The following is a 50941-nucleotide window of genomic DNA, read 5'->3' as shown; positions in this document are numbered from 1 at the left end:
CGAGAGCTTAACTTAAAATCATCGAAAAAAAATGTTTGGTCTGAGATTTCTTCTGTGAAGTTTTGAGTGTGCAAGACACTCTGGTTGAAGGGCAGTGAACGTGAGAGCGTAAAACTGCGGACTTTGGCTCAAAGAGTTAAAGCATCTGGTGGCGATACCTGGATGGATCCACCTGTTCCCATTCCGAACACAGTAGTTAAGCATCCACAGGCTGAAGGTACTTGGGGGGTGACCCTCTGGGAGAATAGGTTGTTGCCAGTTTGAAGCGTCTATGATTTTAGTTAATCTATTGTCATAGACGTTTTTTAATGTCTTTTTGATTTTATTTTACCGGCATGGATGAGAATCCTTGCCGGTTTTTAGGTTGTGTAGAATATATTAGCTGTGTTTAAATTATTATTGTACTTTAGAAAATGATAGAAAGATCATATGGGATAAAATAAAATAGGATAATAATATTAGATTATAGAATGGAGCATTTAAAATGGTTACTAAACTACGAAAATTTATTAAGTCTTTATCAAAATATATGTTAGCATATGATATCGTAATGGCTATTTTATCCATTTCAGTAATTTTTGGCTTGGTTATTGAAACAAAACTGGAATTAACGGACTTTGAATTAACTGTTATTGATTGTTTTGTAAATCTAGCATGGGCTATTTTCTGTATTGATTACATGGTCAGGTTAATAATAGCTAAAAATCGTCTATTATTTATACGTAAGAATATTATAGATTTAATTGCTATTATATCTTTTGGTACATTATTTCAGGGATCACGAGCTATTAAAATTATTAGATTGCTTTATATCTTTAAGGCTTTTGCATATTTGAACAGAATTTATGAACGTATTATATCAATAATTAAAACAAATGATTTTGACCATATTTTATGGTTTACGTTAGGCGTAATTTTTATCGGAGCTGTGTCTATTTCTTTCGTAGATGGACTGGATATGGGAGATGCACTTTGGTGGTCATTTGTAACAACAGCCACTGTTGGTTATGGTGATATTGCACCACATTCGATAGGGGGCAGATTGATAGCAGTTTTTTTAATGATTATTGGGATAGGTTTTTTAAGTACATTAACCGGTACCATATCCGCATTTTTCATACATCATGTTCGTGCTAACAAAAAAGTTACATATAAGGATGAAGAAATAGAACGTGTTATTGATAAGTTAAATAATTTTGATGCGCTATCTACGGATGATTTGAATCAAATGTTCAGTGTTTTAAAAGCCTTAAAAGAAAATACATAGGCAAATTTCGTTTTCATAAAATTAAATAAGAAGTGTCAATTTTTAATGTTAGGGCACAGGTGTTGCATCATTGAATGTCGGAATTATTTTTAGTCTTGTAATAATGTTGGGGTAAGTGAGGATTTAAGCTTATTCTAACATTATTTTTTTACTCTAGAATAATATAAAATAGAAATTCCTTAATCTTTTTAGGTATGAATACTGATGGTAAATTTGAATGTCAAATTTACTATTGTGATTTGTAAAAGGCATTTTAAAAAGAATTGTAATATAATAGAACAGAATAAATACTGATAAAGAAAAAATGGAGTGTTAAAAATGATTATCAAATTACGAAGATTTATTAAATCCTTATCAAAGTATATGTTAGCATATAATATCATGATGGCTATTTTATCTGTTTCAGTGATTTTTACATTGATCCTTGAAACTAGATTGGTGTTACCCGATATTGATTTAGATATTATTGATTATTTTGGAGATGTGGTATGGTGGGTGTTCTTTATTGATTATATGGTTAGATTGGCGATAGCTGAAAATCGTATATTATTTATTCGTAGTAACGTTGTAGATTTAATTGCTATTATACCTTTTGGTACTTTATTTCAGGGCTTTAGGGCTATTAAAATTATTCGACTACTTTATATGTTCAGAGCGTTTGCCTATTTAAATAGAGTTTACGGACGTATTGAAGCAGTGATTAAAACGAATGATTTTGATCATATTTTATGGTTTACATTATGTGTAATCTTCATTGGAGCAATATCTATTTCTTTTATAGATGATATGGACATAGGTGATGCGCTTTGGTGGTCATTTGTGACAACAACTACCGTCGGTTATGGCGATATTGCTCCGCATTCTACGGGAGGTCGATTAATAGCAGTTTTTCTAATGATTATTGGGATAGGTTTTTTAAGTACACTGACAGGTACGATATCAGCATTTTTTATGCACCATTTTCACGCTAATAAAAAAGTTACATTTAAAGATGAAGAAGTTGGACGTATTATTAATAGGTTAAATGATTTTGATACATTATCAAATGATGACTTAAATAAAATGTTTGATGTATTGAAAGCACTGAAAGGTAATGTATAAATTAACTGGTATTACTATTTTGGGGAAAATAAAAACTGCCCGTCATACGCTCGGAAAATTACCGAGCCAGACGGACAGCCTATTAAATGCTAAAGATGAAAATCATATATTTTTTATTTAATGCTTTTTTGGTGCGCCCGGTGGGAGTCGGACCCACGCACACGGCTTCGGAGGCCGATGCTCTATCCACTGAGCTACGGGCGCGTTAACAACAGCTATCATTATAGCATATAGTGACGATTATTTCTATATATTACAAAATATTTTACGACTGTAGTAGATATGGAATAGCTTATATCTTTAGCATAAAAGATATAATTTTAAATTTTCATACCATAATAAGGAAACGTTTCCTACAGCACAAAGTAGTATTATTTATTTGGTATAAACAAACAAGTTCTGTTAATAAGAAATTTAGAACAATTATTATAATGAATAAATTATGTATGCAATCTTTCTTTTTGACAAGAATATATATCTTCAATAGAACAATCTAGTGTTTTAGCGAGTATTAGTAATTTTTCAATGCGTGGTATCGATATACCTAATTCCCATTTACCCACTGTTGTACGATCAACACCAATTTTATCTGCTAATTGTTTTTGCGTTAGGCCTAATCTTAACCGTTTTTCTTCAATGATGTTCATTTTCTCACTCCTTGAAATACGATAGATAATATTTTCTCATAAGTTCATTATATAATAAAAATTCTCATTGTCAACATTAATAGAGAACTTATTCTCATATACAAGAGAAAAATTAGCTCTTATAATTGGATGAGAGGTGAATTATATGCTCGGAAGCAGATTAAAAAAACTTAGGATGCAGAGAAAAATGAGTCAACAAAAATTAGCTGATATAGTGGGTGTCAATAGAACTACTATCGGCAAATATGAACTGAAAAATGTCCGACCAGCTTATGAAGTTTTGGAAAAGATTTGCCGTGCGTTGCACACTACTCCTGAATATTTGAGTGGATTTGACCAGATATATCCTACACGTGAGGAAGAACCAAGGGAACTTATTAGTTTCATAAAAGAAGAAAATTATACTTTGAATGGCATGGAAGTCACACAAAAAGAAAAGAGGAGGCTTTCAAAGATTATTGAAGCATTGTATGTGGATGAATCGGAGGAGGAATCCACAAAACGAAAGAATAAGTGAAATCAGATAATGAGGCCGTGTTGCACCTGATGTAAACATAAGCTATAATTTTATTATGTAGTAATAATATATAAGGTATAAATAGGTTATGATAAAAAAATTAAAAAGTGGATATACTACTGGTTCCTGTGCTGCGGCTGGAACAAAAGCAGCACTTCTATTTTTGTTGAAAAAAGTTGTGCCGACAGAAGTAGAAATAGATGCTTTAAGTGGGGAAAAACTGCATATTCCTATAAAACAAGTGAAAGTTTCTAAGGGAGAAATATGGGCTGAAGTTATTAAGGATGCAGGTGATGATCCAGACATAACGCATGGTGTATCTGTTTTTACAAAAGTAATCTTAAATAATAACGGCAATGTGCGATTTTTTGCCGGTGACGGCATTGGTATAGTCACTAAGGCGGGATTGTCGGTACCTGTAGGCCAGCCTTCAATAAATCCGGGACCACGCAAAATGATGACTAATGTGGTGCATGAGTTGCTACCAGCAGGACAAGGCTGTGATATTACTATAGCTATACCGCTAGGAAAGGAATTGGCTAAACGTACCTTAAATCCAATACTCGGCATTGAGGGAGGTATCTCTGTAATTGGGACAAGTGGTATTGTGAGGCCTATGTCAGAAGAAGGCTTTAAAAATTCTTTGACACCGCAGATTGATGTGGCACTGGCAGCGGGTTTTTCCAATCAGATTTTTGTTCCAGGAAAAATAGGTGAAAATATAGCCGTTAATTTGGGTTTACCACAGCAAGCTATTGTCCAAACCAGTAATTTTATTGGTTATATGCTAGAATATGCGGCAGACAAAAAATTGGCTGGTATTTTGCTTTTAGGGCATTTGGGTAAGCTTGTTAAGGTCGCTGCGGGAAATTTTTACACGCATAGTAAAATTTCTGATGCTAGGCTGGAAACAATGGCAGCTTATTCAGCTCTTTTGGGTATGGATAAAGAAGGAGTAAAAAAAATTTTTGATTGTATAACGACGGAAGCAGCTATGGAGGTCGTTGAAGAATATCATCTTGAGCACAAACTTTATCCGCTTTTGTGTAAGCGCGCAAGTAGTCGCGCGATGCAGCATGTCTTTCAAAAATTGCAGGTTGGGACGATAATGGCAACACTAAAGGGGAAAATTTTGGGAATGGATGAAAATGCAAAAGAGATAGGCAGGAAATTACATTGGAACATAATATAACAGTTGTCGGTATTGGTCCTGGAGCGAGGGATTATATTTTACCGATTGCTTTGAAAAAGATCAATGAAGCTAAAGTATTAGTCGGGGGAAAACGTGCATTAGCTGATTATGCAACAGAAGGACAAAAAACAGCACCTATTACAGCTGATATTCAGGCCGCAATCACCTTTATACGAGAAGAATCATTACGGGAAGATGTAGTGGTTATGGTATCAGGTGATCCAGGTTATTATTCACTTTTGCCGGCGTTGCGCAATGAATTTGCATTGTCCAGGTTAAAGGTAATTCCGGGGATAAGTTCTATGCAGTTAGCTTTTTCGCGCATTGGGCTACCTTGGCAGAATGCGGATTTGATGAGCCTACATGGCAGGCTGCCTGATTATGCGTCGCTAGCTTATGAAAAGGGACGTCTAATAGGTATGCTGACAGATGCTGAACATAACTCACAGCGGATAGCTATGCTACTGTTGGACGCAGGCTGGCCGCAAAATACGCAGGCATATATATGTGAACGACTTTCGTACCCAGATGAAAAAATCCTTGCTGTCAGCCTTTTGCAAGCTACTGCGAGAGATGCTGTACGGCATTGTATAATGGTGGTGGCTGGATGATGCATATACCAGGAATTAAAGATGAATTGTTTATTCGCGGCAATGTGCCGATGACAAAAGAGGAAATACGTATTATTACTTTATGTAAGGCTGAAATTAATGAAAGCAGCATTGTTCTTGACATAGGTGCGGGGACAGGTTCTCTCTCCATTGAAGCGGCGCTTATGGCAGAAAAGGGACATGTATATGCTGTAGAGAAGAATCCAGAAGCTGTTTCGCTAATAAAACAAAATGCCCAGAAATTCAATGTTGATAAAAATATTTCTATAATTAAAGGTACTGCACCAGATGCACTTAATGATATAAATGATTATGATGTTGTTTTTATAGGTGGTAGCGGTGGTAATCTTCCAGAAATATTGGATGTTATTACGGCTCACATTAATCCGGGCGGGCGAATAGTGGCTAATGCAATAACATTGCAAACCGCTACGATGGTTCTTGAGTACATGAAGCAAAATGACATGTATGAATATGAAGCAGTATTGATTCAGTCTAGTCGTCTGAAGAGGGCAGGAGATTATGATATGATGATGGGCATGAATCCAGTTTATATAATAACGTGCCGTGTGAAATAGAAAACAGTCTATCATGTTGCGAGGACATGATAGACTGTTTTTATTTTATTGCCATACATTGCCAAACAGCACTCAATATAAGTTTTCCATTTAAGAAAGATGATCCTTTTTGTTGGAAATAACGGCCGTGCATATGAAGGGTTGTAATCTTCATAGTAGTTGTGTCTGAAAAATATACAGGAGTTCTTATCTTGACTTTTGTGATAGAGAACACTGCGAAGATGTTAATTTTAGTAGGGTTAAGCATTTTAGCACCTGCACCACCGCACTGCATTAATGACTCTAATAATAATGTTGGTGGAACGTAAAGATGTTCGCCGCATTTTTCATAAAAGATAAAATCACTGCCGTATTTTTTTTTACCAATAATAAGATCATTATCTGTTGATAGTATTTCATCAACAAATAAGAACGGTGCTCTTTGCGGTAAAAATTTTTCAATTGTTTCCATAAGATGCCTCCATAACTATTTTTCGCAGTAAATTTTTATCTACTTTACCGCTATTATTTAAAGGCAATTTGGGTAAAAAATATATTTTCTGTGGATAATGCCCGGTGTTTTGTCGACAGAAATGAATAATATCTTTTGTTTTGATGTTATCTGTTTTACGAACTATTGCTGCGATTAGTTTTTCTCCACGTAGATGGTCAGGTAGTGAAAAGACGGCAGCATCGTCTATCTGTGGATGTTCTTTAAGGCAGTATTCTATTTGCTCAGGTTGTATTTTGACACCGCCTATATTAACGGTACCATTTTTCCTGCCCCGAAGAGTGAGATAACCGTCAGTGCTAAGGGAACCTAAGTCTCCAGCAGTGGCTTTTGGCCTTTTGGAAGGAACTAAATAGGGGCTTTCAACCCAGACTAAGCCATCTGTTATTTCTATTTTAACGCCAGGGAAAATTTTTCCCGTACTTTGTGGTCTTGTAAGTAAATCGTGTATGTCCGCATAGCTCACATGGCCGAGTTCACTGGCGCCATAGTATTCAACGATGGAGGCATTGGGAAAATAATGGTGCAGTTGCTGGACTGTTGTTTTGTTTATCTTTGCACCACCTGTGACAAGCGAAGAGATGTTGTTATTGGGCTTACTAAGTGCTTTTAAAAGGATGCTGTAGTGGGCAGGTACCATAAATAAAGCACTTATGGAATATGCATTGATCTCTTTTAGCCATGTCTGGGGTAGTCTGTTGGGGGCAATTACCACTGAAGCACCAGTAAAGAAGGCATGTATACAAGCATTTAGATTGGCTGTGTAGGAAAGCTCACCAATAAGGTAGAGCGTATCGTTTTTATTAATATGAAATAATTTACTTTGCCAGGGAAAAGCAGCAAGCCAGCTTTGGTGGTCGCGAAAAATTATTTTGGGAATACCCGTAGAAGAACCGGAACTCATCGCGCCGAGAAAAATATTTTCAGGATTTAAGGTGGGACATTTGTGCGAGGTACTTGTCAGAAAATCACTGAAGAAAACTTTTTGGGAGATATCATATTTTTTCATCAAGCGAGCGGTAAGCTTTTCGGGCATTTTACTACTGGCTAGAATACATATGCCACCTGCTTTAATGATGGCAAAAAACAAAGTATAAGTTGCAAAGGGTCACTATTTTGGAGAAATATTTTTTCTCCTTTTTTTATAAATGTAGCTGCCTTTGCCATTGCAGAGCTTTGTGCGTCCAGTTCTCCATATGTGAGTTGTTTGCTGGCACAACTAAAACATATTTTTTCTTTCGGTTGATTTTTAAGTAGATCTGTTATCAGCATATAATCACACCCTTTGCAGAAGCATTGCTGTTGAAAGACCACCTACTGCGCCGATGGAAACGATACCTGTTTTTGCCTGCTGTGTCTTTAAGGTTTGTAAAAGGTGCAGTAGATTTATGGCACCAGATGCACCATAAGGATGTCCAAAAGCTATTGCTCCGCCCAATTGGTTCACTTTTTCCAAAGGCAGGTGAAGTTGGCGGCAACAAGCTATTAACTGAACGGCAAAGGCTTCATTTATTTCTACAGCATCAATATTTTGCAAGGTTAATTGATAGCTGTCCAGTAATTTCTTTATGGCATATATTGGTCCCAAAGGAAATTTGTTAGGGTCACAGCCTAGCATAATTGCGGGAGAAATAAAGGCTTGTGCCTTAAGACCGTATTTTTGCGCGGCCGTTTCTGAAGCGAGCAGTACAAAAGCTGCCCCATCATGTTTGAGACAGGAATTGCCAGCGGTAATGCAACCGTCTTTGACGAATGCGCTTTTTAGACGGGTCAATAGTTTCATATTCATATTTTTTTTTGGGCCTTCGTCCTTTTGGAACAGATATCCCTTGATATCTATAGGACAAATTATTTCTGCTAAGGCACCTGTTTCTTGGGCAGAGCATGCTTTTTCATGGCTTTTTAAAGCAAATTCGTCCATTTGTGGACGCAAGATTCCTAAATCTGCAGCCAGTGTTTCTGCTGCGCTGCCTATATCTGGATTGCCTATCCATTCTGGGGAAAAGGGCGCTTGTTCATAGTAAAAATCAGGCCCTTTATAGCGTGGATCTTTGCTATTAAGACGTTTGCTGGGAGCTAAAGAGGCACTTTCGACTCCACCGGCAATGACTATATGGGCACGGCCGGCTTCTATCATAGCAGCACCCATATCAATCGCGTTAAGGCCAGAGCTGCATTGGGCATCAAGTGTTAGTGCAGGGATTGAATAAGGCCAGCCAGCCTCTAGGACACAAACTCGCGCAAGGTTTCCTCCGGGGCCTGTTACATTACCAGCAAGGACAATATCTACACATTCTGGCATAAGTGAATATTTTTTTAAGATAGCATTTAGAACTATAGCAGCCAGTTCTTCGGGCAGAAAATTTTTTAAGCGGCCATTCTTTTTACCGATAGGAGTACGCAGGCCGCCTATTAAATAAGCTTTAGGCATTTCGTCACCACTTTTTGGCTTTTTATAAAAAATTTACTTGTTAACAACGTTTTTTTACAAGGTTATTGTAAAAAATACCAGAAACAATTGTAAAATCGCAGCCCAAGAAGCGGCCTTATCATATAGTATCTAATACCGCCGCTTATGTTTGCCGCTAATAGGCTTAAATATTCTAATTTGTTTTTAATCATGGGCAAGTTTGTGCCTAATATAATTAGAGGACTATATAGTACTTGTTGAACAGTTAGCAATATATTTCACTGGATAATATTTAGCCAAAATGAAATATACTGCTAAGTCTATTATGTATAATGAGGTTTACCTCAAATGGTACAAAACACTACTTAAAATAGAATTTATTTATAGTAAGCAGTATAGCTGGGTATGTTAAAATAGTCAACTCAACTATGAACAACGTTGACCAAAAATAAAAAAACTTTCACGGTAGACAATAATTATTAACAGTAAGATGAAAATAATGATGCCGTATGGGAAAGTAAATTTATTTTATGAATTTATCTATGGCACTTTTTAGCTTTTCAATTGTTTCAGTATCATTTGTCTTAGCCGCATCTACAATACAATGCTCCAGATGATCTTTCAGCATCAGCTTAGAAACGTTAGTTACAGCTGCGTTGATAGCGGATAACTGGATTAAAACATCACTACAGTCACGTTCGCTTTCAACCATACGACGAACCGCAGTCATATGGCCAATGATACGGGCCATACGGTTTAGGACAGCATGCGTCTGTGTATGTTTATGGGCATGTGTATGTGGAGCATCCGCTTGCGCGGGAAGATATGGTTCGGAACAGTTATTCTTAGATGTATTGATTTCTGCACAGGAGTCCCTATGCATTGTTTTTTTCAGTGTCATTAGTTTCATCCCTGTTTTTTAATAAAAAAAGTTTTTTATTATATTCATTATATTTATCCATTGACATTAACACTAAATTTTTACTGTTGGCTCGTTGAATAATAAATACTTCATTTTCGTCTGCTGCTTGTTCAGCATAAATAGTAAATTCTCTCAGAAAATCCGAGGACGGTATAGCTTTCATAAAATCCTCCCTTTCAACAGGAACTTTTGCCCAATTTTGGATGGGATACTGGTTTTAAACTCAATTTATGCACAAGGTGCAAAGCATCTAAAAAACTTACATCAAAACGTTCTCCAGACCGTTCAAAAATACATAAGGGTTTTGCCATACCTATTTCAGATGCCGGCATATAAATATATTCTTTATTGGCGTTGTCACCGTAGATGGTGCCGTTTTTTAGAGCAGATTCTGTCATTGTCGGCATGAAAAAAACTCCTTCAAGCAAAACCATAATAATATAACGTTTAACATTGTTTATTGTATTGATTCTATTTACAAAAATAACCGCCTTAGCTTACAAAACTAAGCGGTTATTTTTACAAACTAACCTACTAAAAGCACAGATAGTCAAGGCTATTTTTCTGCTCCCATTATATCATAACAGTTGAATTTTGCAACTATATCTATAGAAGTATTATTGCAGGTAAATAGGAAGAATAAGTACCTAAAACATGTTCCTTCGCCATAAAAATATAGCACAACAACCGGCTAAAAATATTGCCAGTATAGATACGTATAGGAACCCCAAAGGATTGTCGGCAAAGGGGATGGCGACGTTCATTCCGAAAAAACCAGATATGGCTGTAGGAATAGCCAGTATTATTGTTACAGCCGTTAAGAAACGCATTACAAGGTTAAGGTTGTTTGACATAATGGAAGAAAAGGTATCTGCCATGCGTGATAATATGGTGCTATACATATCACCCATTTCACGTGCCTGTTTATTTTCGATGATTACATCTTCAAGTAGGTCCTCATCTTCTTCATATACTTTGATAATGCCCTGTACACTGTGGTTTAGGCGTATACGCATGAGTTTATCCAAGACAGCTGCATTTGATCGCAATGATGCATTGAAATAAGTAAGACCTTTCTGCAATTCGAGTAAACGTAATATTTCTCTATTTTGTAAAGACTCACGTAGCTTTATTTCTATTTCATCAGATAATTTATCTATTTGTCGCAGATACCGCAGATAATATGTTGCGGATTTGTATAAGATCTGCAATAAAAAGCGGGTCTTTTTAAAAGTGCGAAAGGTACTGCTGGTATGTTGGTTGAATTCAGATATCACATGTGTGTCTTCCAGACAAACAGTAATTATGTATTCACTGGTTAAAATAATTGCCAACGGCAAGGTATCATATGCTTCCGGTGCACGGGTAATAGGTAAATTAGTAAGTACCATAATAGAGTTATCTTCAACATCTATATGTGAGCGTTCTTCATCATCAAGTGCTGAACGTAGAAAGTCAGGTTCAACTTCTGTCAGATTGCTGACAACTTTTAGTTCATAAGGAGTAGGAGAAACGATGTTGATCCAGGCTCCCTTTTCCAGCGTTTTGAGATTTAATTCCTTTAAAGGCCCTGATTCCAAAGATTTATATATTTTAAGCATGATTTATGATAAAAGCTCCCTTCAAGGTTGGAAGTATGTATCATAAACCATAAAGATATATGGAGCATACTTCCAAGTATTTTATTGTATAAAAACACCTTCGCGGATGGTCTGCATCCATAATCTTCGCCTCTTTTTTTAAAATGATAAACATCCACTAAAAATATTACCTTATGCAATATGATAAGTCAATATTTTAATGAATATCATATGGAATTTGACAATATATCTTCCAATTGATATAATAATAGAGCATTGCGCTGGAGAGGTGTCCGAGCGGTTTAAGGAGCTGGTCTTGAAAACCAGTGATACGGCAACGTACCGTGGGTTCGAATCCCACCCTCTCCGCCATATAAAATAAGGCTTTTAGGTCTGCCGGAGGGCAGGCTTTTTTTGTTGTCCAGTGACTTCTGACATCATGTTTTGACTGTCACTATTTCTTGGTTCATTTTAAGTCAAAACATAATAATAGGTAATTTTTTATTTTTATATTAGTGCATCACTGATAAATGATGTTTTATTATGTTATAATGAAATTAATTTTAGCAGGGGAGAATGGCGAATGATAAAATGGATAATTTCTGATATGGATGGAACATTGCTTGATGATAACGGTGACCTGCCGCAAGGATTCGATGAAGTAATGGACGAATTAAAAAGGCGGAATATAATTTTTTCACCTGCCAGTGGCCGTCAGTATTATGCGTTGGTAAAACAGTTTTCTAAATATAAAGATGATTGGCTTTTTATTGCAGAAAACGGTACTATGGTGTCAAAGGGAAATGATCTTTTATTTTATGTTAGTCTTCCTGCGAAATTGACAAGTACGCTCATTGATGCGACGACATCCTTAAAAGATGTCTACACAGTAGTCTGCACTTGCAATGGCAGTTATGTAACGGCAGAGGATGAAGCTTTTTTTGCTGAAATGGGCAAATATTACACCAGACATACTTTAATAGACAGCTTTGCTTCTATAAAGGATCCTATTATAAAGATTTCTGTTTGCGATTGTAAGGGAAAAAATATCAGGGAAAATGCCTATAAGTATCTTCTGCCTTACGGAGATGATGTCCAAGTAGTTATGGCTACGGATATGTGGGTAGACCTCATGCCTAAGCAGATTAATAAAGGTGTTGCTATTCAAAAGCTTCAAGGAAAAATGGGAATAAAACCAGAAGAGTGTATGGCCTTCGGTGATTTTTATAATGACAGAGAAATGCTTAAAGCCGTTGGTGAAAGCTATGCTATGGAAAATGCTGTTCCCGAGCTTAAAAAGATTGCCAAACATATTGCACCTGCTAATAGTAAAGCCGGAGTATTGACGGTAATTCGGGATATGCTAGCAAAAAATTGAAAAAGGGGCGGAAAATATGAAAATCGATTATCATATGCATTTTGAGTATGGCTCATATGATCCGAGCTGGGTGCAGGGATTTTTTGACAGCGCCAAAAAACGCGGTATTGATGAGATTGGAATTTCGGAACATACACATGGGTTTACCGATTTTAAGGAACTTTACTATGAAGATGTTATTTGTGATGATTCTTTCATAGGCAGGTTTCAGAAAAAGTGGTTGAAAACAAATAAATTTAAGTGCCCATTGAGTGATTATATAGATTTTATGAATTTGCTTAAAGGAAGAGGATTGCCGGTAAAGACGGGGATAGAGGTTTGTAATTTCCAAAACCAGGAAAAAGTAAAAGCTATTCTCGATCAATATAAATTTGATTATATAATAGGTTCAGTTCATTTTTTGCGTGGCTGGGCATATGATTCTTCTCAGATAAAAGATGAATGGAACCGGCATGATCTTCGGGATATTTATGAATGGTATACTGAAGAAGCGGAAAAGCTGTGTGCATCAGGTTTATATGATATTTTGGGACATCCATTTAATATTCGTATTTTTAAATTTTTACCTGATTTTGATGTAGAACCTTATTTGGTCCGTGTCGCGGAAGCGATGCAAAAGGCCAATATGGTTGTGGATATCAATACGGGAACATATTATCGTTATCCGATAAAGGAAATATCACCATATCCTGAGTTTATGAAGGTCGCAGCGCGTTATCATCTGCCTGTTATAACATCTTCTGATGCACATAAACCGGAAGACTGCGGGGCATATATAGATGATGCCATAGCGTATGCAAAGTCATTTGGCTATAATACACGCGTCAGGTTTAAGGACAGAGTGCGGGAAATGGTTCCCATTGATTGAGCAATAGTGAGTAATACAAAAAAGAACAGCCTGCTGTTTGCTGGTAAACAGTCAGGCTGTTCTTTTTTGTATTTATTTAATTAGAGTTTTATCAAATCGTACTTGCGGGAACCCATGCCGAGTTTTTCACAATGGTCAAGACATGACTGCCATTCAGTATCAGGATGGGTGTTGTGGAAATGGTCATGCTGTTGTGTTTCTTGCGGGGCATGTTTAATGTTTTCGCCCAATGTGGAATTTGCAATGACCGGTGCTTGGTTTACAAGGTCTGCACAAGCTTGGTCTATTGCTACGGGATCAAAAGAGGCAAGCATTCCTATGTTGGGGACGATTGCGGCATCATTTTCTGCGTGGCAATCGCAGTTCGGGGAAACATCAACGATAAGGCTGACATGGAATTGGGGGCGGTCATGCAAAATAGCACAGGCATATTCTGCCATTTTGAGGTTGACCATTTTTCCTGCGTTCCAGTTAGTAGGAATAATAGCGTTGGTAGGACATGTGCCTATACAGCGGCCGCAGCCTACACAGGCGTTTTCATCAATATGGCATTTTTTGTTTTGGATTATAGGTGCATTATGGGCACAGGTTTTCCTGCACATACCGCAGCCAATGCATTTTTCTTCTTTTACTGTCGGTTTACCGTCACAATGCATTTCCATTTTTCCAGCACGGGAACCACCACCCATGCCAATATTTTTTATAGCACCGCCAAAACCAGTCATTTCATGCCCCTTAAAATGGGTAAGAGAGATTATTATATCAGCATCCATTAAAGCATGGCCGATTTTAGCTTCCTTTACATATTCACCGTTTGGTACAGGAACATAAGTTTCATCAGTACCTCTGAGCCCGTCTGCTATGATATTCTGGCAGCCAGTTGATAATGGACTGAAGCCATTTACATTAGCCGTGTCCAAATGTTCAAGGGCATCTTTACGGGTGCCCACATAAAGTGTGTTGCAATCTGTTAGGAAAGGTTTACCGCCATGCCTTTTGACCGCATCAGCTATTACTTTCGCATAGTTGGGGCGAAGGAAGGAAAGGTTGCCAAGCTCACCAAAGTGGATTTTTATGGCGGCAAATTTACCGTTGAAGTCAATGCTGCCTATACCAGCTTTTTCTACAAGTTTATTAAGCTTTTGTAGCAAATTATCTTTACCGGGGTATACACGCATATCGGTAAAGTATACTTTTGCATTTCCCATCGAAAACACTCCTTTTAACAATCCAATAAATATCTTTTTCTATACCAACTGCTATTATAACAATAATTAATATATATATACAAGATGAAGGGAAGAAAGTCATGACAAAATATTCCCCTGCGGCTGCGATATTTTGCAGTGCAGGGGAATATTTAGACGCAGCGTATTATATTAATATTGGCCTTCTCTTCCGCGATAAAGACACCAAGGCTCTTCTGCCATATAGTCACCACCATGGTAATAAGCTGCTCTTGCCCGGCAGCCGCCGCATGCTTTTTTGTATTCGCATTTGCCGCAGCCGCCTTTGAAGTCAAAAGTACGCAACTTATTGAGTACTTCGCTGTTTTTCCAGATTTCATCGAAAGGTGTTTTCCGCACGTCACCTAATTCCATGTTCAGGTAGGCACACGGTTGAACTTTACCACGCGGGCTGATAATGCAATAGGCATTTCCTGCCAGGCAGCCACGCCGAAATCTTGTCTTTACGCCCATCTGGGAAGCAATACGGATAAATTGCGGAGCACAGGTAGGTTTTAGCTCGATGTCTACTTGCTGCTGTTTTTTCATAATACGCGTTAAAACATCTTCATATGCATGGGCACGCAGTGATTCTGTTTCGATAGTTTTCGCGCGTCCGGTAGGAACAAGGAAAAAGAAATGATGTGCAACAGCGCCTTCCTCCACAGCAAAATCAGTGATGGCTTCAAGCTCATGCTGGTTCCAGTCCATGACAGTAGTGTGGATTTGAAAGGGTAGGCCAACTTTGCGGCAATTGCGCATACCACGTACGGCACCCTCCCAGGCACCGGCAAATTTACGAAATTTGTTGTGCTTTTCCTTGTCCATTGAATCGAGTGATATACCCATTCCCATAGCTCCGGCAGCTTTTAGTTTGACTGCCATTTCTTCGGTTATGAGCGTACCGTTGGTACCGAACACTGAACGCAAGCCAAGTCTTGTGGCATAGGCGACAAGTTCTACAATATCAGACCGCATCAGCGGTTCTCCACCAGAAAAAATCATTATTTTAAAACCAGCTTTGGCGATTTGCGTTAGAAGTGTTTTAGCCTCTGCTGTATTAAGTTCTTCATCAGCTTTGCAGCCGGCATCACGATAGCAATGTTCACAATACATGTTGCAGGCATTTGTTGTATTCCAAGAAATTATCATATATATGCTCCTAATATTATCGGCTTATACCAATTTCACTATCTGTTAGATAGCAGGACGGATCTTCTTCCCAAAAGTCGCCGTTTCTTGCTTCTGCCCGTGTACGGAAATTGCCGTTGCAAACATCAAGATAGAGACATTTACTGCAACGTCCTTTGAGCAGAGGCTTACGGTCTTTTAATCCAGCCATTATTGGGTTGGAAACATCCTGCCAGATATCCCCAAATTTCCTTTCACGTACATTGCCAAAGGTGTAGTATTGGGTGAATTGATCAGGATGGACATAGCCCATCGGGTCAACTTCGCCGAAAGCGATGCCGGAGCGGTTGCCGCCGTTGAAGAAGGCGTATTTTTTAATTTGTGTGGCTAGGGCGGTATTCCCTTCTTTGACAGCTTTTAAATACATATAGACACTGTCGCAATGATTGTCAACAGTGAGGATTTCTTTCTTTAAGCCGCGGCTTTCAAAATCGCGCGTTCTTTTTATTATTATATCCATGGCTTTGCGTGATTGTTCGGGCAGAACGTCTTCATCCATCATTTGCGTTCCTCTGCCAGAATAGACAAGATGATAGAAGCAAACACGATTGATGTTTTCTTCTTCAATAAAGTCGAAGATGCGATCCAATTCTTGCAGATTATGTTGGTTTATTGTAAAACGTAAGCCGACACGCTGGTCTACCGCAACACAGTTTTCTATTCCCTGCATGGCAGCGGCAAATGCACCAGCCTTGCCACGGAACTTGTCATTGACCGCTTTTAAGCCGTCTAATGATATACCGACATAACCTACGCCGATATCCTTGATCCTTTGGGCGCATTCACGGGTTATAAGAGTACCGTTAGTGGAGAGCGTGGGACGAATGCCTTTTTTTGCGGCATAATCGGCAAGCTCAAAAAAATCCGGGCGGATTAACGGCTCTCCTCCGGAAAATAATAATACGGGAACTTTAAAATCAGCCAAATCGTCTATAAAATGACGGGCTTCATCTGTAGTAAGTTCATTTTTATATTTTTTTGCATCTGAATCCATATAACAATGGCGGCATTTCAGATTGCAAGTACGTGTACAGTTCCATACAACGACTGGACCGGCTCCTTCATGCACACCATTTTTAGCATGGCGGGCATCTTTGGTATAGCGGAGGCTGTCTCCGTAATAATCAGTGGCAAACAATAGTTTTGTGACGCTAATCATAAGTTATTTATCTCCCATATGCTGTTGTTAAATGTGAATATAATTCATATTTAATAATAACAGCAAGATAGGTAAAGGTCAATCTTAAAATAAAACTTAAATTGTTTTTGTAGAAAAAACAAAATAAATACAAGTGGAAAATTATTATAAAATAGTAGAGCAAGCATTGTCCGAGTAAAGATAAAGAAAAAGTTCCCCTATAATTTAAACATAGGAGAACAAAGAGAAAAATAAAAAATATTTATGACAGATTATCAAGCCAAGTGTGATACCTCGCCTAAAAAGGGGGCAATATTCTCTGACTTTTAATTAAGCGTTTCTTATATAGTCTTTTTTACTAGTGAACTATAGATGGGAATCACTTAGTTCCAGATAAGGAACAGCATTTAATTTCATATCGGCAAAGTTACCGGTGAGAGACTGGTAATAACCGCGACAGGCGATCATTGCGGCATTATCGGTGCATAAGATTTTACTGGGAAAATAGAAAGCAAGATCATTTTCCCGGCATTTTTCTGTCAATTTTTGTTCTAAAAGGCTGTTTGCGGCAACACCGCCAGCCAATACAATTGTTTTCATACCGGTTGAACGGGCGGCCATTATTGTTTTGTGGACGAGAATGTCGATGACTGTTTTCTGAAATGAAGCGGCGACATCTGCTTTGTTTATAGAAAGACCCTTTTGGTCAGCGGTATGAATATAATTAATGACGGCTGATTTTAAACCGCTGAAGCTAAATTCATAGTTTTTTTCTTTGATGAGTGCATGAGGAAAATCTATAGCATGGGGATTTCCTGTTTTTGCTAGTTTGTCTATTTGCGGGCCGCCTGGGTAAGGAAGGCCGAGGAGACGGGCTACTTTGTCAAAGGCTTCTCCTGCGGCATCATCACGAGTCTGGCCGATCATGGAAAAAGAATTATAATCGGTCATATTGACAAGTGCTGTATGTCCGCCGGAAACAACAAGAGCGATAAAGGGCGGTTCAAGGTCGGGATGTGATAAAAAGTTGGCAAAAATATGGCCTTCAAGATGGTTCACTGCTAAAAGGGGAACATCAAGCGAAAAAGCTAAAGCTTTAGCTGCTGAAACACCTACCAAAAGAGCGCCTACAAGACCTGGCCCATAGGCTACCGCTATCTGGTCGATTGCTGAAAGCTTTAGCTGCGCTTTATTGAGTGCTTCGTCAAGCACGGGCATGATGTTGACTATATGTTTACGCGAAGCTATTTCCGGCACAACGCCGCCAAATTTTTGGTGGATGGGGATTTGGGTGGAAATTATATTGGCAAGTATTTTCCTGTCATTTTCAATTATTGCTATAGAAGTTTCATCGCAACTGGATTCTATTCCTAGTGTAATCATTTTTCTCCTATTTCTTTTATTTTATCTATAAGCAGGCTGCTGTCTGTAATAAGGTTATCGTATTTTAGGCAGGGTCTGCTGATAACTACAACTGAGATGCCGGCATCTATTGCGGCAGAGAGCTTGGTATCTGAACCGCCAAGCTTGCCGCTGTTTTTCATAACTACGACTTCGGCACCTGTATGCATGTACATGAGTTTGTTTAATTCTTTGGAAAATGGGCCTTGCATGGCAATTATATGCTTGGGCAAAATTCCAGCATGGATACAGGCCTGAATGGATTCTACAGCGGGTAGGACTCTGACGGTAAGTGTTTGGTCAGGTGAATGCATTGCTGTTGTAAATTCAGTCAGATGGCGGCTGCCGGTGGTCAAAAAGACATTATTGCCTAAGGCAAAGGCTTTTGCGGCCGCAGCTTCAAAAGAAGTGGTTTCATATAGTTTAGCATAACTTGGTAAAGCTGTGGCAGGTCTTTCATAACGAAGGTAATAAATACCGAGCCTGCGGCATACTTTCATGGCAGTTTGTGAGATGTTTACGGCATAAGGGTGACTGGCATCAACAAATATTTTTATTTTGGCATTTTGTAAAATATTTTGCAGTGCATTTTCGTCAAGCATTTGTTCGATGACGGTAAGCTGCGGATGCTTGCTCAGCAATATTTTCCCATAATCGCTGACGACAGAAGCCGTGACTTTGTAGCCGTTTTGCAAAAGTAAGTGGGCGATCTGTCTGCCGTCTTGGGTGCCTGCAGCCAGAAATATCATAATTTGTAGCCCCGTGGTGTTATCATCAAATTATTTTTGCTATAGGTGTTGCTATTGCCGATAATGACTAACGAAAACATATCTATTTCTTCTTTAGTGAAATTGGCCAAATCCGAAATGACTACGCTTTCATTGTTGCGTGTTGCGCCGCGTACGATACCGACTGGTGTGTTGGCGGGTTTGTATTTTAGGAGAATTTCACGTATTTCTTCAATGTGTTCAACACGTTTACGGCTTTTAGGATTATAAAGGGCGATGACAAAGTCTCCCTGGGCGGCGAAAGCAGCCCGCTTTTTTATTAAATCCCATGGTGTGAGTAAATCACTCAGGCTGATAACGGCAAAATCATGCATAAGCGGTGCACCGAGAATGGCAGCTGCCGCATTTACAGCACTCACCCCTGGTATTATTGCCACTTGCGGACGTTCTTCTGCTGGTTTTTGTAATAAAAGCTCCAGTACAAGTCCGGCCATGCCATATACTCCGGCATCGCCGCTGGAAACTACGGCTACGTCATGGCCTTTACAAGCTTCGGCCAAAGCCATTGTACAGCGGTCTATTTCTTGCATCATACCTGTACCGATGATTTTTTTCCCTGCCAGTAAAGGCTCAATTAATTTTATATATGTATTGTATCCGGCTATTGTGTCAGCTTTTTCTATGGCTTTATGGGCGCGCAGTGTCATGTCGTCGAGACTGCCCGGACCTATACCAATGACTGTTATTTTTCCCATGCTAATGCTACCGTCACTTTCTCAAATTTTGTTTTGTTTAATATTAGTTTTCTTTTTCCCCCGGTAAGTGCTGCTGCTTCGCAGACGTTACCGACACCTATTTGTTTTTTTACGAAGGCCGATTCATGCAGGTCATAGCGTATGATACTTTCTTGCAGAGCTGTATTATCCCAAAATTTGACGGGAATGGCATATTTGCGTGCTGTGAGCAAAATTCCTTCTTCATCAGCTTTGACTGCTGTACTGGTGATAAGAACAACTTCGTCTATATCGTAATTTATGAAACTACATGCTTTTTTTAGACAGGCTTCGATCTGCTGTTGTGTTGTGCCGCGTCTACAACCAATACCAGCAATGAGCCTGTGCCTTAGAAAGCAAAGGACACCTTTTTGGTTGATCGGCTTAGCTGTGAGCAGGACGAGAGGTTTTGGGCAATCATCCAGTTCGTTCGTATTGAGTATAGCTGCATTTATTTCCCGCTCTTTGAGCATTGTAAGAAAATATGTGCTATGTGGCAGGTTTTTATCTATATAATAATTTACGGATTGGCCTGATAGTAAGGCAGTATTAATAGTTTTTACATTTTCCAGCGGTGAAACAGAAAAACCAAGCTCGCGTGCTATATCGTCTGGTGCTTTTATCCCCCGGACATCTGTAGCTGTTGTTATTACAGGAATGGCACCGAGTAATGAAGCTATATTTTTAGTAAGTGCATTGGCACCGCCCAAGTGTCCTGAAAGCAGGCTGATGACATGGTGCCCTTGCTCATCAATAACTATGATGGCAGGGTCGACATCTTTTTTTATTATATATGGAGCGATCATGCGCACAACAATACCTGTGGCACAGAAAAAGATGATGGCGTCATAACGAGAAAATACTTCCGGCATGATTTCACTCATTCTATTAAAAGGGATGAAGGGAAGAGATTTATCATATTTACTGGCTTTACCATAAACTGTACCGTCCCCGTTGAGAAGGCGGTGCAGTTTTTCTGCAAGGAGAGCACCATTAGCAGTGATGGCAATGATTGCATATCTCATTTGTTTTTATTTATCCTTTGCACTAGTACCTTTACGGTACATATGCGTGAACTCTGGGGCATAGAGCCGGGAAAGCGCATAATCACTTTCCAGACAATTGCCGACAACGATCATTGCTGTTCTGTCTATTGATTGATCTTTTACTTTTGCGGCAATGTTGTTTAAATGGCCACGCACAATTTTTTGTTCCGGCCAGGAAGCTTTTTGGACTACGGCAATAGGTGTGTCGGGTGAATATCCGCCAGTGGTGAGTTCTTTTACCACTTCATCAAGCATATGTACGCTCAAGAAAATGCACATGGTTGCCTTGTGGGCGGCCAGTGCTTTGAGACTTTCTCTTTCAGGAACAGGTGTACGGCCAGCATTGCGCGTGATAATCACTGTTTGGGAGATTTCCGGCAGGGTGTATTCCTGTTTGAGGGCTGCCGCGGAAGCCAGAAAAGAGCTTACTCCGGGGATTACTTCAAAGGAAATTGCCAATTTTTTTAAGGCATCCATTTGTTCTTGGATAGCGCCGTATATGGCGGGATCGCCGGTGTGTAGACGGACAACGTTAAGATTTTTGCTTACAGCTTTTTCTATTGTATGGATGACTTCATCAAGGGTCATAGAGGCACTGTTATAGATTTGGCAGTCTGGCTTGGCGTAATCAAGGAGTGCAGGGTTAACCAGCGAGCCAGCGTAGATGATAACATCGGCGCATTGCAAAAGACGTTGTCCCTTGACAGTAATCAGTTCTGGATCGCCCGGACCAGCACCGACAATATAAACTTTATTCATTATATAGGAGCTCCCTTCAAATTAGTGGATAATAAAATAATTTCAGCGAAAGATTTATTTATTTCATTATAACAAAATTGAATTACGGGAGCAATTTACGACAAAAGTTGAACGTAAGGTAGAGTAATATTTTTTATATAAACCAGCAGAAAAATGAATTGGACTTAATGAAAAAATTTCGTTACAATATATTATAAAATATGCAGGAGGTAGGCAATGAATATTTCTGTTGAGCTTGTACCGCGCACTGAAAAAGATTTGCGCGAGGAATTGCAGCTGATGAAAGACAAAGCTTTTCCCATTGATTTAATAAATGTTCCTGAACTACTGCGTTTTGCTATTCATGGTTGGGAAGGGGCTGCTATTGCGCAGGAATATGGTTTTGAAACTATGCCGCACATCAGGGCTCTCGATATAGATTTGACCCGTGAACTGCCCATGAAAGGATATTTACAAAAGCGGAAGATAAGGAAGGTTTTGGCGATAACAGGTGATCCGCCACAAAGTATGGCCACGAAGGTATACCCTACTATCAGTACGGATATTATACGAAAATTTCAGCAGGAAATGCCCGAAGTTGAGGTATTTGCCGGTATAGATCAGTATAGGTCGAGTATGCGGCAGGAAATGTATATGGTACGCCGTAAACTACAAGCAGGGGCAGCAGGTTTTTTTACACAACCATTTTTTGATTTGCGCTATATGGAAATGTACGCGGAGTTGCTTGATGGACTGGATGTGTATTGGGGGATTTCACCTGTTTTATCGGAAAACTCGGTAAGCTATTGGAAGATAAAAAACAATGTTATATTTCCTAAGGATTTTGAACCTACATTAGAGTGGAATATTGATTTTGCTTGTAAAGTAAAAGAATTTGTGAAAAAAGCGGGCGGAAATATGTACATAATGCCTATAAAGACAAATTTGGAAAAGTACATGAACAGTATATTTATGTGCACAAAATGATATATTTGCGCTATAATAATAAAAGGTCTCATTTCAATGATACTTTATGCAACTAATAGACGCATTATTCTTTAATGGCTTTATGATATAGTTACTATGTATAGATTTTATAAAAAACTGCTTGTAAATTAGAAGAAATTATTATATTATGCAGTTTAATAAATGATTTTTAAATGTAATTTTTCGGACAGGAAGGGTAGAAACAGTCTTGATTAAGTGCTGATTATGCCGATCCTGTAAAATCGGATATTCATATATATGTTTTGATGGAGAGGGAAGAGAATGTACAAGATATTAAAAAAAGAACTACTTTCACCGAAAGTTTGGCTTTATGATATTGAAGCACCACAAATTGCTAAAAAAGCACAGCCTGGGCAATTTTTGATTGTCCGCACGGATGAAGAAGGCGAACGTATACCGTTGACCATTGCTGATTTTGATCGTGCAAAAGGAACTGTATCAATTGTGTTCCAGGAAGTTGGCGCCGGTACAGAAGTACTTGGACAGCTTAATGAAGGGGACGATATTCTCGACGTAGTCGCACCGCTTGGTAAAAAAACGCATATTGAAAAAGGTATGGGAACTGTTGTCTGTATTGGCGGCGGTATAGGTGTGGCACCAATATATCCTATTGCCAGAGGTATGCATCAGGTTGGTAACAAAGTAATATCTATTATGGGTGCGAAAAATAAAGAAATATTGATTCTGGAAAAGCAAATGCGCGCAGTAAGCGATGAAGTATTGGTAACAACAGATGATGGTTCATATGGCATTAAGGGATTTGTTACTAATGCCTTACAGCAGATCATCGATCGTGGCGAAAAAATTGATGAAGTAATAGCTATTGGACCAGTGGTTATGATGCGCAGTGTTGTAGAAGCTACGCGGCCGTATAAAATAAAAACAGTGGTAAGTCTTAATCCTATCATGGTAGATGGCACTGGAATGTGCGGTGGCTGTCGTGTACAGGTAGGCGATGAAATAAAATTTGCTTGTGTGGATGGGCCTGAATTTGACGGACATCTTGTTGATTTTAAGGGGCTTATGTCCCGCCAGCGGATGTATAAAGATATGGAAAAAATAGAATCAGATCACGTTTGCAAGTTGTCTACAGTTAAGGGGGAACTCTAATCATGGCACTAGTGATGAAAAAACATGCAATGCCTGAACAAGATCCACAAGTTCGTGCGCATAATTTTAATGAAGTGGCACTCGGCTATGATAGAGAAACTGCCATAGCTGAAGCCAGTCGTTGCTTGAATTGCCCTAAACCACGTTGCGTACAGGGCTGTCCTGTACAGGTAAAGATCCCTAACTTTATTGCGAAAGTGAAAAGCGGGGATTTTGCGGACGCTATTGGCATAATAAAAGAATCAAATGCGTTGCCGGCTGTTTGCGGACGCGTTTGCCCACAGGAAAATCAGTGCGAAAAGTATTGTGTAATGGGTGTAAGGGGCGAACCGGTCGGTATTGGACGCTTGGAACGTTTTGCGGCAGATTATGATTTGAAGAAACCGCATGAAATAAAACCTATTAAATATGCTGCTGATACACAGAAAGTAGCAGTGGTTGGTTCAGGCCCGGCAGGTTTATCAGCAGCCGGTGAATTGGCGAAAAAAGGTTATAAAGTCACTGTCTTTGAAGCACTGCATAAGGCAGGCGGCGTTTTGTCCTATGGTATCCCTGAATTTCGTTTGCCAAAAGAAAAAATAGTGCAGGTAGAAATTGCAAATTTGAAGAAGCTGGGTGTAGAAATACGGCTGGATACTGTTATCGGTAAATTATATACTGTTGATGAATTGATGCAGGAAGAAGGCTTTGCCGCAGTGTTTGTATCTACAGGAGCAGGGCTGCCGAGCTTTATGCATATCCCCGGGGAAAATTTGAACGGGGTTTATTCTGCAAATGAATTTTTGACACGTTGTAATTTGATGAAAGCGTATAAATTCCCAGAATACCATACACCGCTCAAAGTAGGTAAAACAGTTGCTGTTGTTGGCGGCGGTAATGTGGCGATGGATGCTGCGCGTACCTCTTTGCGTTTGGGTGCTGAACATGTCTATATAGTTTATAGACGAAGCGAAAAAGAACTTCCGGCACGTTTAGAAGAAGTTCATCATGCTAAGGACGAAGGAATAGATTTTAAATTGCTTAATAATCCTGTTGAAGTTATCGGTGATGAAAATGGCAATGTAAAGGCACTTCGTTGTATTAAAATGCAGCTGGGTGAACCAGATGCATCAGGAAGACGCCGTCCTATTCCTATTGAAGGTTCAGAGTTTGAACTGCCCGTAGAAACCGTTGTTGTAGCTATTGGCCAAGGACCTAATCCTCTTGTTCAGTCAACAACGCCAGATATGCATACGAATAAACGCGGTAATATTGTAGCGGACGAAGCAACTGGTGCTACGACAAAAGCTGGTGTATTTGCTGGTGGCGATATTGTTACAGGTGCTGCCACGGTTATTTTAGCTATGGGAGCAGGCAAAAAAGCGGCACAGGCTATTGATGAATATTTAAAAAAGAAAGCATGACCGTCGTCATTTAATGAATTAGATATCAGTTTGGATAACGAAAGGCTGCCTGCAAGAATTATTTTGCGGGCAGCCTCTATTTATGATAAAGTAATAACTGTTTGATGAATAAAATGTTACAATGTTTCTGTATTTATAGTGACAGGAGTGATAAAAATGATGAATTTTGTGGCAATAGATTTTGAAACTGCGAGCAGCGAGCGCAATAGTGCATGTAGTGTAGCAGTAGTCGATATACAAAACGGGCGCATGGTTTCATCTTATAATACATTAATAAAGCCGCCTTCTATGGATTTTGAGGCGGGTAATATAGAGATAAATGGAATAACACCAGAGATGGTGGCAGACGCACCTACTTTTGCCGATATTTATCCGCGATTGCGGGAAATGATGGAAAATAGGATGGTCACGGCGCATAATGCCCCTTTTGATATGGGAGTAATGCGTTCTTGTATCTGGCAGTATCATTTACCTAAAATAAAATTTGATACATGTTGTACGGTGCAGATTTCACGAAAAGTATGGCCTGAACTCACTAATCATAAATTAAACACGCTCGGTGATTTTTTTAAGATATCATTTACCCATCATGACGCGTTGGATGATGCAAAAGTCTGTGCCAAAATTCCTCTTGTCGCCGGACGGACAATTGATGCACCGGATATTTATTCGCTGCTTGATAAAATAGGGATAAAAGCCCGTCCTTTTAAATGTTGAAAGATAATTGCTGGTATTAATATTATTTTTAAAGTGGATTGTCTACCTTTTGCAGCTTGATATGATTTTTACAAAAAGTGATTATTCCTTCTGACTGCATGCGGGAAAGCTCAGCGGACATGGCACTGCGGTTTACAGAGAGAAAATCGGCTAATTCCTGTCTGTTGAAAGGAATCATAAATTCGCTGCTGCCGGCAAGTAATGCCTGTTCGGAAAAATAAGACAGAAGTTTGTTGCGGGTGGTGCGTTTTGTTATATGATTGATTTTACAGGTCAGCATATAAGCTTTTTTAGCTAAAACAGATAATAAGTTATGGATGAGTTGGGAATGGTAGATACAATTGGAGGTACACAGCGTAGTTATACGTTGGACATCCATGAAGAGGACAACCGTTTCTTCCGCTGAAATAGCACTGATATTTGTTGAAAGCAATGGTTCACAGGCATAGATTTCACCGAAAAGCTCTCCTTTTTCGACACGGAGAAGAAGACTGCGGTTGCCCCAATAGTCTTCTCTTTCGAGATAAAGGCTGCCTGACAAAACGAGCCCCACATTGGTAATATTTTCATTGGCATGAAAGATTGCTTCATTTTTTTCATATTTACCAGCAAAGCTGCCTAAACAGGCCAGCATAGAGTAAATTTCCTTTTCCGAGGCACCAATAAAAAGGGGTGACGTTTTTATTACGTTAATGAAGACATCAGGCATTTTTCCGAAAGTTTTATAGTTAAACGAAAAAATATTTTTCATAAAATCCACCTTTTGTTATATTTGCAACAGATCTTTTCTTTATATTATAATAAACTATTACAGTAAACTCAATAATAGACAATAAGTTTGTGTAATCTTTTTCTAGAAAACGTTACCTAGGAGAGAGAAAATCATTGTTATTCTTGAGGAGTAAGTATTTTACTGTTGGAAAAGTATTCGATAAAGATAAATATGACAACAGCTATTGCCAATATAAAAAAAGGAGTGGATGGTTTTGCAAAGATGGCTCATTGTTTATTCAAGTAATACAGGCAATACCAAAAAGGTTGCAGAAGCAATGTATAAGGCTCTTGCTAAAGATGAAAGTGATATTTGTTTGCTAAAGGAATTTCCTGATGATACAGAGCTTGCGGAGTATGATGTTATTGCGGTAGGTTATTGGCTTACGCGAGGCGGCCCCGATGTATTGACTAAAAAATTTCTTAGCAGGATAACGAACCAGAAAGTAGTACTGTTTCAAACACATGGAACGGAAGTTGGCAGTGAACATAGTGTCACAGCTTTTGCCCGCGCAGCAAGCTGTCTGGGAGATAATTGTGATATTTTGGGGACGTTTGCATGTCAGGGAAAAATAAATCCAGCATTGTTAAGTAGAAGGGCTTCAATTCCAGCAGATGACCCGCATGCGCCTAATGCGCGCAATCTAAAAAGATGGGAAGCAGCTTCACAGCATCCTGACCAGAAGGATTTAGATAATGTCGTAGAATTTATCGAAGCAGTAAAAAGAAAATTAAAATTGCGGGAAAAATATTTGGCAAAAAGAAAATAATTATTGACTATCTAAATAAAAACATTTATAATAAATTGCAATGCGGAAGTGGCGGAATTGGCAGACGCGCTGGACTTAGGATCCAGTTCCCCGTGAGTGCAGGTTCAAGTCCTGTCTTCCGCACCAATAAGAAAAATAAGGCACTTTGGGATTCTATCCTGAAGTGCTTTTTTGTGTCCAGTGTTTTCTGACAGCATATTTTGACAGCCTACTTGTTTTATTTTTAATAATACTTTTTGAATGTAAAATAATATTTCTTTAAATTGTAATATCAAATTGAACAGCAAAAAACCTCGACACTAGTTTTAGCTAATGTCGGGGCTTAAATTTGCCTAGTTAGCAGAAATATATGATTTAAAATTGTTTTTTAATACTGTTTTTATGCCATAGAAACAATTTTCCAGATAGATACCATGCAATTAATCCTGATGCGATTCCTAAAAGGGCTCCGATTAATACATCACTTGGGTAATGCATAAAAAGGTATACCCGTGAAAATGCTATGCCGCCAGCTAATACAAACATCAATAAAATCCAGCGACTTTTTATTCCTTTTACCATAACGAATGCAGCTGCAAAAGACGAGAATGCGTGCACAGAAGGAAATGAATAGTCGTTAGCTGCAGGCATAGGCAGATGTAAAGGTACCCACGGATAATCAATGCAGGGTCTTGTTCGCATAATGGTATGTTTCAATAAACCATCCCCGATAACTAAACTAAAAAACAGGGTAATGAAAACAGCCATTCCCACGCGCCGATATTTTCTTATGCATAACAAGATCACATCTAAGAAGATCCATATTTTTCCCATATTTCCTAACCAAGATAAATTTTTCATGAAGGGGGTAATTGTGCTGCTGATTAGATTATTTTGCACCCAAAATATTGTATTATGATCTAAAGCTATGAGCCATTCCACTATTATCACTTGTCCTTTTGCTATCAAATTCTATATATTATAACACATATATCAAGGACTTTCCTTTACCAGTATATTTTGATTTAAGCAGTGCTATTTTATCATCAAAAGTGTAACTCTTTAGCAATTGGATGACTTATTTGTTTTAGGGTGGTGTCTTTTATATTTTTGTGTATAACTATGTAATTATACATTGCTTGGCATTTATCGCCAATCATCAAGCGAACACCACGTAAATCACGATTCTTCTGTACGCTCATACTTGGAAGCGACCTGACCAAATCATTAAGTTTGATTACTTACTCATTTTATTTTGCAAAAATATTATACCGTATCAGCATATAATAGATGGATGTATATATTTTACTATTTTTACAATTTTCTGTATACCGTATGTACGATAATTACTTCTTAATTTAAAACATTAATGAATCATGAAAAATTGTGCAGTAGTATCTTGAAAATATCATTTGCAGGAAAATACAAAATAATATAGAAATTAATATTTATCATTTTGTATTAATTTAGAATAGGTTATGTAAAAAGGAGGTGAGCAATATGCGAATGCAGTTAAGTTTTTCTTTAAAGAAGGCACAACTGCCTGTAGATTATAGGGCGTCATGCGTTTCTTTTATGAAAAATGCTTTATGTAGTTATAATAAAAAATTTTTTGAGTTGTATTACAATAATGGTGCAAAAATAAAAAGTTTTTCATTCTCCTTACGTTTGCCAAAACCTGAATTTAAAAAAAATGAAATACTTTTAGCGGGAGATAAAATAGAATTTAATTGGTCAGCTTTAGATGAGCGTGATGCTTTGATTTTTTATAACGCTTTTTTAGGAAAAAAGAATAAAGCCTTTGAATTGGGAGATAATAATGCAATGATGCTAAATAATTTGGTTATATTACCTGAACACAAAATTACCCAATCACAAATAGTCATAAAATTACTATCTCCTTTTGTAGTGAGAATTCATGATAAAACTAATAATACTAATCGTTATGTAAAATGCAGTGATGCTGATTTTCCTGAAAAAGCAAAAGAAGCTGTTGCGGCACAAATATCTATGTTAGAACTTAATACAGCGTTGATAAAGGGGTTTAGAATTGAAAATATACAAACTAAAAATTGTATAGTCAAAACCTTTCATCATACTGTTGATGGAACAATTGGTGTTCTACGTTTACAGGGGCAACCGCAGCTGTTGGATATTCTTTATAAAGCAGGAATAGGAGCGAATCGTTCGATAGGATTTGGGTTATTTGAAAAAGTCTACTAGAGAAAGGAGGAAATTATGGAGGATTTTATAAGTTTATATACAAGTGATTTTATCTATAATGCTGGTCTTGTTGGTTTTGTCCGCTTATTAGAAAATACTGGGGCGCAAAAAGGTGAGGATTATGAAATAATAAATAATGAACTTAGAGTTTCTAAGAAGTTTTTGTTAAGTATTGATTTGGCACAGGCATATATAGATACCCATATTGCTGTATTTGCCCCAAATAGCGCCTATACTAGGTTGTTAAATGATGAAGTTGATAATATTCAAAAGTTGACAAAGATTTATATTGAAAATGAAAATAAGGACAATAAGAAAAAATTAGATGATCGGTATAACTTTTTATTAGGAAATAGCGGATTGGCTAGAGCTAGTTACATAACAGCCTGTGCAATATTACAAGCAAAAAATATTAATATTGACCTGAAGACAGAATGTAAGAAAATAAAAGAAATTAAGGATTATGAAGAAAAATATAAAGAATTATTGCAATTAAAAGAGAAATTGCAAGATGATTTTTGCAAAGAAACTTTTTTAATGAAAGATATAATGTATTCGCGCATTAATGCAATCTGGTCAGGAAAATCATTTTTGAATAGAGCTAATGCTAAAAAGGACATAAAAGGTATCTATTATAAGGATTTTGTTGAAGGTATGGGCAAATATCTGAAGGAACCACCAAAAGAAAAGAAAAGCAGTAGACATTGTATTGTCTGTGATGCGGTATTGGCAAAACCAATAGATATTTCTTTTCTCAATGATTCTGCTGATGACATGGCAAGAAAAAAATCTGCTTTTTGGGATTATAAACCGGATGCACACCTTTGTCCAATATGTGCTTTTGTCTATAGTTTAGCGCCATTGGGGTTTGTGCCATTGGAACGTGATATGATATTTGTTAATCATAATACTGATATAGATAATTTGGTTAGTGTCAATAAGAATATAATTGCTGCAGTTAATTTGAGAAAAGATGAGCAAGAGAATGTTTGGTATAAAATATGGAATGCTGTAGTACAGGAAATACTTAATCAAAAAGTCGTATTATGTGATAATATTCAAGTGGTGGTTAGGGAGAAAGATCAAGAAAAATATAATTTTAATGTAATTGCTAAGGATATATTAATTTTATTGCAAGAATGTATGAAGGATATAGAAAAAATAGGAAAGAAATCCATTCAATTACATCCACCAGAATATTTTAATGTGCAAGATGCAGTGCTAAGAAATATTTTTAACCGTAACAATCAATATAATTTACTAAATAGTATAATACACTATTCATTACAGGAAAATAAACAGGTTGGTTATTTATATAATGTCTTAATGATTCAGCAAAAAATGACAGGAGGGGATAACATGGAAAGAGCAAAGGCTAATATGTTTTATGTAAGAAAATTATATAAAGAGGGACAGCAGTTAAGAGGGTTCTTTGTCAGTGACAGAGGTGGCAGCGCTGATGTGGATAATAAGTTGCGAGGATTAACTTTTCAGTTGCTTAATGCCTTGCAGATAAATGATGATAATCATTTTTGGCAGATTATTTTGAAAACATATGCTGGTTATGGACGTCCGGTTCCAAGTGAATTTTTAGAAGGATTTGCAAATAGTGATGTTTTTCAACAATTAGGTTATGCTTATATATTGGGACTGAAAAGTAATTCAAAAGAAATGGAAAAAGAAAATAGCAAAATAGAGGGGAAGAAATAATTATGCAAAAAAAAGGATTAACTGCAAGTTTTATAATAGAAGCGGAAAGTGCTAACTACTCGGAAGGCATAGGTAATATAACAATCCTAAAAAAATGGGAAGAAATGATAAAAAACAATATAGTTATATTTCGCGGCAGGCAATACGCTACAACCTTATGAAAATTGCTGGGTGGGATAATACACCAATTATTTCTTCAGGTAGTGGAACGAAAAAAGTTGTACAATTTGCACCAGAAGCTACAATTATGGATTATCCGGAAATTGATTTATTTGGCTATTTGAAGACAACCGCTAAGACGGAGGAAGCAAAGGGAGGTTCTAATAAAAGAGCAGCAGTGGTGCGGTTGAGTAATGCTATTGCATTGGAACCCTTTAATGGTGATTTGGACTATATGACCAATATGGGGCTTTCGGTGCGTGATAAGGATACCCAGAATTCAATAGCACAAAGTGAAATTCATAAATCGTTTTATACATATACAATTACTATTGACCTTGATAAAGTGGGTATCGATGGTGATATAGAAATAGAAAATATTGAAAAGGCTAATAGAGTTAAGCAATTCCTTGATCAGGTAGAATTTTTATATCGTGATATTAAGGGACGCAGAGAAAATATGAGTCCGGTGTTTGCCATTGGTGGTATATATGAACGTAAAAATCCGTATTTTGAAAATCGATTAAAGTTTAGTTATAAAAATAATTTAGCTATAGAATGTTTGGGTGAGATATTAGAAGATGATGATGTAAAGAAAAATACATCAATAGGCTGCTTAAGTGATATATTGGCAAATGAAAATGATATTAAGACAAAATTACCTAATGTTGGGACAATAAATAAATTTTTTATCAATTTAAAAGCAGAAGTGGATAACTATTATGAATAAGGTCATACGGGTAAAATGTTGCCAACAACTGCCCAATTATCGTAAACCAACTAGCTTCCAAATAAAGGAAACATATCCACTTCCGCCATACTCGACAATCATAGGCATGGTTCATTCTGCTTGTGGCTTTATTAAATATCATCCGATGGATATAAGCGTGCAAGGTAAGTATCATAGTTCTATTAGCGAAATGTATACAAAATATGCTTTCGGCATACAATATGAAGCGGATCGCCACCAAGATTGGGTAAAAAATGGGAACAAAAAAGATGGTATTAATATCGGCATAGGTTATATAGAGCTGTTGACAGATGTCGAGCTTGTTATTCACATAAAACCGGAAAATGAAACAGAGCTAGAGTTGATAAAAGAAGGATTATTAAAACCGCAAAACTATTTATCACTGGGGCGGCATGAGGATTTACTGCGTGTTGATGAGGTAGCAGTTGTTGAAGTAAAGGAATGGAATGATAATGTTGTACTGGAACAATATGAAGCCTATATACCGGTAAAATATTTAGATGAAACAAGTTTACGTCAAGTTGGAACCATTTATAATTTAAATAAAGTGTTCCATACAGATAAGCAAAATTTAAGACGCTGGAATGAAAAAGTACGGGTGGCACATACAGCTATTTTTAAGGATATAGAATTTGATGAAGATAAAGATGCAATCTACATTGATGAAGATAGTATTCCTTTATTTTTAGCATAAAAGAAATATTACTGCGGGCAAATTTAGTCCGCAGTAATATTTGTAGGAGATATACTATGAAGTATTGGGCTAAATCAGATCCACTAAAGACGGTAGCTGAGCATACAGCTGATCTAAGGAATATATGGGAATATTTTTTAAAAATTTATCCTGCGGCATTTGATAAATCGGAGCAAAGTCTGATCGCAATAGCAATAGAATATCATGATTTAGGAAAACTAAATGATTTGTTTCAAGAAAAAATTGCAATAAATATTAATGAACATAAAAACATGCATGTATCGGGAGAAATACCGCATGGTTTTTTAAGCTGCGCATATCTATATACGCGTGAAATGCAAAAAAGTATAGGCCTTGAAAATATGGAAATATTGTTGACAGCAATATACAATCATCACACACGGGAAGATTGCTACAATGTGGTTAGCTTAAAAAAATATATTGAGGAACATTTACCAGTTAGTTATACAGATGAAATAACAAATATAGCTTATGAATTAAAGGATAAACGAGCACGTTATTTTAATCATATTATACCTTCATGCAGAAATATAAAGGGAACACATTGGGGGAAAGATAAAAAACTGTATTTAAGATATATTGTTATTAAGGGTATATTGAATCGTATTGATTATGCGGCAAGCAGTGATGCAAGGGTAATGGAAATACAGCCAATGGCAAATGACTTTTTCAAAAATAAAATACAAAGAGCTTTTACTGAAAAAGGATTGCGACCAGTACAAATGTATATGGCACAGCGTAAAGATAAAAATCTGATAGTCATTGCATCTACCGGTTGTGGTAAAACTGAAGCGGCATTGTTATGGTTGGATGGTTTTAAAACTTTTTATACACTACCACTAAAAGTATCAATAAACGCTATTTACGAACGTATATGTAAGGAATACAAATACGATAAAGAAAAAATAACCTTACTTCATTCAGGAATGTTGGCATACTATTTTAATCAAAATGATAAGAACACAGGTCTTAAAATTAAAGATGATCCGGTGGAACGTCAAAAGAAGGCAAAATTATTGTCGTTTCCGTTGACAGTCTGTACGGTAGACCAGCTATTTTATTTTGTATTCAAATCTATAGGTTCAGAAATGATACCGGCAACATTAAAATATTCACACCTGGTGATTGACGAGATACAGATGTATTCACCAGATATATTGGCATATATTTTATATGGATTAAAAATTGTTACTAAACTTGGCGGTAAGTTTGCGATAATAACAGCTACTTTTCCACCAGTATTGCATGAACTCATGATAGAGAATAATATTCCGTTTGAGATGCCATCAGAAAAATATTATGTAGATGGATGTTCTAGCAGACATAAAATAACATGTATTGATGGTGAATTTGACTATGATCTAATTTTTAATAAGGGACAAACATATAAAGTGCTTGTCCTTTGCAATACAGTAAAAAAGGCGCAACAAGTATATGCTGAAATTCAAAAATATAATGACCAATCAGAAATAAAAGTGACAGTAAGACTATTGCACAGCCGTTTTATCCGCAAACATAGAAAAATATTAGAAGAAGCAATAATAAATGATGCACAAAATGATACACCAGTTATTTGGGTAAGTACGCAGATTGTCGAAGCTAGTCTTGATATTGATTACGATATATTATTTACAGAAATGTGTCCGGCTGATAGTTTATTGCAGAGAATGGGGCGGTGCTTTCGTAAAAGAAATTATAATGCCGATTATCTTAAGGGACAGCCAAATGTATATATTTATAATACTGGGAATGGAGTTGGGTCTAATAATGTTTATCAGTATTTAGACATATATGAACCATCATGGCAATTAATACAAAAATATAATGATACAATCTTTGATGAATGTGCCAAATTTGATTATGTAGATGCTGTATATAATATAGATAGATTAAAAAATAGTAAATATTATCTAAAAATTAAAGAAAATATGCAGTATTTAATTGATCTCCTACCTAATAGTTTTAATCTTAGTGAATCCCATCAATTGTTCAGAAATATTCAAAGCATAACTATATTACCTGACAAGTTCTATAATGATATTCCGCAGGTTAAAAAACTTATTGAAGTTTTAGCAATAAATAAAAGAATGGCTTTGCTTGAACGATTAAGATATGAAGAAAAACTTAGAGAATATACTGTAGACATTCCAATAAGTACTTTAAACAATAAAAAGTTATATATTGATAAAAATGCTATAAAAGGGATAGAAAAGCTTGATATACACAGGGCATATTGTGAGTATAATTTTGACGAAAAATTGTTGATCGGTTCAGGAATACTTGTAACAGAAATTGACAATGAGAATAGATTTATATGAGGATTTAACTATGAGAAAAATAACAGGCGTAATGTACTCATATTATTTTTTGTGTCATAGGAAATTGTGGCTTTTTGCACATAATATAAATATGGAGCAGGAAAGTGAGGCTGTGTTTATTGGCAAGCTTATTGATGAAGATACATATAAGAGAGAGAAAAAACATATTCTTATTGATGATACAATAAATATTGACTACATTCATAATGGTATTGTTTGTGAGATTAAAAAAAGCGAAAAAGAAAAAAAGATGGCAATAAATCAAATAAAATATTATTTATATGTATTGAAAAAACATGGGTTGAATCAGGTGAAGGGTTTACTTAAAATACCCAAAGAACGTATTGTGGAAAATGTTGAATTAATTGATGATGATATACATCAAATAGAAGAAAATTTACAGATGATTACTAATATTTTAATACTGCCGAAACCACCACAGATAGGGATAAAGAAACCATGTAGGGCTTGTGCGTATTATGAATTTTGCTATATATAGGAGCGGGGTAATAGTATATGGGTCAGTCATACTATATTTTTAGCAGTGGACAAATAAAAAGAAAAGATAATACACTACAGCTTTGTATGGATAACGGGCAAAATCGTGATATTCCTATTGAGCGAGTTCGTGATATTTACGTATTTTCAGAAATGACATTTAATACGAAGTTAATAAATTTTTTGTCACAAAATGGTGTCATTATTCATTTCTTTAATTATTACGAATTTTATGCGGGAAGTTTTTATCCACGCGAACGACAAGTATCAGGTTCCTTGTTGATAAAACAGGTTGAACATTATACTGATCCCCAAAAAAGGCTTCTTCTTGCAAAGGCATTTGTAATAGGAGCATATGAAAATATTTATCGTAATTTACGTTATTATAATGGGCGTGGTAAAGATATATTAGAAACAATGAATGAAATCAATTCATTATATTCTCATATAAAATATTGCAAAAATGTGCAAGAGTTAATGGGGATTGAAGGGAATATTCATAAATGTTATTATGCAGCATGGCAAAAAATAATTGATGTTGATATAAATTTCGAAAGGCGAGAAAAAAGACCACCTAATAATATGATAAATACATTGATATCATTTGTTAATTCGATAATTTATACCAAGGTACTTACTGAATTATATAAAACACAGATAAATCCAACAATAAGTTATTTACATGAGCCGTCTACTAAAAGATTTTCGCTATCTTTAGATATTGCCGAAATTTTTAAACCATTAATAGCTGATAGGTTAATTTTTTCGCTACTTAATAAGAAAATTGTAACAGAAAAAGATTTTGATAAAGAAGTAGAATATATTCGAATGAAGGATACAGTAGCTAAAAAAATTATGATGGCAGTAGACTCTTATTTGAAAAAAACGATAAAACATAAAAGCCTTAATCGAGATGTGTCTTATCAGCATTTAATGCGGTTAGAAGTATATAAGCTAATTAAACATTTAACTGGTATTCAAGAATATAAGGCATTTAAGATATGGTGGTGAGAATGTGTATCTCGTATTGGTATATGATATAAAACTTGATGTACAAGGAGCTAAAGTATTGCGTAATGTATTTAAAATTTGTAAGAAGTATTTGACACATATACAAAATTCTGTGTTTGAAGGTGAATTATCTGATGGTCAATTATTGAAATTAAAAATAGAAATACAAAAGTATTTACGGCAAGATATAGATTCATGTATTATATTTAAAGGACGTAATAATATATGGATGCAAAAAGAATTTATTACTGACGAAGATGATAAAACTAGTCAATTTTTATAGTTATGTAGATTTTTAAGATATTCTGTCGATCAGCAATTTAGTAAAAATATAATGGGTACGACAGTCAATATAAAAAGCCTAGCTATAAGGATTGAAAAGAATAGATGATATTTTATAGAAACATTTGATAAAAATAATCGGGGATCGACAATTTTATTATTATAAACAGTGTAACCACAAGGCCCTTTTTAAGTCCTGTTTATAATTGAGCAGAATGTAATGTAAATCGTCGTATTATTAACAAGCTCATGTATCTGATCGGGTTTATAATTGAGCAGAATGTAATGTAAATTAATCTTTTACACCATCCGCTGAATTACGATTTTCATGTTTATAATTGAGCAGAATGTAATGTAAATTGTCGTCAATGCGGTGATGCGCTGCCTTAGCAGACAGTTTATAATTGAGCAGAATGTAATGTAAATAAATAAAATGCGGCAATCTATAGGTCTAACTATTGAGTTTATAATTGAGCAGAATGTAATGTAAATTTTGCTATAATTACATTGCCGTCTTTGTCTGGCGGGTTTATAATTGAGCAGAATGTAATGTAAATACATTTAACATAGTTAAGGTGATTGTTCCTGTAAATGTTTATAATTGAGCAGAATGTAATGTAAATTAGTATGCACACTATTATTATGCATTATTCCGACTAGGTTTATAATTGAGCAGAATGTAATGTAAATTAACAATCGGTACTTGTGACTGTAATAATTTTTTTCGTTTATAATTGAGCAGAATGTAATGTAAATGTAAGAATGAAGATCCTATAAAAACCGTTACGACTAAGTTTATAATTGAGCAGAATGTAATGTAAATGTTGCACCAGCTGCAAAAAAAATAGAATCGGTTGTGTTTATAATTGAGCAGAATGTAATGTAAATTTTATTGCCTGTGTGGCTGTTGGTGCGACAATTTTAGTTTATAATTGAGCAGAATGTAATGTAAATCCAAAACTGTGTATGGACAAGCTACCATTAGCGGTTATAGTTTATAATTGAGCAGAATGTAATGTAAATGCTGCCGATAATCGCACACGCATAGTATTGATCCACGTTTATAATTGAGCAGAATGTAATGTAAATGCAGGAATCGTTACAGTTGAAGTGATGGATACTGCTGTTTATAATTGAGCAGAATGTAATGTAAATAGTAAACTTACTGCACTTAGTGATGAATACAGCAGTGTTTATAATTGAGCAGAATGTAATGTAAATTCCTTTAGCATCACTCATCAATTGCAGTAATCATCTGTTTATAATTGAGCAGAATGTAATGTAAATGCCTTCTGTTAAAAGCATCGAGTTACAAAGAACGTTGTTTATAATTGAGCAGAATGTAATGTAAATAAATGCAGTGTATTTTTATATTTTTTAGCGCAGGTCCGTTTATAATTGAGCAGAATGTAATGTAAATTTTTATCTTTAAATTCAAGATCATTATTATTATCAGGTTTATAATTGAGCAGAATGTAATGTAAATATAAATTTGTACACAAGATAGAGGATATAGGGTTTAGTTTATAATTGAGCAGAATGTAATGTAAATTGGTTTGTTGCTAAGGATGTTTGTGATGCATTAGAAGTTTATAATTGAGCAGAATGTAATGTAAATGATATAGATGATAATACAATACGCAAAAATTATAGTGTTTATAATTGAGCAGAATGTAATGTAAATGTGGCACCAAAGAAAGAACCAGATATAAAAGACAGCGGTTTATAATTGAGCAGAATGTAATGTAAATGATAAAAACCGTACATATGACTGTGCCTGCTCTTTAGTTTATAATTGAGCAGAATGTAATGTAAATTGCACTAATTGATAGCCGGAAACAATCATGACAATGAGTTTATAATTGAGCAGAATGTAATGTAAATATGGGGACGCTTGATATTAAGACTATACTAGATTCAGTTTATAATTGAGCAGAATGTAATGTAAATTTTGTATATCACACCTCCCATACCAAATGAAGATATGGTTTATAATTGAGCAGAATGTAATGTAAATATGGGGACGCTTGATATTAAGACTATACTAGATTCAGTTTATAATTGAGCAGAATGTAATGTAAATTTTGTATATCACACCTCCCATACCAAATGAAGATATGGTTTATAATTGAGCAGAATGTAATGTAAATGGTTGTTCAGCCCATTCAAGCATTTTATCGTATTGCGTTTATAATTGAGCAGAATGTAATGTAAATGCAGCGCAAACATGCGCTCAAGTATGTCCGGAGATAGTTTATAATTGAGCAGAATGTAATGTAAATTGTTTCGCCCGGATGTTTTAAAACCCCCGCAGTCAGGTTTATAATTGAGCAGAATGTAATGTAAATGAAACTAATATAAGTTCTTTTGTCTTTTTTAAATGTGTTTATAATTGAGCAGAATGTAATGTAAATGAAAATTACTGTTTGCTAATCCTTTTATGCTTGCCAGTTTATAATTGAGCAGAATGTAATGTAAATGATGTACTTTTAAATTCAAAAGAATTTAATGCATTGGTTTATAATTGAGCAGAATGTAATGTAAATAAAGCCCCGAAAGCAGGTACCTGCATTAGCGGTGAGTTTATAATTGAGCAGAATGTAATGTAAATATGGCACGCGCAGTTTTTTTATAAACGGTTTTACATGTTTATAATTGAGCAGAATGTAATGTAAATGTTGATCTTGCTGCGAAACGAATGTCAACGTTCTGGGTTTATAATTGAGCAGAATGTAATGTAAATTTTCCTGCGGCACGGTGCATAGTCGAATTAACATATGTTTATAATTGAGCAGAATGTAATGTAAATATCACGTAGTTGCATCTTTATCACCTGTATTGTTAGGTTTATAATTGAGCAGAATGTAATGTAAATTATGTTTTGCGCCATCTGCGTATGCGGCCCTGCTGCGTTTATAATTGAGCAGAATGTAATGTAAATTCACTGGCGGCACAATAGTTGAACTTGCCAAGCAAGGTTTATAATTGAGCAGAATGTAATGTAAATGGTTAAGTTGCAGGGCCAATCAAAAAATAGGATTGAGTTTATAATTGAGCAGAATGTAATGTAAATTCTTGATATGCCTTCCTGATCTGTTTCTATACTTTGGTTTATAATTGAGCAGAATGTAATGTAAATTTTCATATACATTAGCCTGTATTGCCTCTATCATTGGTTTATAATTGAGCAGAATGTAATGTAAATAAAAGATCGCAATACTTTGTGACTGATTATCCGGGTTTATAATTGAGCAGAATGTAATGTAAATACCGTTTTACCGGATCTAACAGACCCCTCAAGGATAGTTTATAATTGAGCAGAATGTAATGTAAATACAATTCGCAGACAGCGAGATGTGGTCTGGCAAGCCTGTTTATAATTGAGCAGAATGTAATGTAAATATACACACGTGAAGCTTTGGCGGCATCAAAAAAGTTTATAATTGAGCAGAATGTAATGTAAATAGCGAATACCGTCCTGGAGGTGAACTGATTGGATAAGTTTATAATTGAGCAGAATGTAATGTAAATACAGACTACACAAAAGACTACTCAAAAGAAACAACAAGTTTATAATTGAGCAGAATGTAATGTAAATGAATATAACGCGCAAAAATACTGTCATGACTGTCAAGTTTATAATTGAGCAGAATGTAATGTAAATGGAATTACGTAGATTATCATTTGTCCTCCTTTTTGTGTTTATAATTGAGCAGAATGTAATGTAAATAAGTTTTCAAGGTCATGATAGTCGTATGCGGCTACGTTTATAATTGAGCAGAATGTAATGTAAATAAGCTTATGAATGGAAATCAGCTCATAACTATACAAGTTTATAATTGAGCAGAATGTAATGTAAATTTGATTTTACGCAGATTTTTGATAACTATTGGGTAAGTTTATAATTGAGCAGAATGTAATGTAAATCTAAAAAAACGTATGCTACAAAAAGCAACGTGTCAAGTTTATAATTGAGCAGAATGTAATGTAAATGATTATACAAGTAATATAGATTTGTCAGCAATATCGTTTATAATTGAGCAGAATGTAATGTAAATCTTATCATTAGATAGGTGGCTATTTTAATAGGTGATAGTTTATAATTGAGCAGAATGTAATGTAAATCTGTTTAATAACCAACAGCGATAAACCTAAAACTTGGTTTATAATTGAGCAGAATGTAATGTAAATAGAGTACGAAAGGAGTGGTAAAATGTCAGTTTCGTCGTTTATAATTGAGCAGAATGTAATGTAAATTTTATCTATCGTGATGGTATTTAAGGAGAAAATCAAGTTTATAATTGAGCAGAATGTAATGTAAATCCAGTTAAATTTGGGCATGAAGAAAGCACCCCATTGGGTTTATAATTGAGCAGAATGTAATGTAAATAAGCAGATACCAGAATATTTAAACTTTAAGTTAATAGTTTATAATTGAGCAGAATGTAATGTAAATTGCGCTTGATATGCCGAAGTTTATGGAGGAGGCACAGTTTATAATTGAGCAGAATGTAATGTAAATACGATTTTGCTGACTCTTCTTTTGCTTTTGCTTCTTGTTTATAATTGAGCAGAATGTAATGTAAATGTGTCATCTGCTGTATAGCCGGTGACATTTAATATAGTTTATAATTGAGCAGAATGTAATGTAAATTAGTAACCGTTTTAGTAACATTGTCGGCTAGTTCCGTTTATAATTGAGCAGAATGTAATGTAAATTCTGTTGCCCTCTCAGGATTATACCTGTTAGAACTAGTTTATAATTGAGCAGAATGTAATGTAAATGAAAAATAAACACATTTTATACCATCAAGTTTTCCTGTTTATAATTGAGCAGAATGTAATGTAAATGAATACGTTCCATTAAAAATGCAAATAAACCCTGTGGTTTATAATTGAGCAGAATGTAATGTAAATGAAGAAGATAGACGATTTCTGTGTAGATTTTTATTTAGTTTATAATTGAGCAGAATGTAATGTAAATTGATTTTACGGTGTTTATGCTTACTGCATACTTTTTGTTTATAATTGAGCAGAATGTAATGTAAATTTGCACTGAAGGTATATATCAGGTGATGCATTTGATCGTTTATAATTGAGCAGAATGTAATGTAAATGACAATCCAATGCTGCAAAAAGAACTGCCTGTGAGTGTTTATAATTGAGCAGAATGTAATGTAAATTGTTTCAGGGATAGTTGCCTGCTTTCCTATATATGCGTTTATAATTGAGCAGAATGTAATGTAAATAGATAAATTGTTTTTGTTGCCTGTACAGGTATCATTTGTTTATAATTGAGCAGAATGTAATGTAAATTCATCAATTTTGGCCATAACCCCTATTTCTCTATGCGTTTATAATTGAGCAGAATGTAATGTAAATAATATTTGATTATTATTGGACCGCTCCTGCTCTGCGGTTTATAATTGAGCAGAATGTAATGTAAATGGGCGATTATCATTTGTCCCGGTATAAGCTTCATCGTTTATAATTGAGCAGAATGTAATGTAAATTGTTACGAAAATCGTCCTTCATGGGCGGTTTTTATGGTTTATAATTGAGCAGAATGTAATGTAAATTCAGTAAGTGTTCCATCGCCTAATTTCATACTTGTGGTTTATAATTGAGCAGAATGTAATGTAAATTAATAATGCAGCAAGAAAAGCAATAAGGCCGCGGCGTTTATAATTGAGCAGAATGTAATGTAAATATAGAAAAGCTTGTTGGAAAATTAAAAGGGGCTTATGTTTATAATTGAGCAGAATGTAATGTAAATTCTGATAAGGTAATCCGCAGTGTTTTGTATATTTTGGTTTATAATTGAGCAGAATGTAATGTAAATTTGTCATTAATAGTGGCAGCAATATTTTTAATCCAGGTTTATAATTGAGCAGAATGTAATGTAAATATTGGCCTAACTGTTTCTATGTAATCAGCCACGTTTGTTTATAATTGAGCAGAATGTAATGTAAATGTGTATAAAAAAAGGTACTGTGCCAGCAGAAATTTAGTTTATAATTGAGCAGAATGTAATGTAAATTAAGGCTGGTATTTTTATCTGTACTTGTAGATATTTGTTTATAATTGAGCAGAATGTAATGTAAATGTGTATAAAAAAAGGTACTGTGCCAGCAGAAATTTAGTTTATAATTGAGCAGAATGTAATGTAAATTAAGGCTGGTATTTTTATCTGTACTTGTAGATAATTGTTTATAATTGAGCAGAATGTAATGTAAATGCTTTAGAATTTGGCTCTTTTATTTCCTTGGCTGCAGTTTATAATTGAGCAGAATGTAATGTAAATCCTTGCCGCATAACCACGTGTATCAACATGTACAAGTTTATAATTGAGCAGAATGTAATGTAAATTGCAACCCCTTCAATCGGGTTTATAAAGCAAAATTCGTTTATAATTGAGCAGAATGTAATGTAAATCATTTATTTATCCTCCGATTTTTCCCTTTTGTCAGAGTTTATAATTGAGCAGAATGTAATGTAAATTTGGTCAAATTATTTTCTATATGACGATATCATTTTGTTTATAATTGAGCAGAATGTAATGTAAATTAAGCATTGTCATAGATACGGTACCGCCATCGTTCAGGTTTATAATTGAGCAGAATGTAATGTAAATTTTATAAAACGCCCTTTCATTTTTTAAATCCATACCGTTTATAATTGAGCAGAATGTAATGTAAATTTAGATAAGCTTTGGAGAGCATTACCTTGTCCTGCGTTTATAATTGAGCAGAATGTAATGTAAATTTCAATCGATTCTGGTTCTGGTAGTGGATTTATTAAGTTTATAATTGAGCAGAATGTAATGTAAATCTGTAGTAAATGTGGCAAAGATAAGTGGATATACAAGTTTATAATTGAGCAGAATGTAATGTAAATGCTTGGTATTATCAAAAGCAATTCTATGTTTGTCTTGTTTATAATTGAGCAGAATGTAATGTAAATTTCGAGCTGCCATTTAATTGTGCGAACGATTGGTTGGTTTATAATTGAGCAGAATGTAATGTAAATGATTATAACCACACAGAAATAAGATACGGTGGGACAGTTTATAATTGAGCAGAATGTAATGTAAATGCTGGATGAGCGCACTAATAGTATCTTTTGAATCTCGTTTATAATTGAGCAGAATGTAATGTAAATTGCAATTTTATTGAGCTTTGTATCTATCGCCCGTTTGTTTATAATTGAGCAGAATGTAATGTAAATTCCTGTGTAATTGCTTCACAGCAGGGATTCACACCAGTTTATAATTGAGCAGAATGTAATGTAAATTTCGCGGCACAGTGGCAACAGGGTAACGTAATGCTCGTTTATAATTGAGCAGAATGTAATGTAAATATGAAATTAAAAAGGAGATCGCTTAATATGCAAGCGTTTATAATTGAGCAGAATGTAATGTAAATTTCGCGGCACAGTGGCAACAGGGTAACGTAATGCTCGTTTATAATTGAGCAGAATGTAATGTAAATATGAAATTAAAAAGGAGATCGCTTAATATGCAAGCGTTTATAATTGAGCAGAATGTAATGTAAATTCATTGACGAGGTTAAAAAAGGCAAAGATGGCATATGTTTATAATTGAGCAGAATGTAATGTAAATTGGCTATATGATTAACCGTAATCGGCTTGCCCTTTAGTTTATAATTGAGCAGAATGTAATGTAAATTAATACCGATATTAAAAGAACACTATGATCAATCTGGTTTATAATTGAGCAGAATGTAATGTAAATACATTTGAAAATACTGCAGCGTTTTCAAGTGTACAAGTTTATAATTGAGCAGAATGTAATGTAAATCCGGAAATAAGATCATCAATAGCTGCTCTTATAACAGTTTATAATTGAGCAGAATGTAATGTAAATAATGGAACAGACTGCGCAAATAAATAAGCGTATGAGGTTTATAATTGAGCAGAATGTAATGTAAATTTGGTTGCCAAACATTATCTTTTGTCTGTCCTTCTAGTTTATAATTGAGCAGAATGTAATGTAAATTTTTTGTTGTGCACTGCTGTCCTTTGCGTAGTCGTCGTTTATAATTGAGCAGAATGTAATGTAAATGCAATAGCCGCATTATGCTTTTTATTACTAAAGCTTGTTTATAATTGAGCAGAATGTAATGTAAATGGGGAGAAAGTTGTTATTGAAGCATTTTGTGAGGAGGTTTATAATTGAGCAGAATGTAATGTAAATTTGTACGGTGCACGCCGAACATATTTAATAATATTTGTTTATAATTGAGCAGAATGTAATGTAAATTCATAAAGCAAGGAAACATCTTATAACCAGCCTTTTGTTTATAATTGAGCAGAATGTAATGTAAATACGAACAAAAATTGTCGGCGCTTATTTTATGCCTGTGTTTATAATTGAGCAGAATGTAATGTAAATATGGCCAGATAATACAAAATTAAGGTGCTTATCGTCAGTTTATAATTGAGCAGAATGTAATGTAAATTGAGAACCCTTCACTACTTTCTATTCTTATTGTTCTGTTTATAATTGAGCAGAATGTAATGTAAATGCACAATACATTCAAATAGTGCTGAGGAAACATTGCGTTTATAATTGAGCAGAATGTAATGTAAATACGGCTCTTACGTGGAAACATTCTATGTTTGTAACAGGTTTATAATTGAGCAGAATGTAATGTAAATAAAGCAAAAATATATTTATGATATTGAGCAAAATAGTTTATAATTGAGCAGAATGTAATGTAAATACGGCTCTTACGTGGAAACATTCTATGTTTGTAACAGGTTTATAATTGAGCAGAATGTAATGTAAATAAAGCAAAAATATATTTATGATATTGAGCAAAATAGTTTATAATTGAGCAGAATGTAATGTAAATATGAATAAAATTTTATTATCCGATATTTTTTTAGCAGGTTTATAATTGAGCAGAATGTAATGTAAATTTTTTTTGTTAAATTTATATATGTTTTTCTTCTAAGTTTATAATTGAGCAGAATGTAATGTAAATTATTCTTTACGTGCAAAATAATCAAAACAATGAAGAAGTTTATAATTGAGCAGAATGTAATGTAAATATAATTACTAGCATATACACCGCAGTTAAGACCTAGGTTTATAATTGAGCAGAATGTAATGTAAATTGGACTTTTACTTTTCCGATTGCATTTAGCAATACGTTTATAATTGAGCAGAATGTAATGTAAATATACATTTGTATTACATAAAATATATTATCGTCTTTGTTTATAATTGAGCAGAATGTAATGTAAATCTGCACATAGCGAAATCGGCTTCATTGTTGGATGTTCGTTTATAATTGAGCAGAATGTAATGTAAATTCATATCCATATGCGACTCAATTTTATCTTGATTATGTTTATAATTGAGCAGAATGTAATGTAAATAAAAAATTAAAAAACACGTTAGAACAATTGTCAAAGTTTATAATTGAGCAGAATGTAATGTAAATAATTATCAACGGTTATAAAATTTATTAAATCATAAAGTTTATAATTGAGCAGAATGTAATGTAAATATTCAAGTACGACAACGGGTACAACAGATTCTTCCAGTTTATAATTGAGCAGAATGTAATGTAAATATTAATAATCAACGCAAGATAAAGATAAGATATAAGTTTATAATTGAGCAGAATGTAATGTAAATACGGGGAGCAGAGTAATCCCGCATGACAAGTCAATACGTTTATAATTGAGCAGAATGTAATGTAAATGTTGGCAAAAATCGCCGAACAATGCGGAGCAGACGGGTTTATAATTGAGCAGAATGTAATGTAAATGAGCTTATTCACGTCGTTACCGAGATTCAGCGCCATGTTTATAATTGAGCAGAATGTAATGTAAATCTGTTAGTGAGGTTGCTATGCCGCCCGCGGCTTTTGGTTTATAATTGAGCAGAATGTAATGTAAATGCTATAACTTTTGCCGAATTTGAAGATTTAGACAGTGTTTATAATTGAGCAGAATGTAATGTAAATATGGATTCGCCTTGTTGTGCAGGATGCCGCAACCGAAGTTTATAATTGAGCAGAATGTAATGTAAATGTAGTGCCGATACAGTAAGTGGTGTTATATTTGGGGGGTTATAATTGAGCAGAATGTAATGTAAATTTTTTCTACCAGCAGCTTTATTATTATTCACAGTCCAGTTTATAATTGAGCAGAATGTAATGTAAATATTAACCGTTACCGCAAATGCAACAGATACAAGTATGTTTATAATTGAGCAGAATGTAATGTAAATTGGGTCAAAATTAAAGCCCTTACGTTCCTTGTATTGTTTATAATTGAGCAGAATGTAATGTAAATTCGGTCAATCGGATGGTTATTATATATCAGTTTTTTGTTTATAATTGAGCAGAATGTAATGTAAATTATTTTTTTTATATCTTGCTATGCATGGATGTCCATGTTTATAATTGAGCAGAATGTAATGTAAATAAGCCCTTGTAGTGCAGTTACACATTCATCTGATAGGTTTATAATTGAGCAGAATGTAATGTAAATAATCGTATAATGTCATTATGAAATCATTTGGATTAGGTTTATAATTGAGCAGAATGTAATGTAAAACAGTGATACGCAATGATAAAGATTAGCCGTTATCATTGGTTTATAATTGAGCAGAATGTAATGTAAATGACGCACTTTGCGGGTACATAGCGTTATATGTGTCCGTTTAGAATTGAGCAGAATGTAATGTAAATACAAACAGTACCTGCGGGCTAACAATTTTCGGCTGTGTTTAGAATTGAGCAGAATGTAATGTAAATGCTTATACATGATTCATTTGGTACAGATTTAGGTAAGTTTAGAATTGAGCAGAATGTAATGTAAATGTGAAGATATCACGAATCTTGAAAGTAACTCGATCCCGTTTATAATTGAGCAGAATGTAATGTAAATTCTTAATATTATCTTCGTTACTTAATTCCTGTGGTAGTTTATAATTGAGCAGAATGTAATGTAAATTTCGTAAGCTCATTGCTTTCAAGTTGAATATATTTTGTTTATAATTGAGCAGAATGTAATGTAAATCTTATATTGATTTATTAATTTACATAGCAGATCAACGTTTATAATTGAGCAGAATGTAATGTAAATATAATACCGACAAAAAATATTATAATTATACCTGTTAGTTTATAATTGAGCAGAATGTAATGTAAATTATCTTCGTTGAAACTGTCAATTATTTTATAGATAAGTTTATAATTGAGCAGAATGTAATGTAAATATTGGAAAAGGTTTGTAGGAGATGTAGGCAGTTGGGTTTATAATTGAGCAGAATGTAATGTAAATTAGATTCGGCGATTGTTTCTTTAAATGTTGAAAAGTGTTTATAATTGAGCAGAATGTAATGTAAATTGAGTTCACGCAACACATTTGTAACTTCTAAGGGGAGTTTATAATTGAGCAGAATGTAATGTAAATCAAAAGGATTAGCCATTTTTATACACTCCCGTCTAAGTTTATAATTGAGCAGAATGTAATGTAAATTTATCTACAATAGTAATAGTGTAATGGTCAAGCATTTTTGTAACACTTTAGACTACTTTTTTCACTCTTAAATCTCGCTTCAAATGGAGTCAGGTTATGGTTATAGGAATGGGGTCTCATGTGGTTATACCAAATATAAGCAAAGTCACTAACGGCTTGATCCAATTCTTTCTCTGAATGATAATAGTGTAAATTTAATTTTTCATTTTTTAATGTATTATAATATCTTTCCATCGGGGCATTATCATAGGGATAACCAGCTTTACTCATACTTTGTGTAATCTTCATCGACTTGCAGAACTCAACAAATTCTTTCGAAGTAAATTGCGACCCTTGATCACTATGGAGTAGTAATTTATTTTTTATAGTCGGTTGGGAAGCAATTGCTTTTTTTACGGCACGAATGGCAAGGTCACTGGTTATCTCTTTCCCGTTAATACTTGCGACAACACTGCGATCATAAAGATCTATTATGGAGCAATTATAGTACTTGCTGCCATCTGTCAAAAACAGGTAGGTAAAATCAGTACACCATTTGGTATTCTTATTGTTAGCAGTAAAATCCTGGTTGAGTAGATTTGGAAAAATTTTATGGGCATGACCTCTTACATATCCCGGCCTTTTACGCCTTACGACCGATTTTAAACCTAATTCTTTATTCATATATTTATGGATTGTTGTTTTACTTAATTTTATAGTTTCGTGTTCTAAAAATACACGCATCATGCGGTGTCCGATTACACCTTCCGTATCATGGTATAGTTGGACAATTCTATTCTCAATAGTACTTTTTTTACGGCGATATTTACTTTTTTTATCTTTCTTGAAATTGTAGTAGGCATTTGGACTTAGCTCAAATTTTCTCAGCAGCCATCTAAGCCCAAATTCAAAATGATAATGTTGAATAAATCGATAAACTCTTACTCGATTTCCTTCGCAAAGAATGCCGCGGCTTTTTTTAAGAAGCGATTTTCCTTTTCTGTTTCTTCCAGCTGTTTTCTGAGTTTGAGGTTTTCTTTCATATAGTCATATTCATTTTTACTGTTTGGGTTTATTTGGCATTCTTCGCGATAGGTTCTTATCCATTTAGAAATAGCTGCTTTTGATGCACCATACTCATCGGCTAAACTTTTTAACGTCCTTCCCTCTTCTAAATGCAGGCGAACGACTTTTTTCTTGAAGTCTTCTTCGTAATGTGTCATCTTTCTCTCTCTTTCTTTTATAGATTTATTGTAATCTATTAGACAGAGGTGTTACAACTTCACTATACCACGACATAGATATATTATTAGTATATGTTTATAATTGAGCAGAATGTAATGTAAATTTAGAAAAACAGGCAGCTATCAAACGCCTAATCTATGTTTATAATTGAGCAGAATGTAATGTAAATGATCCGTAAAACTGTCGGGTATAGCGGCGGACCTGCGTTTATAATTGAGCAGAATGTAATGTAAATGAATATGACAGAAAAGAACAAACTGAAGAACAGGACGTTTATAATTGAGCAGAATGTAATGTAAATAAGCTGCTTGTCCTTAGTCGTAAAGTTATAATCAAGTTTATAATTGAGCAGAATGTAATGTAAATGTATCTGTATTTCGTCCGGTGTATACGGTATTTTTGTTTATAATTGAGCAGAATGTAATGTAAATTGAACAGTATAAGTACATGAAAATAGGCAGTGCATAGTTTATAATTGAGCAGAATGTAATGTAAATCAGCCAAAGCATCAACTTAAGCTATCTACCGCGCCGGTTTATAATTGAGCAGAATGTAATGTAAATGTATCAATAACAAGTGTTTCAAATGCACGCAAATTTGTTTATAATTGAGCAGAATGTAATGTAAATTTTGTTTGTTTCTCTCATTGCTTCCGTTATTCTCATGTTTATAATTGAGCAGAATGTAATGTAAATCTTTTTATTGTTTCAAAGGTGGCGGGTTGTGGAGGAGTTTATAATTGAGCAGAATGTAATGTAAATATGGATCGAGAATTTGCATGGGATGGCAGTGTCCTTGTTTATAATTGAGCAGAATGTAATGTAAATTTAATAGAGAAAATAAACAGCGATTATTTGTTAGTAGTTTATAATTGAGGATAAGGTATAATATTTTTCGCAAAATTAAATAAAGACATAGGCCTCGTCTTTTGCTAAAATTAAGTCGCCAAACAAAACCCGCAAAGGAGACG

At 35.2% G+C, this 50941-nt stretch carries 43 protein-coding genes, 3 tRNA genes, 1 rRNA gene and 2 CRISPR repeat arrays; of the genes, 25 read left to right on the top strand and 22 right to left on the bottom strand.

The window, feature by feature from the left end:
- Positions 1–144 precede the first annotated feature (144 nt).
- From rrf to EDC37_RS10345, 3 genes are all read left to right on the top strand, one after another.
- A 5S ribosomal RNA gene (rrf, locus tag EDC37_RS10355) occupies positions 145–261 on the top strand.
- Between the two features lie 223 nt (positions 262–484).
- Positions 485–1267, top strand: a complete 783-nt coding sequence (locus EDC37_RS10350) for a potassium channel family protein (protein WP_132551052.1) — start codon at positions 485–487, stop codon at positions 1265–1267.
- Positions 1268–1585: 318 nt separating this feature from the next.
- Positions 1586–2368, top strand: a complete 783-nt coding sequence (locus tag EDC37_RS10345) for a potassium channel family protein (RefSeq protein WP_132551050.1) — start codon at positions 1586–1588, stop codon at positions 2366–2368.
- A gap of 129 nt (positions 2369–2497) precedes the next feature.
- On the opposite strand, the gene EDC37_RS10340 is transcribed toward EDC37_RS10345, so the two are convergent.
- Together EDC37_RS10340 and EDC37_RS10335 are read right to left on the bottom strand one after the other, a co-directional pair.
- Positions 2498–2572 (bottom strand) — tRNA-Arg (locus tag EDC37_RS10340).
- A 236-nt stretch (positions 2573–2808) separates the two neighbouring features.
- Complete coding sequence (locus tag EDC37_RS10335; protein ID WP_132551048.1) at positions 2809–3015, bottom strand: helix-turn-helix transcriptional regulator; 207 nt, start codon at positions 3013–3015, stop codon at positions 2809–2811.
- 145 nt (positions 3016–3160) lie between these two features.
- Here EDC37_RS10335 and EDC37_RS10330 point away from each other — a divergent pair, with 145 nt between their 5' ends.
- From EDC37_RS10330 to cbiT, 4 genes are all read left to right on the top strand, one after another.
- Positions 3161–3532, top strand: coding sequence for a helix-turn-helix domain-containing protein (locus EDC37_RS10330; protein WP_132551046.1), 372 nt, complete (start codon positions 3161–3163; stop codon positions 3530–3532).
- 88 nt (positions 3533–3620) lie between these two features.
- Positions 3621–4724 (top strand): cobalt-precorrin-5B (C(1))-methyltransferase CbiD, encoded by a 1104-nt coding sequence (gene cbiD, locus EDC37_RS10325; protein ID WP_132551044.1) that lies wholly within the window; start codon positions 3621–3623, stop codon positions 4722–4724.
- Positions 4709–5335: a precorrin-6y C5,15-methyltransferase (decarboxylating) subunit CbiE gene (cbiE, locus tag EDC37_RS10320; protein ID WP_132551042.1), complete on the top strand. Its 627-nt coding sequence runs from the start codon at positions 4709–4711 to the stop codon at positions 5333–5335. The genes cbiD and cbiE overlap by 16 nt, the downstream gene beginning before the upstream one ends.
- Positions 5332–5913 (top strand): precorrin-6Y C5,15-methyltransferase (decarboxylating) subunit CbiT, encoded by a 582-nt coding sequence (gene cbiT / locus EDC37_RS10315; RefSeq protein WP_414153140.1) that lies wholly within the window; start codon positions 5332–5334, stop codon positions 5911–5913. Before cbiE ends, cbiT begins: the two co-directional genes overlap by 4 nt.
- A 40-nt stretch (positions 5914–5953) precedes the next feature.
- Here the strand turns inward: cbiT and EDC37_RS10310 are convergent, their stop codons facing one another.
- The 8 genes from EDC37_RS10310 to EDC37_RS10275 form a co-directional block, all read right to left on the bottom strand.
- Positions 5954–6364 (bottom strand): 3-hydroxyacyl-ACP dehydratase FabZ family protein, encoded by a 411-nt coding sequence (locus tag EDC37_RS10310; protein ID WP_132551040.1) that lies wholly within the window; start codon positions 6362–6364, stop codon positions 5954–5956.
- Positions 6351–7439 carry an AMP-binding protein gene (locus EDC37_RS10305; protein WP_132551038.1) on the bottom strand — a complete coding sequence of 363 codons (1089 nt, stop codon included), beginning with the start codon at positions 7437–7439 and terminating at the stop codon, positions 6351–6353. The genes EDC37_RS10310 and EDC37_RS10305 overlap by 14 nt, the downstream gene beginning before the upstream one ends.
- A gap of 11 nt (positions 7440–7450) precedes the next feature.
- Positions 7451–7675, bottom strand: coding sequence for a hypothetical protein (locus tag EDC37_RS10300; RefSeq protein ID WP_132551036.1), 225 nt, complete (start codon positions 7673–7675; stop codon positions 7451–7453).
- A 4-nt stretch (positions 7676–7679) separates the two neighbouring features.
- Complete coding sequence (locus EDC37_RS10295) at positions 7680–8834, bottom strand: thiolase family protein (protein ID WP_132551034.1); 1155 nt, start codon at positions 8832–8834, stop codon at positions 7680–7682.
- Between the two features lie 502 nt (positions 8835–9336).
- Entirely contained in the window at positions 9337–9714 is a 378-nt protein-coding gene (locus EDC37_RS10290) for a metal-sensing transcriptional repressor (protein ID WP_231040113.1), read from the bottom strand.
- Positions 9689–9898 carry a type II toxin-antitoxin system Phd/YefM family antitoxin gene (locus tag EDC37_RS10285; protein ID WP_132551032.1) on the bottom strand — a complete coding sequence of 70 codons (210 nt, stop codon included), beginning with the start codon at positions 9896–9898 and terminating at the stop codon, positions 9689–9691. The genes EDC37_RS10290 and EDC37_RS10285 overlap by 26 nt, the downstream gene beginning before the upstream one ends.
- Positions 9899–9911: 13 nt before the next feature.
- Positions 9912–10142 carry a hypothetical protein gene (locus EDC37_RS10280; protein WP_132551030.1) on the bottom strand — a complete coding sequence of 77 codons (231 nt, stop codon included), beginning with the start codon at positions 10140–10142 and terminating at the stop codon, positions 9912–9914.
- A gap of 240 nt (positions 10143–10382) precedes the next feature.
- Positions 10383–11336 (bottom strand): magnesium transporter CorA family protein, encoded by a 954-nt coding sequence (locus EDC37_RS10275; RefSeq protein ID WP_132551028.1) that lies wholly within the window; start codon positions 11334–11336, stop codon positions 10383–10385.
- A 262-nt stretch (positions 11337–11598) separates the two neighbouring features.
- On the opposite strand from EDC37_RS10275, the gene EDC37_RS10270 reads away from it, so the two are divergent.
- The 3 genes from EDC37_RS10270 (at position 11599) to EDC37_RS10260 (ending at position 13561) form a co-directional block, all read left to right on the top strand.
- Positions 11599–11687 (top strand) — tRNA-Ser (locus EDC37_RS10270).
- 211 nt (positions 11688–11898) lie between these two features.
- Complete coding sequence (locus EDC37_RS10265; RefSeq protein ID WP_132551026.1) at positions 11899–12693, top strand: HAD family hydrolase; 795 nt, start codon at positions 11899–11901, stop codon at positions 12691–12693.
- 16 nt (positions 12694–12709) lie between these two features.
- A complete protein-coding gene (locus EDC37_RS10260; RefSeq protein WP_132551024.1) occupies positions 12710–13561 on the top strand; it encodes a PHP domain-containing protein in 852 nt (283 codons plus the stop codon).
- Positions 13562–13641: 80 nt separating this feature from the next.
- Here EDC37_RS10260 and EDC37_RS10255 read toward each other — a convergent pair whose 3' ends face one another.
- The 8 genes from EDC37_RS10255 to cobM form a co-directional block, all read right to left on the bottom strand.
- Entirely contained in the window at positions 13642–14769 is a 1128-nt protein-coding gene (locus EDC37_RS10255) for a DUF362 domain-containing protein (protein WP_132551022.1), read from the bottom strand.
- A gap of 171 nt (positions 14770–14940) precedes the next feature.
- Positions 14941–15939, bottom strand: coding sequence for a putative heme d1 biosynthesis radical SAM protein NirJ2 (nirJ2, locus tag EDC37_RS10250; protein ID WP_132551020.1), 999 nt, complete (start codon positions 15937–15939; stop codon positions 14941–14943).
- A gap of 16 nt (positions 15940–15955) precedes the next feature.
- Positions 15956–17137 carry a putative heme d1 biosynthesis radical SAM protein NirJ1 gene (gene nirJ1, locus EDC37_RS10245; protein ID WP_132551018.1) on the bottom strand — a complete coding sequence of 394 codons (1182 nt, stop codon included), beginning with the start codon at positions 17135–17137 and terminating at the stop codon, positions 15956–15958.
- 345 nt (positions 17138–17482) lie between these two features.
- A complete protein-coding gene (gene tsaD, locus EDC37_RS10240; protein WP_132551016.1) occupies positions 17483–18499 on the bottom strand; it encodes a tRNA (adenosine(37)-N6)-threonylcarbamoyltransferase complex transferase subunit TsaD in 1017 nt (338 codons plus the stop codon).
- Positions 18496–19266 (bottom strand): precorrin-6A reductase, encoded by a 771-nt coding sequence (cobK, locus tag EDC37_RS10235; RefSeq protein ID WP_132551014.1) that lies wholly within the window; start codon positions 19264–19266, stop codon positions 18496–18498. The genes tsaD and cobK overlap by 4 nt, the downstream gene beginning before the upstream one ends.
- A complete protein-coding gene (gene cobJ, locus EDC37_RS10230) occupies positions 19263–20000 on the bottom strand; it encodes a precorrin-3B C(17)-methyltransferase (protein ID WP_132551012.1) in 738 nt (245 codons plus the stop codon). The genes cobK and cobJ overlap by 4 nt, the downstream gene beginning before the upstream one ends.
- Positions 19988–21043: a cobalt-precorrin 5A hydrolase gene (locus EDC37_RS10225; protein WP_132551010.1), complete on the bottom strand. Its 1056-nt coding sequence runs from the start codon at positions 21041–21043 to the stop codon at positions 19988–19990. Before EDC37_RS10225 ends, cobJ begins: the two co-directional genes overlap by 13 nt.
- 6 nt (positions 21044–21049) lie before the next feature.
- On the bottom strand, positions 21050–21823 hold the full coding sequence (gene cobM / locus EDC37_RS10220) for a precorrin-4 C(11)-methyltransferase (protein ID WP_132551008.1): 774 nt from the start codon (positions 21821–21823) through the stop codon (positions 21050–21052).
- Between the two features lie 216 nt (positions 21824–22039).
- Between cobM and EDC37_RS10215 the strand changes: the two genes are divergently transcribed.
- The 4 genes from EDC37_RS10215 to EDC37_RS10200 all read left to right on the top strand — a co-directional run bounded on the left by EDC37_RS10215 (position 22040) and on the right by EDC37_RS10200 (position 26040).
- A complete protein-coding gene (locus EDC37_RS10215; RefSeq protein WP_132551006.1) occupies positions 22040–22789 on the top strand; it encodes a methylenetetrahydrofolate reductase in 750 nt (249 codons plus the stop codon).
- 282 nt (positions 22790–23071) lie between these two features.
- Positions 23072–23920, top strand: coding sequence for a sulfide/dihydroorotate dehydrogenase-like FAD/NAD-binding protein (locus EDC37_RS10210; RefSeq protein ID WP_132551004.1), 849 nt, complete (start codon positions 23072–23074; stop codon positions 23918–23920).
- A 2-nt stretch (positions 23921–23922) separates the two neighbouring features.
- Positions 23923–25323, top strand: coding sequence for an NADPH-dependent glutamate synthase (gene gltA, locus EDC37_RS10205; RefSeq protein WP_132551002.1), 1401 nt, complete (start codon positions 23923–23925; stop codon positions 25321–25323).
- Positions 25324–25479: 156 nt separating this feature from the next.
- Positions 25480–26040 (top strand): 3'-5' exonuclease, encoded by a 561-nt coding sequence (locus EDC37_RS10200; RefSeq protein WP_231040114.1) that lies wholly within the window; start codon positions 25480–25482, stop codon positions 26038–26040.
- 28 nt (positions 26041–26068) lie between these two features.
- On the opposite strand, the gene EDC37_RS10195 is transcribed toward EDC37_RS10200, so the two are convergent.
- A complete protein-coding gene (locus EDC37_RS10195) occupies positions 26069–26791 on the bottom strand; it encodes a Crp/Fnr family transcriptional regulator (RefSeq protein ID WP_196589928.1) in 723 nt (240 codons plus the stop codon).
- Positions 26792–27020: 229 nt separating this feature from the next.
- On the opposite strand from EDC37_RS10195, the gene EDC37_RS10190 reads away from it, so the two are divergent.
- Complete coding sequence (locus EDC37_RS10190) at positions 27021–27581, top strand: flavodoxin family protein (protein WP_330998887.1); 561 nt, start codon at positions 27021–27023, stop codon at positions 27579–27581.
- Positions 27582–27623: 42 nt separating this feature from the next.
- Positions 27624–27707, top strand: a tRNA-Leu gene (locus EDC37_RS10185).
- A gap of 228 nt (positions 27708–27935) precedes the next feature.
- On the opposite strand, the gene EDC37_RS10180 is transcribed toward EDC37_RS10185, so the two are convergent.
- Together EDC37_RS10180 and EDC37_RS12310 are read right to left on the bottom strand one after the other, a co-directional pair.
- The gene (locus EDC37_RS10180; protein ID WP_165874505.1) at positions 27936–28511 is read right to left on the bottom strand and encodes a phosphatase PAP2 family protein; all 576 of its coding nucleotides are present in this window, start codon (positions 28509–28511) and stop codon (positions 27936–27938) included.
- A 95-nt stretch (positions 28512–28606) separates the two neighbouring features.
- Positions 28607–28762: a hypothetical protein gene (locus tag EDC37_RS12310; protein ID WP_165874504.1), complete on the bottom strand. Its 156-nt coding sequence runs from the start codon at positions 28760–28762 to the stop codon at positions 28607–28609.
- 298 nt (positions 28763–29060) lie between these two features.
- Here EDC37_RS12310 and cas6 point away from each other — a divergent pair, with 298 nt between their 5' ends.
- The 9 genes from cas6 to cas2 are packed head-to-tail and all read left to right on the top strand — an operon-like array spanning position 29061 to position 37228.
- The gene (gene cas6, locus EDC37_RS10175; RefSeq protein WP_132550996.1) at positions 29061–29783 is read left to right on the top strand and encodes a CRISPR-associated endoribonuclease Cas6; all 723 of its coding nucleotides are present in this window, start codon (positions 29061–29063) and stop codon (positions 29781–29783) included.
- A 15-nt stretch (positions 29784–29798) separates the two neighbouring features.
- Positions 29799–31493, top strand: coding sequence for a type I-B CRISPR-associated protein Cas8b1/Cst1 (gene cas8a1 / locus EDC37_RS10170; protein ID WP_132550994.1), 1695 nt, complete (start codon positions 29799–29801; stop codon positions 31491–31493).
- A 2-nt stretch (positions 31494–31495) separates the two neighbouring features.
- Positions 31496–31654 carry a hypothetical protein gene (locus EDC37_RS12435; protein ID WP_207900829.1) on the top strand — a complete coding sequence of 53 codons (159 nt, stop codon included), beginning with the start codon at positions 31496–31498 and terminating at the stop codon, positions 31652–31654.
- Complete coding sequence (cas7i, locus tag EDC37_RS10165) at positions 31588–32382, top strand: type I-B CRISPR-associated protein Cas7/Cst2/DevR (RefSeq protein ID WP_207900828.1); 795 nt, start codon at positions 31588–31590, stop codon at positions 32380–32382. Before EDC37_RS12435 ends, cas7i begins: the two co-directional genes overlap by 67 nt.
- Positions 32375–33097, top strand: coding sequence for a type I-B CRISPR-associated protein Cas5b (gene cas5b / locus EDC37_RS10160; protein ID WP_132550992.1), 723 nt, complete (start codon positions 32375–32377; stop codon positions 33095–33097). Before cas7i ends, cas5b begins: the two co-directional genes overlap by 8 nt.
- Before the next feature lie 56 nt (positions 33098–33153).
- Entirely contained in the window at positions 33154–35436 is a 2283-nt protein-coding gene (cas3, locus tag EDC37_RS10155) for a CRISPR-associated helicase Cas3' (protein ID WP_132550990.1), read from the top strand.
- A 10-nt stretch (positions 35437–35446) separates the two neighbouring features.
- Positions 35447–35935, top strand: coding sequence for a CRISPR-associated protein Cas4 (locus tag EDC37_RS10150; RefSeq protein WP_132550988.1), 489 nt, complete (start codon positions 35447–35449; stop codon positions 35933–35935).
- Positions 35936–35952: 17 nt separating this feature from the next.
- Positions 35953–36945, top strand: a complete 993-nt coding sequence (gene cas1b / locus EDC37_RS10145; protein WP_132550986.1) for a type I-B CRISPR-associated endonuclease Cas1b — start codon at positions 35953–35955, stop codon at positions 36943–36945.
- Between the two features lie 4 nt (positions 36946–36949).
- On the top strand, positions 36950–37228 hold the full coding sequence (cas2, locus tag EDC37_RS10140; RefSeq protein ID WP_132550984.1) for a CRISPR-associated endonuclease Cas2: 279 nt from the start codon (positions 36950–36952) through the stop codon (positions 37226–37228).
- 197 nt (positions 37229–37425) lie between these two features.
- A CRISPR array of direct repeats spans positions 37426–48747; the repeat unit is 30 nt; unit sequence GTTTATAATTGAGCAGAATGTAATGTAAAT.
- A gap of 27 nt (positions 48748–48774) precedes the next feature.
- Here cas2 and EDC37_RS10135 read toward each other — a convergent pair.
- Positions 48775–49949, bottom strand: a protein-coding gene (locus EDC37_RS10135) for an IS3 family transposase (RefSeq protein ID WP_132550982.1) whose coding sequence is annotated in 2 segments (ribosomal slippage) — positions 48775–49697 and positions 49697–49949 — 1176 coding nt in all. Because the reading frame shifts where the segments join, the coding sequence is not laid out codon by codon here.
- Between the two features lie 94 nt (positions 49950–50043).
- Positions 50044–50798: direct repeats of the CRISPR family, unit length 30 nt; unit sequence GTTTATAATTGAGCAGAATGTAATGTAAAT.
- Between the last annotated feature and the right edge of the window lie 143 nt (positions 50799–50941).

The organism is Pectinatus cerevisiiphilus (genome assembly GCF_004341685.1).
Taxonomy (GTDB): domain Bacteria; phylum Bacillota; class Negativicutes; order Selenomonadales; family Selenomonadaceae; genus Pectinatus; species Pectinatus cerevisiiphilus.
The sequence above is the reverse complement of the archived record's forward strand: the minus strand, read 5'-3'. Positions and strand labels throughout refer to the sequence as shown.

Coding starts and splice junctions, on each gene's coding strand:
- EDC37_RS10350 (WP_132551052.1), top strand. CDS start 485: ATGGTTACTAAACTACGAAAATTTATTAAGTCTTTATCAAAATATATG.
- EDC37_RS10345 (WP_132551050.1), top strand. CDS start 1,586: ATGATTATCAAATTACGAAGATTTATTAAATCCTTATCAAAGTATATG.
- EDC37_RS10335 (WP_132551048.1), bottom strand. CDS start 3,015: ATGAACATCATTGAAGAAAAACGGTTAAGATTAGGCCTAACGCAAAAA.
- EDC37_RS10330 (WP_132551046.1), top strand. CDS start 3,161: ATGCTCGGAAGCAGATTAAAAAAACTTAGGATGCAGAGAAAAATGAGT.
- cbiD (WP_132551044.1), top strand. CDS start 3,621: ATGATAAAAAAATTAAAAAGTGGATATACTACTGGTTCCTGTGCTGCG.
- cbiT (WP_414153140.1), top strand. CDS start 5,332: ATGATGCATATACCAGGAATTAAAGATGAATTGTTTATTCGCGGCAAT.
- EDC37_RS10310 (WP_132551040.1), bottom strand. CDS start 6,364: ATGGAAACAATTGAAAAATTTTTACCGCAAAGAGCACCGTTCTTATTT.
- EDC37_RS10305 (WP_132551038.1), bottom strand. CDS start 7,439: ATGCCCGAAAAGCTTACCGCTCGCTTGATGAAAAAATATGATATCTCC.
- EDC37_RS10300 (WP_132551036.1), bottom strand. CDS start 7,675: ATGCTGATAACAGATCTACTTAAAAATCAACCGAAAGAAAAAATATGT.
- EDC37_RS10295 (WP_132551034.1), bottom strand. CDS start 8,834: ATGCCTAAAGCTTATTTAATAGGCGGCCTGCGTACTCCTATCGGTAAA.
- EDC37_RS10290 (WP_231040113.1), bottom strand. CDS start 9,714: ATGACACTGAAAAAAACAATGCATAGGGACTCCTGTGCAGAAATCAAT.
- EDC37_RS10285 (WP_132551032.1), bottom strand. CDS start 9,898: ATGAAAGCTATACCGTCCTCGGATTTTCTGAGAGAATTTACTATTTAT.
- EDC37_RS10280 (WP_132551030.1), bottom strand. CDS start 10,142: ATGCCGACAATGACAGAATCTGCTCTAAAAAACGGCACCATCTACGGT.
- EDC37_RS10275 (WP_132551028.1), bottom strand. CDS start 11,336: ATGCTTAAAATATATAAATCTTTGGAATCAGGGCCTTTAAAGGAATTA.
- EDC37_RS10265 (WP_132551026.1), top strand. CDS start 11,899: ATGATAAAATGGATAATTTCTGATATGGATGGAACATTGCTTGATGAT.
- EDC37_RS10260 (WP_132551024.1), top strand. CDS start 12,710: ATGAAAATCGATTATCATATGCATTTTGAGTATGGCTCATATGATCCG.
- EDC37_RS10255 (WP_132551022.1), bottom strand. CDS start 14,769: ATGGGAAATGCAAAAGTATACTTTACCGATATGCGTGTATACCCCGGT.
- nirJ2 (WP_132551020.1), bottom strand. CDS start 15,939: ATGATAATTTCTTGGAATACAACAAATGCCTGCAACATGTATTGTGAA.
- nirJ1 (WP_132551018.1), bottom strand. CDS start 17,137: ATGATTAGCGTCACAAAACTATTGTTTGCCACTGATTATTACGGAGAC.
- tsaD (WP_132551016.1), bottom strand. CDS start 18,499: ATGATTACACTAGGAATAGAATCCAGTTGCGATGAAACTTCTATAGCA.
- cobK (WP_132551014.1), bottom strand. CDS start 19,266: ATGATATTTCTGGCTGCAGGCACCCAAGACGGCAGACAGATCGCCCAC.
- cobJ (WP_132551012.1), bottom strand. CDS start 20,000: ATGGGAAAAATAACAGTCATTGGTATAGGTCCGGGCAGTCTCGACGAC.
- EDC37_RS10225 (WP_132551010.1), bottom strand. CDS start 21,043: ATGAGATATGCAATCATTGCCATCACTGCTAATGGTGCTCTCCTTGCA.
- cobM (WP_132551008.1), bottom strand. CDS start 21,823: ATGAATAAAGTTTATATTGTCGGTGCTGGTCCGGGCGATCCAGAACTG.
- EDC37_RS10215 (WP_132551006.1), top strand. CDS start 22,040: ATGAATATTTCTGTTGAGCTTGTACCGCGCACTGAAAAAGATTTGCGC.
- EDC37_RS10210 (WP_132551004.1), top strand. CDS start 23,072: ATGTACAAGATATTAAAAAAAGAACTACTTTCACCGAAAGTTTGGCTT.
- gltA (WP_132551002.1), top strand. CDS start 23,923: ATGGCACTAGTGATGAAAAAACATGCAATGCCTGAACAAGATCCACAA.
- EDC37_RS10200 (WP_231040114.1), top strand. CDS start 25,480: ATGATGAATTTTGTGGCAATAGATTTTGAAACTGCGAGCAGCGAGCGC.
- EDC37_RS10195 (WP_196589928.1), bottom strand. CDS start 26,791: ATGAAAAATATTTTTTCGTTTAACTATAAAACTTTCGGAAAAATGCCT.
- EDC37_RS10190 (WP_330998887.1), top strand. CDS start 27,021: ATGGTTTTGCAAAGATGGCTCATTGTTTATTCAAGTAATACAGGCAAT.
- EDC37_RS12310 (WP_165874504.1), bottom strand. CDS start 28,762: ATGAGCGTACAGAAGAATCGTGATTTACGTGGTGTTCGCTTGATGATT.
- cas6 (WP_132550996.1), top strand. CDS start 29,061: ATGCGAATGCAGTTAAGTTTTTCTTTAAAGAAGGCACAACTGCCTGTA.
- cas8a1 (WP_132550994.1), top strand. CDS start 29,799: ATGGAGGATTTTATAAGTTTATATACAAGTGATTTTATCTATAATGCT.
- EDC37_RS12435 (WP_207900829.1), top strand. CDS start 31,496: ATGCAAAAAAAAGGATTAACTGCAAGTTTTATAATAGAAGCGGAAAGT.
- cas7i (WP_207900828.1), top strand. CDS start 31,588: ATGGGAAGAAATGATAAAAAACAATATAGTTATATTTCGCGGCAGGCA.
- cas5b (WP_132550992.1), top strand. CDS start 32,375: ATGAATAAGGTCATACGGGTAAAATGTTGCCAACAACTGCCCAATTAT.
- cas3 (WP_132550990.1), top strand. CDS start 33,154: ATGAAGTATTGGGCTAAATCAGATCCACTAAAGACGGTAGCTGAGCAT.
- EDC37_RS10150 (WP_132550988.1), top strand. CDS start 35,447: ATGAGAAAAATAACAGGCGTAATGTACTCATATTATTTTTTGTGTCAT.
- cas1b (WP_132550986.1), top strand. CDS start 35,953: ATGGGTCAGTCATACTATATTTTTAGCAGTGGACAAATAAAAAGAAAA.